At 68.3% G+C, this 57,671-nt stretch carries 44 protein-coding genes (1 of these 44 running past the window's edge); 21 read left to right on the forward strand and 23 right to left on the reverse strand.

Translation table 11 applies throughout. From position 1 onward, the window contains the following. Positions 1–72 precede the first annotated feature (72 nt). Both ACFU74_RS02140 and ACFU74_RS02145 read right to left on the reverse strand, forming a co-directional pair. Positions 73–306, reverse strand: a complete 234-nt coding sequence (locus ACFU74_RS02140; protein WP_380750336.1) for a DUF397 domain-containing protein — start codon at positions 304–306, stop codon at positions 73–75. Then, positions 303–1,163, reverse strand: a complete 861-nt coding sequence (locus ACFU74_RS02145) for a helix-turn-helix domain-containing protein (RefSeq protein ID WP_380750339.1) — start codon at positions 1,161–1,163, stop codon at positions 303–305. Before ACFU74_RS02145 ends, ACFU74_RS02140 begins: the two co-directional genes overlap by 4 nt. 170 nt (positions 1,164–1,333) lie before the next feature. On the opposite strand from ACFU74_RS02145, the gene ACFU74_RS02150 reads away from it, so the two are divergent. The 3 genes from ACFU74_RS02150 (at position 1,334) to ACFU74_RS02160 (ending at position 3,395) form a co-directional block, all read left to right on the forward strand. Continuing rightward, a complete protein-coding gene (locus tag ACFU74_RS02150; protein WP_380750341.1) occupies positions 1,334–1,762 on the forward strand; it encodes an ATP-binding protein in 429 nt (142 codons plus the stop codon). Between the two features lie 94 nt (positions 1,763–1,856). Beyond that, entirely contained in the window at positions 1,857–2,666 is an 810-nt protein-coding gene (locus ACFU74_RS02155; protein WP_380750343.1) for an alpha/beta fold hydrolase, read from the forward strand. Between the two features lie 252 nt (positions 2,667–2,918). Further along, positions 2,919–3,395 carry a hypothetical protein gene (locus ACFU74_RS02160; protein ID WP_380750346.1) on the forward strand — a complete coding sequence of 159 codons (477 nt, stop codon included), beginning with the start codon at positions 2,919–2,921 and terminating at the stop codon, positions 3,393–3,395. A 78-nt stretch (positions 3,396–3,473) separates the two neighbouring features. Here ACFU74_RS02160 and ACFU74_RS02165 read toward each other — a convergent pair whose 3' ends face one another. From ACFU74_RS02165 to ACFU74_RS02190, 6 genes are all read right to left on the reverse strand, one after another. Next, positions 3,474–3,758, reverse strand: a complete 285-nt coding sequence (locus tag ACFU74_RS02165) for a contact-dependent growth inhibition system immunity protein (RefSeq protein ID WP_380750491.1) — start codon at positions 3,756–3,758, stop codon at positions 3,474–3,476. Then, entirely contained in the window at positions 3,758–4,156 is a 399-nt protein-coding gene (locus tag ACFU74_RS02170; RefSeq protein WP_380750348.1) for an RNase A-like domain-containing protein, read from the reverse strand. The genes ACFU74_RS02165 and ACFU74_RS02170 overlap by 1 nt, the downstream gene beginning before the upstream one ends. A 169-nt stretch (positions 4,157–4,325) precedes the next feature. Beyond that, positions 4,326–4,538: a hypothetical protein gene (locus tag ACFU74_RS02175; RefSeq protein WP_380750351.1), complete on the reverse strand. Its 213-nt coding sequence runs from the start codon at positions 4,536–4,538 to the stop codon at positions 4,326–4,328. A 39-nt stretch (positions 4,539–4,577) separates the two neighbouring features. Then, positions 4,578–4,925 (reverse strand): hypothetical protein, encoded by a 348-nt coding sequence (locus tag ACFU74_RS02180; RefSeq protein ID WP_380750353.1) that lies wholly within the window; start codon positions 4,923–4,925, stop codon positions 4,578–4,580. Between the two features lie 194 nt (positions 4,926–5,119). After that, positions 5,120–6,367, reverse strand: coding sequence for a helix-turn-helix domain-containing protein (locus ACFU74_RS02185; RefSeq protein ID WP_380750356.1), 1,248 nt, complete (start codon positions 6,365–6,367; stop codon positions 5,120–5,122). Positions 6,368–6,962: 595 nt separating this feature from the next. Continuing rightward, a complete protein-coding gene (locus ACFU74_RS02190) occupies positions 6,963–8,051 on the reverse strand; it encodes a GntR family transcriptional regulator (protein ID WP_380750358.1) in 1,089 nt (362 codons plus the stop codon). Between the two features lie 196 nt (positions 8,052–8,247). Here ACFU74_RS02190 and ACFU74_RS02195 point away from each other — a divergent pair, with 196 nt between their 5' ends. From ACFU74_RS02195 to ACFU74_RS02220, 6 genes are all read left to right on the forward strand, one after another. After that, complete coding sequence (locus tag ACFU74_RS02195; protein ID WP_380750361.1) at positions 8,248–8,580, forward strand: hypothetical protein; 333 nt, start codon at positions 8,248–8,250, stop codon at positions 8,578–8,580. A gap of 97 nt (positions 8,581–8,677) precedes the next feature. Continuing rightward, a complete protein-coding gene (locus ACFU74_RS02200) occupies positions 8,678–10,087 on the forward strand; it encodes a cell division protein FtsK (RefSeq protein WP_380750364.1) in 1,410 nt (469 codons plus the stop codon). A 41-nt stretch (positions 10,088–10,128) separates the two neighbouring features. After that, entirely contained in the window at positions 10,129–10,863 is a 735-nt protein-coding gene (locus tag ACFU74_RS02205) for a DUF2637 domain-containing protein (protein WP_380750367.1), read from the forward strand. Positions 10,864–11,005: 142 nt separating this feature from the next. Continuing rightward, positions 11,006–12,454: a replication initiator gene (locus ACFU74_RS02210; RefSeq protein WP_380750369.1), complete on the forward strand. Its 1,449-nt coding sequence runs from the start codon at positions 11,006–11,008 to the stop codon at positions 12,452–12,454. Positions 12,455–12,477: 23 nt separating this feature from the next. Next, positions 12,478–12,660: a helix-turn-helix domain-containing protein gene (locus ACFU74_RS02215; RefSeq protein WP_380750372.1), complete on the forward strand. Its 183-nt coding sequence runs from the start codon at positions 12,478–12,480 to the stop codon at positions 12,658–12,660. Next, positions 12,660–13,967 (forward strand): tyrosine-type recombinase/integrase, encoded by a 1,308-nt coding sequence (locus ACFU74_RS02220; protein ID WP_380750375.1) that lies wholly within the window; start codon positions 12,660–12,662, stop codon positions 13,965–13,967. The genes ACFU74_RS02215 and ACFU74_RS02220 overlap by 1 nt, the downstream gene beginning before the upstream one ends. Before the next feature lie 93 nt (positions 13,968–14,060). Here the strand turns inward: ACFU74_RS02220 and ACFU74_RS02225 are convergent, their stop codons facing one another. Together ACFU74_RS02225 and ACFU74_RS02230 are read right to left on the reverse strand one after the other, a co-directional pair. Further along, positions 14,061–14,351, reverse strand: coding sequence for a barstar family protein (locus ACFU74_RS02225; protein ID WP_380750378.1), 291 nt, complete (start codon positions 14,349–14,351; stop codon positions 14,061–14,063). A gap of 4 nt (positions 14,352–14,355) precedes the next feature. Further along, positions 14,356–21,504: a polymorphic toxin-type HINT domain-containing protein gene (locus ACFU74_RS02230; RefSeq protein ID WP_380750381.1), complete on the reverse strand. Its 7,149-nt coding sequence runs from the start codon at positions 21,502–21,504 to the stop codon at positions 14,356–14,358. A gap of 418 nt (positions 21,505–21,922) precedes the next feature. Between ACFU74_RS02230 and ACFU74_RS02235 the strand changes: the two genes are divergently transcribed. Next, entirely contained in the window at positions 21,923–25,642 is a 3,720-nt protein-coding gene (locus ACFU74_RS02235) for a ricin-type beta-trefoil lectin domain protein (protein WP_380750384.1), read from the forward strand. A gap of 218 nt (positions 25,643–25,860) precedes the next feature. Here the strand turns inward: ACFU74_RS02235 and ACFU74_RS02240 are convergent, their stop codons facing one another. Then, entirely contained in the window at positions 25,861–27,009 is a 1,149-nt protein-coding gene (locus tag ACFU74_RS02240) for a serine hydrolase domain-containing protein (protein ID WP_380750387.1), read from the reverse strand. 290 nt (positions 27,010–27,299) lie between these two features. Here ACFU74_RS02240 and ACFU74_RS02245 point away from each other — a divergent pair, with 290 nt between their 5' ends. From ACFU74_RS02245 to ACFU74_RS02255, 3 genes are all read left to right on the forward strand, one after another. Next, entirely contained in the window at positions 27,300–27,818 is a 519-nt protein-coding gene (locus tag ACFU74_RS02245; RefSeq protein WP_380750390.1) for a hypothetical protein, read from the forward strand. A 97-nt stretch (positions 27,819–27,915) separates the two neighbouring features. After that, positions 27,916–28,902 (forward strand): aldo/keto reductase, encoded by a 987-nt coding sequence (locus tag ACFU74_RS02250; protein WP_380750393.1) that lies wholly within the window; start codon positions 27,916–27,918, stop codon positions 28,900–28,902. Between the two features lie 241 nt (positions 28,903–29,143). Then, positions 29,144–30,613 (forward strand): FAD-dependent monooxygenase, encoded by a 1,470-nt coding sequence (locus ACFU74_RS02255; RefSeq protein ID WP_380750396.1) that lies wholly within the window; start codon positions 29,144–29,146, stop codon positions 30,611–30,613. 18 nt (positions 30,614–30,631) lie between these two features. Here the strand turns inward: ACFU74_RS02255 and ACFU74_RS02260 are convergent, their stop codons facing one another. Continuing rightward, positions 30,632–31,492 carry a hypothetical protein gene (locus ACFU74_RS02260; RefSeq protein WP_380750399.1) on the reverse strand — a complete coding sequence of 287 codons (861 nt, stop codon included), beginning with the start codon at positions 31,490–31,492 and terminating at the stop codon, positions 30,632–30,634. A 272-nt stretch (positions 31,493–31,764) separates the two neighbouring features. On the opposite strand from ACFU74_RS02260, the gene rpe reads away from it, so the two are divergent. Both rpe and ACFU74_RS02270 read left to right on the forward strand, forming a co-directional pair. Then, positions 31,765–32,448 carry a ribulose-phosphate 3-epimerase gene (gene rpe / locus ACFU74_RS02265; protein ID WP_380750402.1) on the forward strand — a complete coding sequence of 228 codons (684 nt, stop codon included), beginning with the start codon at positions 31,765–31,767 and terminating at the stop codon, positions 32,446–32,448. A gap of 122 nt (positions 32,449–32,570) precedes the next feature. Further along, the gene (locus ACFU74_RS02270; protein ID WP_380750405.1) at positions 32,571–33,530 is read left to right on the forward strand and encodes a pirin family protein; all 960 of its coding nucleotides are present in this window, start codon (positions 32,571–32,573) and stop codon (positions 33,528–33,530) included. A 479-nt stretch (positions 33,531–34,009) separates the two neighbouring features. Here the strand turns inward: ACFU74_RS02270 and ACFU74_RS02275 are convergent, their stop codons facing one another. From ACFU74_RS02275 to ACFU74_RS02295, 5 genes are all read right to left on the reverse strand, one after another. Next, on the reverse strand, positions 34,010–34,780 hold the full coding sequence (locus ACFU74_RS02275; protein ID WP_380750494.1) for a Scr1 family TA system antitoxin-like transcriptional regulator: 771 nt from the start codon (positions 34,778–34,780) through the stop codon (positions 34,010–34,012). Then, positions 34,734–36,035: a hypothetical protein gene (locus ACFU74_RS02280; protein WP_380750408.1), complete on the reverse strand. Its 1,302-nt coding sequence runs from the start codon at positions 36,033–36,035 to the stop codon at positions 34,734–34,736. The genes ACFU74_RS02275 and ACFU74_RS02280 overlap by 47 nt, the downstream gene beginning before the upstream one ends. 102 nt (positions 36,036–36,137) lie before the next feature. Beyond that, positions 36,138–36,338 (reverse strand): hypothetical protein, encoded by a 201-nt coding sequence (locus ACFU74_RS02285; protein WP_380750410.1) that lies wholly within the window; start codon positions 36,336–36,338, stop codon positions 36,138–36,140. 98 nt (positions 36,339–36,436) lie between these two features. Beyond that, positions 36,437–37,336: a hypothetical protein gene (locus ACFU74_RS02290; RefSeq protein ID WP_380750413.1), complete on the reverse strand. Its 900-nt coding sequence runs from the start codon at positions 37,334–37,336 to the stop codon at positions 36,437–36,439. Positions 37,337–37,653: 317 nt separating this feature from the next. Then, positions 37,654–39,342: a DUF6119 family protein gene (locus ACFU74_RS02295; protein WP_380750416.1), complete on the reverse strand. Its 1,689-nt coding sequence runs from the start codon at positions 39,340–39,342 to the stop codon at positions 37,654–37,656. A 170-nt stretch (positions 39,343–39,512) separates the two neighbouring features. On the opposite strand from ACFU74_RS02295, the gene ACFU74_RS02300 reads away from it, so the two are divergent. From ACFU74_RS02300 to ACFU74_RS02325, 6 genes are all read left to right on the forward strand, one after another. Next, positions 39,513–41,246, forward strand: a complete 1,734-nt coding sequence (locus ACFU74_RS02300) for an N-6 DNA methylase (protein WP_380750418.1) — start codon at positions 39,513–39,515, stop codon at positions 41,244–41,246. After that, on the forward strand, positions 41,243–43,273 hold the full coding sequence (locus tag ACFU74_RS02305; protein ID WP_380750420.1) for an N-6 DNA methylase: 2,031 nt from the start codon (positions 41,243–41,245) through the stop codon (positions 43,271–43,273). The genes ACFU74_RS02300 and ACFU74_RS02305 overlap by 4 nt, the downstream gene beginning before the upstream one ends. A gap of 5 nt (positions 43,274–43,278) precedes the next feature. Then, the gene (locus tag ACFU74_RS02310; protein ID WP_380750497.1) at positions 43,279–44,571 is read left to right on the forward strand and encodes a restriction endonuclease subunit S; all 1,293 of its coding nucleotides are present in this window, start codon (positions 43,279–43,281) and stop codon (positions 44,569–44,571) included. Between the two features lie 11 nt (positions 44,572–44,582). Beyond that, a complete protein-coding gene (locus ACFU74_RS02315; protein ID WP_380750423.1) occupies positions 44,583–47,804 on the forward strand; it encodes a type I restriction endonuclease subunit R in 3,222 nt (1,073 codons plus the stop codon). 75 nt (positions 47,805–47,879) lie between these two features. Beyond that, a complete protein-coding gene (locus ACFU74_RS02320; protein WP_380750426.1) occupies positions 47,880–49,520 on the forward strand; it encodes a protein kinase in 1,641 nt (546 codons plus the stop codon). A gap of 279 nt (positions 49,521–49,799) precedes the next feature. After that, on the forward strand, positions 49,800–50,633 hold the full coding sequence (locus ACFU74_RS02325) for an aminoglycoside phosphotransferase (protein ID WP_380750429.1): 834 nt from the start codon (positions 49,800–49,802) through the stop codon (positions 50,631–50,633). Here the strand turns inward: ACFU74_RS02325 and ACFU74_RS02330 are convergent. The 6 genes from ACFU74_RS02330 to ACFU74_RS02355 all read right to left on the reverse strand — a co-directional run. Then, complete coding sequence (locus ACFU74_RS02330) at positions 50,628–51,473, reverse strand: aldo/keto reductase (protein ID WP_380750432.1); 846 nt, start codon at positions 51,471–51,473, stop codon at positions 50,628–50,630. The genes ACFU74_RS02325 and ACFU74_RS02330 overlap by 6 nt on opposite strands. Next, on the reverse strand, positions 51,395–52,618 hold the full coding sequence (locus tag ACFU74_RS02335; protein ID WP_380750435.1) for a JmjC domain-containing protein: 1,224 nt from the start codon (positions 52,616–52,618) through the stop codon (positions 51,395–51,397). Before ACFU74_RS02335 ends, ACFU74_RS02330 begins: the two co-directional genes overlap by 79 nt. 81 nt (positions 52,619–52,699) lie before the next feature. Then, a complete protein-coding gene (locus ACFU74_RS02340; RefSeq protein WP_380750438.1) occupies positions 52,700–52,852 on the reverse strand; it encodes a hypothetical protein in 153 nt (50 codons plus the stop codon). A 478-nt stretch (positions 52,853–53,330) separates the two neighbouring features. Beyond that, complete coding sequence (locus ACFU74_RS02345; protein WP_380750441.1) at positions 53,331–54,239, reverse strand: hypothetical protein; 909 nt, start codon at positions 54,237–54,239, stop codon at positions 53,331–53,333. Between the two features lie 228 nt (positions 54,240–54,467). Next, entirely contained in the window at positions 54,468–56,543 is a 2,076-nt protein-coding gene (fxlM, locus tag ACFU74_RS02350; protein WP_380750444.1) for a methyltransferase, FxLD system, read from the reverse strand. Between the two features lie 33 nt (positions 56,544–56,576). Further along, positions 56,577–57,671, reverse strand: the 3' portion of a protein-coding gene (locus ACFU74_RS02355; RefSeq protein WP_380750447.1) for a lanthionine synthetase C family protein. 159 nt of this gene lie beyond the right edge of the window; 1,095 of the gene's 1,254 nt are visible here — the last part of the coding sequence; its start codon lies off the right edge, out of view; the stop codon is at positions 56,577–56,579.

A 57,671-nucleotide genomic window follows, 5' to 3' on the forward strand; every position in this document is an offset into this window, starting at 1 on the left:
GGGGCCCGGGGGTGTTTTCGGGTGGGCGCCGGGGGGGGGGGCCGGGGGGGGGGCCCCCCCCCCCACTCCGGGTCAGGCGGTGAAGTCGGGGGAGTGGGTTTCGACGGCCTTGACGAAGGCGGCCCATTCGGAGTGGTCGAAGGCGAGGTGCGGTCGGCCAGGGTTCTTGTCGTCGCCGAGCCAGACGTCGCCGTTGGGGAAGCGGGCGATGATCACACAGTCGCCGTTGCCTTCGGCGGAGAAGGGGGACTTGCTCCAGGCGGCGTCGGCGGGGTCGTGCGCGTAGGGGTCGTGCTTCTTGCTCACGTCAGCTCTTCCAGCTTGCGTTCGAGGGCGGCGATGGTGTCTTCCGGCGACAACGCGAACTGCTCGACGCGCACGAAGGTCCTCTCGGCCCGCTTGACGTCGCGTCCCGTTCTCCTGGGGAGCATACCGCCGATGGCTTCCACGAAGACGAAGCCGTCGGAGTGGTCGTCAGGGAAGTGCATCAGGGTAATTCCCGAGGCCAGAACGCCGGGCCGCCCGGCGCTCAGCGGTACCATGCGCAAGGTCACGTTCGGGTAGTTGGCGACCTTGATCGCATGCCGGATCTGGTCGGCCAGAACCGCTTGGTCGCCCGCGATGAGCAGAGCAACCTCGCCGAAGTAGGCCTTGAAGTCGAGCCTCGGGTCCTCGGTCAGCCGTCGCTGACGGAGAACGCGGACCTCGGCTCCGGCCTCGACGAGCTCGTCATTGGGTGCATCGACGCCCGCCGCGATCATCTCGCGCGCGTAGCCCTCGGTCTGGACGAGACCGGGGAACGCGGATGGGAAGTAGTTCTGTATGTGTGATGCGTCGGCTTCCAACGCCAGGTACTCGGCGAAGGCCGGCGTGATGGTCTCCGCGTAGTCCAGGTCGCGCCACCACTGCTTGGGCGGGCCGTCGCCGAGCAGACTCTCCAGATCCTCACGATCCTGACCCGTGACACCGGCGTGGTCGAGCAGCTTGGCGAGGTCGGCGCGGGTGATCTGTTGTTGCGCTCGTTCGATTCTGCTCAGCCGACCGGGGCTCCAACCCTTCAGGCCGTCCGTCATGTCGACAAGGGTCCTGTTGTTCTCCAGCCGCCAGGCGCGCAGCTCGTCGCCGAGACGGATCTGCCTGATCGCCGACAGTTGCTTGCTCAAGTGGCGCCCCTCCCTTCGGGTATGGGTGTCCAGTCTCACCAGATCGAGGCCGCGTACTCAAGTCTGCTTCAAGATCAATTAATTTCTTCGAGCAATGCTGTTGCAGTTTCGATTTGGGATGCCCCACACTCAACGTGACCGAACGGACACGCTCCTGAAGGGGCCTTGCCATGTCCACTCTCCGCAGACCCGTCCTCCGCACCTGGGAGGCCTCCCTCACCGAGCACAACTCCTCGGTGCGGACCGCTCGCCGTCACATCCGTGACCAGCTCACCGCCTGGGGGTGGTCCGGGGACCGGGTCGACGACCTTGTCCTCATTGCCTCCGAACTGGTCACCAACGCCGTCGTCCATGCCTGCCAGGGGCAGGGCGAAGTCCGGCTCTACCTCCAGGAGTTCGACGGTGACTGCCGGCTCGAAGTCTGGGACCCCCGGCACGACCTCCCGCTCCGGGAGCGCCTGCCGCGCCGCTTCAACGAAGGCGGCCGGGGCATCGACCTGGTCCGCCAACTCGCCTTCGACTTCGGCGTGATCGTCCGCCGGGGTTGCGGAAAGCGCGTGTGGGTGCGGGTGCTGCTCGACAGCCGCTGCCCTCCGTAACCGACTCCTCCGCTCATCCGACCGGTGTGACGGGGGTGTGTCACGCTGGTGGGTGGGGCATTGCCGGTACACGGCCGAGGTCGGGAGGCTCGCGATGGCCGAGATCAGGGCGAACGGGGTGTCGCTGTACTACGAGACCAGGGGTGCCGGGCCGGGGCTGGTGCTGGTGCACGGGTCCTGGACGGACGCCGACAGCTGGGCGCGCGTCCTGCCGGGGCTCGCGGAGGAGACCACCGCCGTCGCCTACGACCGGCGCGGGCACAGCCGCAGCGAGGACCTGCTCACCCAGGGTTCCGTGTACGAGGACGCCGCCGACCTCGCCGCCCTGATCGTCGGCCTGGGGCTCGCGCCGGCCTACGTCTGCGGCGACTCCTACGGCGGTCTGATCGCCCTCCGCCTCGCCGCCGCCCGCCCGGACCTGCTGCGCGGCGTGGCCGTCCACGAGCCACCCGCTACCGGCACCCTGCTCGCCGACCCGGAGCTGCGACCCCTCGGCGTGGCCTTCGCCGAACGGATCTCGGCCGTCCGTGAACTCCTCGAACAGGCCGAATCGGCGGCGGCGGCCGAGCGCTTCGTCGACACCATCGCCTTCGGCCCGGGGGCGTGGGAACAACTCCCCGCGCCGGTCCGCCACACCTACATCCGCAACGCGCCGACGTACCTCGACGAACTCCGCGACCCGGACGCCCTCGACCTCGACCTCACCGCCCTCAACCGCTTCACCGAACGCGTCCTCCTCACCCAGAGCGACGACAGCGAGCCCATGTACGGCGAGATCCTCGACCTGATCGACCTCTCCCTCCCCAAGCCCGAACGCCACCTCTACCGCAACGCCGGTCACGCTCCGCATCTGACGGAACCCGAATCCTGGGTCCGCGCCACCCTCCCCCGCGCCCTGGAGTGACCCCCAAACCGGGGGCGCGCACCACCCCGCCGCACGCCCCCCATCTGCGACGAGGCCCCGCCGACGAACGGTCTGTCGGTGACTGACAAGACTCCGACCTTCCTTGCGGAGTTGGTCAACCGTGAAGGCGAGACTTACTCCGAAACCCCGTGTCCTGGTGCCGCGCATAGACGCGTATAGAGGTGAAGCCGGACCGGTTCGGGGTGGTGGTGCGGGCGAGTGCCTGCCGAAGGTCAGATCGGAGGAGTTCCAGTGCTCGGCACGCTTCCTCGCCGACGTCTGGCGGTGCACGCGGGCGTCCGTGCTGCTGGACGGCCCCGCGCGCTGGTGATCCGGACCGTGCGCCTGGACCCGCTCAGGATGCCGACCGAGCACCTGCCCACAGGACGATGCCGAAGAACTTGGACGTGGGGGCTTGGGCTGGACGAGCACGCCGACGACGTCAGCTTGCCCCTGGCGAACGTTCCCGGCGTGACCACGGCCGGCTCGCCCGGCTTCGGTAAGACATCGCTGATCAACAAGCTCATCTGCGACCTGGTCGTCGTCATCAAAGAACTCCTCGGCCACGCCCACATCGGCGTCACCGCCACTGTCCACGCACATGTCCGACTCCGCCTCCAACGCGAAGCCATCAACACCCTCAGCACCGCACTCAATGGCCGGGCGATCACCCAGACGGCCAACGGCGACGACGATGAACTGCTACCCTGCGCAGCCCTCGTCCGCTGACGTTGCCGTTAATTACTACCGTTAGACAGCAGAGAGGCCCCTCCGGATCCCTCGGAGGGGCCTCTCGCTTTGCCTGTGCTACAGAAGCGCGTCGATCATCTGACGGAACCAGACGGACATCTCTAGCCCGTCCTGGCGCGGGTCGTAGCAGGCTCCAGCCCTATCGAGCCAAAGCGCAGCCAACTCCTCCTCACGCGCACCCGAACTCAACACCCTTTCCATAGAATTTCTCAGTTCCTCGACCACCTCGGGAGGTTCACCGTCTCGGAACTCCGTCAAGATCTGGATAGGCTCCTCTGCCTCCAGATCGTAATCTTGATGGAAATACGCCTGTGCGAGGTATTGAAGTTTTTCCATGTTCATCACGGACTCGGGTAGGAGGTGACGATTTGGTACCCGCTCGGCATCGAAGGATTCCGCTGCAGGACGGTGGCCACCCCCGAAGGGGAGAGGATTCGCTGAGTGGCACGCTCATACGCCCTCCCATCCGCGGCATTCATCGGTCCGTTAATCACCAGTCGCCTTCCATTCCCCGAAAGCCATTGAGAGATCTGCCCTTGATTGGCGGCAAGATTTCCGCCCGTAGCCCTCTCTGCTGCTGCCAAATCGGTGAACGTTGAGGAGTAGCGGATGTTGCGGGCCGCCAGTTCAGCATCAGTCTTGCCGACATGTCGCGCGATCGCGTGGCCACCCGCAGCTTCATGCTGAGCAAGGTTGCAGTTGCTGTTGTGAACAAGTGCTGGAGTCTGCCCCGCCAGCACATAGTACGTGTGCTACACGGCCCCTCTCTACCTGCTTTTTCGCAGGTCAACGATGGTTTGACGGTCCGTTGGTGTCCGTGGATGTGCGCTGAAGTCCGTGGTTGTTGCCGTCGCCGCTGCCGTCAGATGTGTAGACCAATCGCCCTCGCCGACGGCGGCGCGCGTGATCCTACTGCCAAGCTCCGGGCTCGGCGCGGACGATGGTGCGGGTGGTCTGCTCGTACGACTGGTGGCCGGTCTGCGCGCAGTGTCCGGCGATCCAGCGGGTGAGTTCCTCGGGGGTGTGCATCTCGCCGGACGCGGCGGCGCAGTTCCGCTCTTCGCCGGTGACGCAGATCGCCTCGAAGGTTGGCAGCGCCATGGGGTCGGTCGCGGTGGTCACGTGGTACTCGCGGAAGCGGTAGCGGGTGGCCTTGCCCCATCAGCCTTCCCCGTTCCCATCAAGGGGGCCGGCGTTCGCAAGTTCGCCCTCCTCGGCCGCCTCCTGCTGCGGCTCCGGGATGCGCTCTCCGCGTGACTGGGCGACCCTGAGCGCGTCCGACAGGGCCTCGGTCAGCCGGCAGGCGAGCCAGCGGTACTCGACGGTCGACTGCGCCTTGGCTCCGGGGGCCAGGGCGCCCCGGGCGTACTCCAGCAGGTCCTGACCCATGTCGAGCTGGACGGTTTCGATGCTGTCGGCGAGCGTCGAGATGTAGCCCTTGCCGTCGGTGCTCAGGTAGCAGGGGCGTCCGTCCTCGGTGGCCCATGGCAGCAGGCGGGGTCCCGCCATGCCCGACGCCGCTTCGTGCAACTCCCTGCGACGCAGACGGTCCGCGTCGCTCCTCGGCATGCCCATGGTGGATCTCCGGCCTTGGTCGCTGGAACAGGACACGGCGACCGTAACGACCTGACTACATGTCAATCCACGGGCCCAGTAGGGCAAATAGCAACGCAAGGTCCGCTAACTGCCACGCTACGTAGTAGCTATCCGACGACGCCCAGGTAGCCGGCCATCTCGCGCATGTCGCTGGTCAGGGTGCGCTTGCGCTTGCTCAGGATCTCCTGCATGGTCTCGGCTGCCGAGTTCTGGTGCCTCAGCCACTCGGGGGCGGCTTCACGAGCGCGGGTGAGCTCGTCCATGGCGGCCGACAGGTCTCCGGTTCGGGTGTGGGCGCGCGCCATGTCCAGGGTGAAGCGGTTCCCGTCGTTCGTGCTGGGCCTGCCCAGTCGCTTCCATGCCTTCGGTGACAGCTCGACCTCTTTGCCCGCCTTGCGCACCACCGCGCGGGCGTCCCCGACGACCATGGAGTCTTCGAGTGCCTTGATGGCGGCGGTCACCGGTCCGAAGACGGACCAGTGCCGGGAGACGTTGCGGTGCGCCGTGCCGACGGCGGTTGCCGCCACCCGCGCTGCCCTGCGGTACTCCTTGGCCTCGTCCGGGCGGTTGTTGCGTGCCGCCGCGGCTGCGGCCTCCATGGCCAGACCGCCCCACACCGCGTAGTGGTCGGGCTCGGCGCCGGTGATCTTCGGCTCCACCACGTCGATGCTCTGGGCGGCGATCCGCTCCGCCTCCTCCAGCCGGCCTTGCCGCACCAGCAGCCAGCACATGCAGCCGACCCCGGAGCCAGCCGCGAGCAGGTCCCCACCCTCCCGCGCGTCCGTGATGGCTCCTCGCAGGGCCGTGTAGGCGATGTCGTACTGCCTCACCTGCGTGAGGTAGGTGCCGGCCAGGCGCAACGCCTCGGCGCGGGCGAGCAGGGCTTGTTGGTACTCTTCGCCGCTGTCGTAGTGGGCGACGGCCCGCGCGGCGTCCCGCAACAGGCCGGGCAGTTGGGCGGCGACGCTCTTGTAGCTGTCGGAGAAGTACAGCACCCGCGCGTCTCGAACCGTTCGCGCGTAGGCACGCAGGTTCGGTTCCTCGCCCACGGCCTGGGCGTCCTGGTCCACCAGCCCCACCGCCGGGGTGAGCGCGGCGCGAAGCTGGATGAGGTTGAGCCGGTTCGGCTCCTCCGCCCGCCCCACGGGCTCCGGTGCGTCGGACGCGACGAGTGCCGCCGTGGGGATGCCCAGAGCGCGGGCCAGAGCGTGAAGCGTCTCCATGCGGACCGTTCCGCCTTGCTCGACCTTCCGGATGGTCGCCGGGGACAGGCCCGCTGCGTGGGCGAGTTCTTCCTGGCTCATCCCGGCGCGGCGCCGGTACTTCCGTACGTTGTCCGCGAGTTCCATCGTCATCTGCTCATCACCTCCAGCGCCACGGTACGCCTGGTGGGCGAACTGACTGGGCTCTCCAGGCAGATACCCACCCGAGACAGTGACCCACCGCCACACGCAGCGCCGGGCACGCGGTTACTGGAGCGGCGCGGCGCCGGAGCCTCCGGCAGGCTGCGGGCCTGAGCGGGACGGGTCCCTCGTCGGTCGGGCAGCTTCGCCGGACCAGGGTTCTCCGGGGGCCGCCAAGGCTCACGTCGTGACGCTGGCGCTCGGCCTTGGCGGTCCCCGGGGGTTCCTGGTACGCCTCCGGGGACCGGCCGGCGAGGGGCACGACCCGCGACCATTCACCACGACGGTGCCGCACCAGTGCTCGGCCCCCGGTCCCTCGGAGGGAGGGCAAGGGGTGACGTAGAGACTTGCGGACTGCGCTGCTCTCGCTGGTGTTGCGCGCCCGGACGGGCGGGGGTGCCGCTGAGCGGGGCGGAGACAGGAGCGGGCGGCGGCCCCGCCGGGCCGGAGCGCGCGCGGCCCGCGACAGCGGGCCGCCTTGATCCAGTAAAGAAACTCTGAACAGCTCAACAGCTCAGCCGTCGGCCCTGCTCGTCCTTGTCCTGGCCTACCCTCGTTGCTCAAGTTCCTTGGTCAGGCGCCTGACTTCGGCTTCCAGTTGATGGCGCGTCTTCTGGAGCTGCGCCACCTGCTTCCGCAAGCGGATGAGTTCCTCGGCGTCGCGTTCCGCTCTCGGGGCCTCCTTGACACGTTCGACTGGTGTGTCAGGGTCCGGGGCCTTGCTCGCCTGCGTCTTGCGGACATAGCTGCCGCGGCCGAGGACGGAGTAGATCAGGTCCTCGCCCTTGAGGAGACGCAGGGCGTTCTGGACGGTTGAACTGGCAACTCCGAAGCGCTCTTGGAGGGCTCGCGCGGCCGGCAGTTGGCTGCCAGGCTTCAACTCGCCATCAAGGATCTCCCTACGCAGGATGTCGGCGACCTGGATGTAGGGCGGCCGGGAGTCCTCTTCCACCGGCTCCTCAAGCGCGAAGTCGTCGGCCAGCGTTTCGCCCTCGCGTTCGGCGGCGTGCCGTAGGGACTCGACGCGGGCTCGGGCAAGCATCGTGCGCCGCAGGTTGTTGCGCCCGCCGCCAGTGAGGGCGACTGTGAGGGAACCTCGGGGGGTGCGGTGGACGAGGTGCTCGTGTGCCAGGTGCCAAAGCGCTCGTTCGACGGCTTCGCTGTCGGTGGCGAACATCAGCTGGAGCTTGATGGGATCGGGAAGCTTGTCCTCGAACTTCAGGCGCCCCTCGACGATCGCTTCGCGGATGGCCCAGATCGCCTGGAGGATGGGCGGCTCAGTGTTTCCGGGGCCGGCGGGGGCCTCTTGTGTGCTGTCCTTGGCCTGCGCCCGCTCCGCCTTGGCCTGGGCGGCGATCTGCTGGATCTCCTCCAGGATGGCCTTCTCCCGGTACTCCTTCTCGTGGCTCCGGACGTAGCTGCCGCGCCCTTGGACCGAGTAGACGAGCCCTTCGTCCTTGAGTACGCGCAGGGCGTTCTGGACGGTGGAGCTGGCGATCCCGTAGCGCTCCTGGAGCGTGCGCGTGGACGGGAGCTTCTCCCCGGGACGGATCCGCTCTTCGAGGATCTCGGCACGCAGCACATCGGCGGCCTGGAGGTACGGCGGCCTGGGGTCCTCTTCGAGCGGCAACGTCATACACCGAGGGTAGCGGCGGTCCCGCACGGATGACACGCCCGTGCGCTCGCCCGTAGCGGGCGTAGTGGCCCAACAGTGCGGGCGTATCGCATCACCAAACTGCTCGACTGTATGACCGTTGCGCGTGTGCGACCCTCGCGCTATGGTTCTGGCGGGTCGAACACGTGACCCCCTGAACGAAGGAACTGCCATGGCTATGACCAGGATTCGTGTCGGACTGCTGCCCTCTGCTGTCTGTATGACGGGCACCGACGCGACCCCGAAGATCAAGGACCCGCAGACCGGCGAGATCGCCACCGACCGTGAGACGGGCGAGCACCTGTTCACGGTCACGGTGATGCTCATGGAGGAGGGGCGCGCGGAGGTCATGAAGCTCACCGTCCCCCAGTCCGGCCTTCCCGACGGGCTCAAGCCGGGCGTCATGGTGCGCCCGGTGGACCTGTTCGCCACGCCGTGGGCGCGGATCTTCAACGGCCAGCTCTCGGAGGGCATCGCCTACCGGGCGGGCCGCTTGGAGGCAGTCAAGTGATCTGCGCTGTAGGGATGTTGGCCTATCCGCTGCTCATTTCGACCGGTACCGGTAGCCGGTTCGCCCTCGGGTTCATCTACAACGTGGAAGGCGTGAAGTGAAGGACGTGAACGAGATCGCCCCGGTCCTGATCGGGGCGGTGCTCGCCCTGGCGGCCCTGTGGGCCGTGGTCGGCCTGGTCTGGTACCTGCGGGTGGACCGTGAGACCCGGGCGAGCATCCGGCAGGGGATACGCATCCGGTTCGGCTGGGAGCGCCTCGCCAAGATGGCGGGCCTGTCGGTGACCGACAAGACTCCGACGTTCCTGGCCGAGTTGGTCAGCCGTGAGGGCGAGACGCCCAAGCCGCGGGTCCTGGTTCCGCGGATCAAGGTGAAGCCGGACCGGTTCGGGGTGGTGGTGCGGGCCAAGTGCCTGCCGAAGGTGGGGCTGGAGGAGTTCCAGCGCTCGGCGCGCTTCCTCGCCGACGCCTGGCGCTGCACTCGGGTTTCCGTGCTGCCGGACGGTCCCGGGCGGGTGGTGATCCGGGCCGTGCGCCTGGACCCGCTAATCACGCCGACCGAGCACGTCCCCACGGGCACGGTGCCGGGGAGCCTGGACACGTGGGGTCTCGGGCTGGACGAGTACGCCGACGACGTCAGCCTGCCGCTGGCGAACGTTCCCGGTGTGACGGTGGCCGGCCTGCCCGGCTTCGGGAAGACGTCGCTGATCAACAAGCTCATCTGCGACTTGGCCCCCTCCGAGGCGGTTCAGTTCGCCGTGGCGGACGGCAAGGTCTCCACCGCCCACGAAGGGGACTATGCCGATCTGACACCCCGCCTGTTCGCCTTCGCGGGTGACGACCTGGCGGAAGCCAACGCGCTGTTCAAGCGCATGGTGAAGCTGCGACGGGGCCGGTCCTCGTCCATCCGCACCGTCCTGGGCGTGAAGAACATGTGGCACGTCGGACCGTCCCGCATCTGGCCGCTGACGATCCTGATCATCGACGAAGCGCACACCTACTTCCGCGAGTACAAGGGCAACGACGCCGAGACGAAGAAGCTGGCGGCCCTGTCGACGGAGAACACCCGACTGGTCGAGGACCTGGTGAAGAAGGGCCGAAGCGTCGGAATCATGGTCATCCTGGCCACCCAGAAGGCCACCGGCGACGCCATCCCGACCTTCATCCGAGACGTCTGCCCGCTGGGACTGTCCTTCGCGCAGAAGACTGCGGAAGCCTCCGTCGCCGCGCTCGGGGACGACATCCGCAACTGGCCGGCCGCGAACCCGGTCAACCTCCAGGACCCGGCCTACGTCGGGGTGGCCTCCATGGGAGTGCAGGGCCGTCCGGGCTTCACCCGCGTGCGCACCCCGTACGTGTCCGACGCCGACGCGGCCCGGATCGCCGACGACACCGCCCACCTGACCGAAGACCCGGCCGCGTACCTCGACGTCTACCCGGGCCCGGTCGACTGGAAGCCCGCCTTCATGGACGACGACGCCGACACCCTGATGACCGAAGCAGCCTGACGGCCCATGTAACCCGCTATCAAGAAAGGAGAGTTGGCCTGATGACCGAGGATCGCCTCACACAGCGCACCGTGACCGTGGTCATGGCGGTCATCGCCCTGCTGGCGTTCGTGTTCTCCTTCGGCAACGTCTGGGCACTGGCCCTGCGCCTGGGGGTGCCACACCCGGTCGCGCCGCTGATCGCCCCCATGGTTGACCTGTCCGTGATCGGGCTCCTCGTCGGTCTGCGCTTGCTGTCCCTGCGCGGTGTCCCGCAGGAGGAGCTGACGGCGGCAACCCGTCTGATGCACCTGTGCGGCCTGCTGACCCTGGCTCTGAACGTCGCCGAGCCCCTGGCGGCCGGACACTACGGCCGTGCCGCCGTCGATGCGGTCGCCCCGCTCCTTCTGCTCGGCTGGGGCCAGGTCGGCCCCCAGTTCCTCCGCCACTTCCACGCCCTGAGCACCCCGAACCCGGCGGAGGCCCCCGTCCCGGTTCCGGCCGTGGAACACCTGCCGGACCCGCTCGCATCGCTCGACCTCGCACCGGCCTCCGAGTCGGCGCCTACCCTGGCCGTGATCCTCGCCGCTGAGCCTGAGCCTGCTCCCGTGCCGGCCAAGAGGACCGCGCCCGCCTCGCTCCCGGCCGTCCCTGAGGCCCTGCTGATCGCTGCCCGGCGCATCGCCGAGACGCACCACGCCGAACAGGGCGACCACATCACGCCCGGTCAGCTCAAGGCCCGCCTGGGCGTCACGCTGCCGCTGGCCACCGCCGCACACGCTCAGCTCTCCGCCTGAGCCCCGCCGGCCTTTTCCCCACCTGACCGACCCCGCCCGACCGGGCTCGGCTTCCCACGCCCCGAGCAGCACCAACACGTTCTCCTGACTGGCTGGTTGCTACTCGGGGCCACCCCGCCCGACAGAAGGGACACGCTCCGACATGGTCGCCCTGGACCTGCGCCACGTGGCAAGCCCCGCCCTGCGGGACCTGATCCACCTGGTCAACCTGCCCGACTTCGACCGCGCACACCAGCAGATCGACCGCCTCGGCGGCTGCACCGAACCCGTGCGCTTGCTCGGCCAGACCACCACCATCGACACGGCAACCGGTGAGGTACTGCGCTCCTACACCACCGCCGATGAACCCACGGGCAACCTGCTGACGGCCTGCGGCAACCGACGCGCCTCGCGCTGCCCGGCCTGCTCCCGCGTCTACGCCGCCGACACGTTCCAACTGATCCGGGCGGGCCTGACCGGCGGCAAGAGCGTGCCGGACACCGTCCGCTCTCACCCCCGCGTGTTCACCACCCTCACCGCGCCGTCCTTCGGCCCCGTCCACAACCGCCCCACCGACACGAGCGGCGCCCTCCGGCCCTGCCGCTGCGGCAAACGCCACGAACCCACAGACGCGCTGCTCGGCACCCCGCTGGACCCGAAGACCTACGACTCCCCGGGCGCGGTGCTGTTCAACGCCCACGCCGGAGCCTTGTGGGCTCGCTTCACGATCTACCTGCACCGTGAGATCGCCGCCCGGCTCGGCCTGACCCAGAAGGCGGCCCGCGCGGTGCTGCGGGTCTCCTTCGCCAAGGTCGCCGAGTACCAGAAGCGCGGCCTGGTCCACTTCCACGCCGTGATCCGCCTCGACGGCCCGGACGGCAGCACCCAGCCCCCACCACCCTCCGCCACCGTGACCCTGCTCGCCGACGCCATCCGGGCCGCCGCCATCCGCGTCTCGATCAGCGTCGTCTCGGACGCCGTCGGGGAACGCGAACTCGCCTGGGGCGAACAGCTCGACGTGCGCGAGATCGCCGCCTTCGGCACCGACGCCGAGCTCACCGATCACGCGGTCGCCGCCTACGTGGCCAAGTACGCCACCAAGTCCGCCGACTCATCCGGCGCTCTCGACCGCGCCCTGTTCTGCCGCCCCTGCCAGGGACGCGGCATGACCCGGACCGGCCACGGAACCCCGCTCCAGTGCACAGCCTGCGGCGGCACCGGACACGCCCGACCCCTGCCCCGCCTCGCCGTCGAACGCCACGTGCGGCAGATGATCCGCACCTGCTGGGAGCTGGGCAAGCGCCCGGAGTTCGAGGCACTCAAGCTCTGGAAGTGGGCGCACATGCTCGGCTTCCGGGGCCACTTCTCCACCAAGTCCCGCTGCTACTCCGTCACCCTCGGCCTGTTGCGCGAGGCCCGCCGCGCCTGGCGCACCGAACAGGCCCGCGCGTACGCCGGCCTGCCCGACCTCGACCCGAGCACGACCCTCGTCATCGGCCACTGGGCCTACCACGGCTCGGGCTACAGCCCCGGCGCGGAACTCCTCGCCGCCGCCGTGTGGCACCGCAGAGAACTGGAACGGCGGTTCACCGCAGAGGGCGGCCCTTCATGAGCGCTCTGCTCCCTGGACCGGGCATGAGCGAAGACCTGCTGACGGTCCCCCAGGTCATGGCCCGCCTCCAACTCGGCCGCTCCGCCGTCTACGACCTGCTCCGCTCCCGGCAACTCGCCTCCATCACCCTCGGCCGCGCCCGCCGCATCCCCGCCCACGCCCTCAACGACTTCATCCGCACCCGACTCGAACAGGACGCCGTCTGATGACCACACCCCGCGACGACAGCCCCTCCCGCCGCAGCCGCGCCAACGGCGACGGCACCGTCTACCAGCGCAAGGACGGCCGCTGGGAAGCCGCCGGCTACGTCCTCGCCCCCGGCGACACCCGCAAGCGCGTCCGTGTCTACGGCATCACCCGTAAGGAAGCTCTCGCCAAGCTCACCGAGAAGATCGCCACCAGCAACCGCGGCGTCCCCGTGGTCTCCGCCCAGGGCAGCCTCGGGGCGTACCTGACGTACTGGCTGGAGAACGTCGCCGTCCACCAGCTCCGCGAGAACACCCACACCCGCTACACCGCCTGCACGAACCGCTACCTGATCCCCGGCCTCGGCAAGAAGAAGCTCGCCAAGCTCTCGGCCAAGGATGTCCGCACATGGCTCAACCAGCTCCGCACCACCTGCCAGTGCTGCGCCCGCGGCCTCGATGCCGCCCGCGACCAGCCCCGCTGCTGCGCGACCGGTACGTGCTGCGGCACGCGGCTCTCCCCGCTGACCCTCGCCTACATCCACTCCGTGCTCAAGTCCGCCCTGGAGCACGCCGTCCGGGAGGAAGAGATCCCGCGCAACGTCGCCCGCAATGTCCGCACCGGCACACCCCGGCCCCGCCGCTTCGAACCCCTCACCGCCGACGAAGCCCGCACCTTCCTCGCCGCCGCCCAGGGCCACCGCCTCCACGCACTGTTCGAACTCGCCCTTCGCACCGGACTCCGCAAGGGCGAACTCCTCGGCCTGCGCTGGGACGACCTCGACCACGCCAGCGGCACCGCCAGCATCCGTCGCACCCTCCAGCGCACCCGCACCGGCGACCTGACCACCCTCCCCACCAAGACAGTCAGCTCCGAACGCCGCATCGCCCTCCCGGCCCCCTGCCTGCTCTCACTCCACGCCCACCGCAAGCAGCAGGCCCAGGAGAAGAAGCAGGCCGGCGCGGGCTGGGTGGACAGCGGCCACGTCTTCACCCGGCCCGACGGCCACCCCATCGAACCCGCAACCCTCACCCGCCACTTCAACGCACTCCTCCGCCGAGCACACCTCCGCCGGATCCGTTTCCACGACCTGAGGCACTCGACCGCGACCCTCCTCCTGGAACAGGGCGTCGAACTCGTCGTCATCAAGGAACTCCTCGGCCACGCCCACATCGGCGTCACCGCCACCGTCTACGCACACGTCCGCCTCCGCCTCCAGCGCGACGCCATCGACCTCCTCGGCCGCACTCTCGGACAGTCCTCCGGGACAGCCACCGACCCCGACGACGGCGACGATCCGCCGCTCTGTGCAGCATCCGTCCGCTGACGTTGCCGTCAACTACTGCCGTCAGACGGCAAGAAGCCCCGCCGGATCAGCATCCTCCGGCGGGGCTTCTTCGATTTATGTCCCGGCTATCCGCTATTCAAAGCGCACCGTGAATCTTTCATCTAGCCCGAAATATTCGTCTTGATCCATAACCCTGATCAACACTGAGGAAATCCTCTCAAATACTTCAATGCCCAAGAGGGTCTTACTGGCCTCGAAGTTTTCCCAGATGAGCTCAACGGGGCGCTCCACATCCGTGGAGAGACGATCCCACAAGGCATCGAGATTCCTCCCATAGTATGGGCCGAAATCCAGTTCCCTTGCCAGAGCATCATGCAGGTCCGACTCGGATCGGATCAGCGACCCATCAATGGTGACCCGCACTCTCTTACCTCCAGTTCGGCAGCTGATAGGCGGTCTCGTAGTGGTCAGATGTGACATACGCTAGACCGTCATTCGAATAGAGAAGACGCCAGCCGGGTTGCTTCGCCCTTGACATCATGGGATTGAGGCCCAAGTCCGCTTCTTGCCAGGTGCGCCCCGGAGCCGGGGGGACAACGCCGTTCGTATTCTCAAAAACATCGCCACCTATCTGCCCACCGGGAATGCTGTTGCCTAGCGCCTTTCCGGGCTTCCAGCCCGCCGCCGCAGCCTGGGCCTTGGTCACATAGTTGGACGGAAGTCCGCCCGTCTGCTGAAGGCTCTCGATCAGCGGATTTGCAGCCTCCGCGGCAGCGAGATTATTCCCCAACTGAATGCATGTCGAGTTATGCACCAGCACCGGCGTATTTCCGGCGAGTACATAGTACGTGTGGAAGTCATCGACCGTGAGGTCGTCGGCGCGCTGAGGCTGCGCAGCATAGGTGCGTGTCGCGATCACCAGGATCGGATGGTCCGAAACTGCACTCAGTTGGTCGCCCGGCTGGAGGGATCCCGCTTCAGTCCAGCGCTGCGCGGTCTCGTTCCAGTAGGGGTGGGTCGCGGTTGATACAAGAGTGGTGGTCGACGACCCGTTCTGGTCGGCTTCGTCCGCTGTGAGCGTCAGTTCGGTGAATGTGGAATCATCCGGGGTGACGATTTTATCTGTGACTACCTTCGATGCAGTCTGGCCGGTCTGCGGGTCCGCCGCGCTGACCTTATCCCCGGGCTGGATCTCTCCGATGGGTTTGGTGCTTCCATCGGCCATGAGAACCAACGTGTCCGGAGGGAAGCTGTGCTGGCAGGGAATCGTTCCCTTCCGAGTCAGGGTGCCGAAGAGGGCCCGCCCTGCAAGGTCTAGCCACCGGCTCTGGGTAGCGTAACCGGCAACGACCTCAAGGGCGGAGGCGCAGCTTTTTGAGTCCTTCTTCTTCGCGCAGTCCTCAATAGAACTCAAGCCGCTGATCTCTTTGACCTTTTTCTTCACCCTTGAGGCGAATTGACCAAATGTTTCGTCAGAGAGTCCCGCGTTCTTGAGCTTTTGCTTGCGAATCCATTGATGGGTTACGGATTGACTGTCGTCCTTGATTGTCTCGTAGTATCGGTGCTGGGTTGTGGAATCGACATACTCGCTTGTTTCCTCCTTGTTCTTCATCGTGATGGTGTTGCCGGACCCGCTGCAGTTGTAGAGCGGGCCGCACTCGGGACTGGCGAGGCCGCTGGGGTCGCTGCGGTTGATCGGGTCGTTCTCGCTGTAGGCGTAGCCGTTCCACTGCTGCGGGTTGCCTGCGTCGAGAATGGGGTCGGGGCTGATGAAGCGGCCTGTGGTGGGGTCGTACTGACGGGCTCCCAGGTTGGTGAGGCCGGTGGTGTCGTCCTTGGTGCCGCCGACGAAGCCCTTGCTGCCTGCCCAGCTGGAGGCCGGGGGCTGGCTGCCGCGCGGGTTGCCGAAGGGGTCGGTGGGGCGGCGGGTGACGGGCTGTCCGCTGGTGGTGTTGATCTGCAGACTGCTGGTGCCGTGCGGGTCGGCGGCCTGGATGAGGACGGTGCCGCCGCCGATGGGCGCGGTGACGCGCAGATAGGTCAGACCACCGGCGGAGGCCACGGTCCGGGTGTTGCTCATCGAACCGGTGGCGGTGTCGAGCGTGAGCTCGTCCGTGGGGAGGTTGAGCGTCGTCTTGCCGGGGTTGCGGCGGATGAGCTGGTTGCCGTCGGCGTCGTAGAGGTAGCTGGTCGTGCCGCCGGCCGCCGTCTTGGTGAGGGAGGCGAGCCTGTCCTCGCCGTTCCAGGTCAGGGTGGTGGTGCCGGCCGTGTCGGTGATGGCGGTGGTATTGCCCTTGGCGTCGTACTGGTAACTGACGGCCTTGGTCCCGCCGGGCCCGGTGGTGGTGGAGGTCAGGAGGGCGTGCGGCCCTCCGGTTCCACCGCCGGTGTTGGGTGCGCTGGTGGGGGTGTTGCGGGTTTGGGCGGCTCCGAAGGTCTGGGTAGTGGTGGTGTCGTTGAGGCTGTTGCCGGAGATGTCGTGGCGGACGAGGCCCGTTCGGTTGCCACTGGCGTCGTAGCTGTAGGTGTGCCAGTAGGGGGCGGGACCGCCGACGCTGCGCCCGCCGGGGCCGACCTGTGCCGGGCCGTTGGCGTTGTTGCAGCCGCCGATGCCGGGCACACTGGTGGAGCTGCCGGTGCCGTGGACGGCACCCGAGGAGTCGGTCCAGTCGGGGACGCTGTGCACGCCCTGGGTGTCCGTCCAGGCGTTGGTCAGCCGGCCCAGGTGGTCGTAGGTGAAGCACTGGGTGTCGGTGCTCGCGGCGTCCTGGATGGTGCTGACCGAGGTGATGCGCCCGGAGGGCATGTAGGTGTAGCTGGTCTGGTCGGTGGCGACGGTGCCGGTCTGGCGGGAGACGAACGAGTTGATGACCCGCCCGGTGGCCCAGTCGTACTGCCGGATCGAGACGACCTGGGACCCGTAGGCGCCGACCGTGGTCTCCAGGGGCCGGGCCATCGGGTCGTAGGTGATCCGGGGGATGACGGCCTGGCCCCTACTGGCGGCCGAGGTGAGCAGACCGGTGATGGTCGTGCCGTAGGAAACGGTCTCGGCGGGCAGGCCGCCGGCGGCCGGGATGCTCCTGGTCTTGAGGAAGCCCAGGCCCTTGCTGTAGGTGTTGGTGGTCGTGTAGGTGCCGGCGAGGGCCCCCTCGGCGCTGGGGATGGTGATCGACGTGCCCAGGGCCCGGTAGCCGGTGTCGTAACCGGTGACGGCCGTGGTGTAGGCCGGACCTCCGGCTCCGCCGACGTAGCGGGTGGAGGAGGTCGGCAGGCCCTTGGCCAGCGTGTCGTAGCTCCAGGACGCCAGCTGGTTCGCCGGGGTGACGCTGCCGCTGTAGCTTCCGGTCTTCCGGCCGAGCAGGTCGTACGTGTACGCCAGGACCTGGCCCTTGGCGTCGACCGTGTGGTCGATCTGGGACTTCGCGTCGTAGAAGGTCTGGCTGGTCCCGGTGTCCGGGTCGGCCGCGGAGACCTGCCGTCCTCTCAGGTCGTAGGTGTAGCTCCAGTTGTTGCCACTGCTGTCGGTGCGCCCGGCGGTCTGTCCGCCGGCCGTGTAGGCGAAGGTCGTGATGTCGGCGTCGGCCGGGTTGCCGGTGGCCGCGCTGGTGCGGTACTCCCAGGCTGCCGTGGTCCGGCCCCGGGCGTCGGTCACGATCGAGGTCGGTGTGGCTCCGGCGGGCGGGGTGGTGTCGGTCCGGTCCGCTCCTGGGTAGGCCATCGTGCTGGCCCACTGGAGGTTGCCGTTAGAGCGGAACTCCGAGCGCACCAGGTGCCCGGCGCCGTCGTAGGTGTTCCAGGTCTGGCCGGGGATCTGGCCGTCGCCCACTGGCAGGAAGATGGATTCGGTGGGGAACGAGTTCTTCTCGTAGTACGGGTTGGACGTCTTGATCACCCAGCCGTGGGTGTCGTAGACGGTGTCCGTGATCAGCCGCCCGGTCGGGTAGGCCGTGCTCATGCTCTGGGTCTGCCGGGGACGGCCGGATCCGTCGACGATCTCGATGGTCGTCTGGTAGGTGGCGACGTCATCGTTGATCGACTTCGTCGTGATGGCGGACGGACCCGCCGTACCCTTGACGGAGTAGGCGAACGTCTTGCTCGGGAGTGCGTTCGTCGGGCGGTCCGGTACCCAGACGGCCGTGATGCGGCCGATGGCGTCGTACTGCGCCGTGGTGACACGGCCGTTCATGTCGGTGCTGGTGAGTGGCAGGCCACGAGCCGGGTCCTGAACGAGGGTGGTGGTCCATCCCGCGCCCATCGGCCCGGTCGTCCTCACCTCGCTGGGCAGGGCGCCCGTGGCCGGAGTGAGCGCCACCGTCGTGATCGCCGGGGTGACCGTGGGTCCGCTGAGCTGGGCGCCTTCGCGGTCGTAGGCCGAACCGTCGGCCGCCGCGTTGGTCGTGCTGCGGCCGTAGGTGTCGAAGGTCGCGCTCGAGGTGTGGACGTAGACGGGGTTGCCGGCCTGGTCGAAGTGGTCGAGGGCCTGGGTGCTGGTCGGATCCCCCAGGGCGCCGGCGAGTTTGAACGCCTTGCCGTCGTAGAGGGTGCGACTGCCGCTGATCGTGTTGGCCGCCGTCGGCTTGGTGCCGCAGGTGCCCTGGACCGCGATCTGCTCGGAGACCAGGGAGAGTAGGAGCGGGTTGTCGCTGGTGGCGTAGCTCGTGGTCGTGCAGGTCTCGGGGGTGGCGGCCGTACCGTCTCCCTTGTCGTTGACCTGGACGACCCGGTTCCCGTGGGCCGGATCGGTGGTCGTGGTCGCACTGGCGGTGCGCCAGCTCCCGTCGGCGAGTTTCGCCTTGGAGACCGCCGTTACCTGGGAGTCCGAGTAGCGGGCGAAGATCTGCGGCGCCCCGGCGGTCTGCGCGTGCGTGGCCGTGATCTGCTGGCCGCTGTACAACTGCCCCGACACGGACTGGAGGTTTCCGCCGGCCCGGTCGTAGTTCTCGGTGGCCACGATGCGGCCGGCGAGCCAGCCCTCGTCGGTGACGGTGCCGCCGAGCGGGCTGGTGACCTGGACGTTGCGCTTGTCGGTGCCGTTGGCGAGGTAGTCGCCGTGCATGCCGCGCAGGTAGGTGGTCGTCTGCTGGGTCTTGGGAGCCTCGCTCGACGAGCCGCTGCCCGTGGTGGTGGTCACCGACTGGTAGCCGCGGAACTGGTCCCAGGTGCGGGTCTTCGGGTCGGTGAACTCGGCGTCGTTGCGGTGCCAGGCGGCGCCGCCGTTGTACGTGTACTCCGTCGTCTTGCCGACCGCCGGGGTGCTGACGAGGTCCTGCTCGGTGACGACCTTGACGAGCGGCTTGTTGAACCAGTCGTTGACCGGAACCGGGTCCTGGCCGGGCATGCCCTGGTAGGGCAGGTACCACTTGACCGGCATGCAGGCCATCGAGTTGTCGACCTCGGAGGCGGGCATACGGTTGTTGACCCGGGAGCACTCGGGGTCGCTGTAGACGACGTTGATCCGGCCGCCGGCCTCAGTGGTGATGCCCTGGATCCGGGGGCGCATGAACATGTGCTCCGGCGGCACCAGGCCGTCGACGCGGTTGGGCACCATCCGGTAGGTGAAGGTGACGGGCGGGAGGGTGACCGGCGTCTGGCCGTTGGACCCGGTCCGCCGGACGGAGTCCAGTTGCAGGGTCTTCTTGGTGCCGTCCCCGGGCTCCGCGAGCGACTGGCTGAGCGCCCAGGTGTCCACGGTGCGGTAGGTGCCGCCGACGAGAACCTGGGTGGAGATGGAGGTCAGCCGCTTGGTGGTGAAGAACGTCGGTGCGTAGTTGGTGCAGGTGCCGGAGCCGGCGCAGATCTGGTCGATCGGGACGTCGGGCCAGAAGTCGGCGTTGGCGGTGGTGCGCTGGTCCTCGGCGCAGGTGATCGCACCCGAGGGGAGGCAGCGCTCCGCGACCGTGAAGAGGACCTTCGACGCGGGGTTGAGGGCGCCCCTGGCGGCCTTCTGCTCGTCGAGCCGCTGGCCGTAGCCGATCTCGCGGAGGTGAGCGGACCGCTGGTAGGCGGTGAGCGCGCCCTTGCTACTGTCCGGGGCCCCGCCGCGGCTGTAGTTGTTGCCCTCGGTCGCGTACTTGTACGTCGTCAGGTTGCCATGGGGGTCGACGACGTGGTCGAGTTGCCAGCGCCACGCCATCTGGCACCAGGAGCCGTTCCCGGTCGCCGCGTTGTAGCAGGGGTCGCCGCTCTTGGGCGAGTACACCGGCGTGGTCAGGACCGAGTTGGCGGCGGGGTCGGTGCCGTCCCCGCCGGGCAGGTGGTTGAGCCCGAAGTAGTACTGGGTCCCGTCCGGCGTGGTGATCCGCCAGTACTCCATGTCCTGGTAGCTGACGTCGCTTCCGCTTCTCGGCGCGCCGGTGAGCTGTTCGATCTTGGAGCCGTCGTCGTCCTGCAGATGCCAGGTGCCGGTGGCGTCGTCGCGCACGATGGTGCCGGATCGGTCGCCGAGCGCCAGGGTGGCGTTCTGGCCACCCCAGCAGAGGTCGGCGGAGCTGGTGACGCCCGCCTTGTCGCAACCCTTGTACGAGCGCTCGATGAACCCGGGCTCGTAGCCCCAGCCGTCACCGACCCAGGAAGACTGGGAGTTGGTCGCCGACGTCTTGCCGTCCACCGCCGCCGAGTTGTAGTTGAGTGCCACGACCGGAGCCACGCCGCCGAGGGCCGGAGGGACGGGGACGGGATAGTTGTAGGTGAAGCTCCCCGAGTTGGAACCGGCGTTCCACCCGGCGGAGGGTGAGAGCGATGTCGCCTTGTAGTTGCCGCCGGCACCGAACGGAGCGGGCAGCGCGGTCAGTACCAAAGGCACGCCCGCAGGGGATGCCGAGCCGGTTGCCAAGAGCGGCCCGGCCTCGGCCAGAGACAATGCCTTACCCGCTCCGGTGCCAACCTGCGCCTGATCGGACCGGGTGGCCGCCGGCAGCGTCACCTCGGCGCTGACCGACCCGGGGCCGTCGGCCTGGGCGGCGACCGGCGTCTGGGTGCGGCACTCGGACCGTTCCGGCGTAGTCAGCGCGCAGGCGGGCAGCGTGACCAGCGCGGCGCGGTCGGACCACCCGCCGGCCTGCAGCGCCTTGAGGTCCAACGAGACCTTGGCGCCGCGACCGTCGCCGGCCGCCGCCGATGCGTCGGCGTCGGAGACGGCGATGAGCGGACCGGTGACACCCGCCGCCTTGCCCGCCTCCGGAGCGGTCACCTGGACGTTGACCGTGTGCGCGCTCTCGCCGCCACCGTTTCCGGGGGCGACGCGTACGGCCAGATCGCCGGCCTTGGCGCCTCCGGCGCCGCCGGAGGCGGGCGATGCGCCGCCGGTGGCCGAGCGGGCGGCCTTGGCCCCCGCGCTGTCGGCGCCGATGACGACGGTCGCGGACCCGGTCACGACCGCCGGCGCGACCTCGGGCTTCCAGTCGGAGGCCCGGTCAGCTGACGTCCGGTCCGGCGGCGGGGCGTCGCTCCCCTCCACCGATACCGCCGCTCCTTCCCGCGGAGCGTTGGGAGGGCTCCAAACCTGTCCCTCCGGTTCGGGATAGGTCCATGCCACCGCCGGCGGCACGGTCACACCCGTCAGTGCCAGGGCGACCATCGTCGCCACCACTGGTGAACGCCATCGGCGTCTTGTCGAACTTCCAGCCCGTATCCGGGCAGGCAAAGCCCCCACCGCAGAATCTCCTCGATCGTTGATGCCGACGTGGCGTCAGACCGACAAGGCCGCGCCACGGTCGAAGCGACGATAGGGGGGAGGTATGACAGGCCACCAGATCGTTCGGCCACCCCGCACCTGATGTTTATGGACTCTTGATCTTGGAGGCTTCACTTTTCGGACAATCTGGTGTGAATTTGTAATCGAGTTGACCAAATCGCAGGTCAGGCAGCATCGTTCCGACCCAAACGAGACCCCAGACGGGGGTCGCTGCCCGGTAGGGGAACGCGAAAGAGACATGGTCGTCACCTCGAGAACAATCACGAGCACACCGTCCACACCATCGATACGCAGACGTACTGTGCGTCTGACCGCCATCGCGACGACCTGTGCCCTGGGGATCGGCCTGCTCGGCGTGCCCGCGGCGATCGCCGCCGACGCCGTGCCGTCGACCGGGCCCGTCGGTGGGCCGGTTCCGCTGATGCCGTCGCAGCCGGCGCCCTCCCGGACGCCCGAGCAGCAGGCCCTCTTCGACGCTGTCGCCAACGCGAAGGCGAGCGGCAGGCCCGTCGTCGTGGACGCGCTGACGACCGAGGCGTCGAAGAGCGTCGCGAACCCCGATGGCACACTGACGACCATCGACAACGCCCAGCCCGTGCGTGTCAAGCGCGACGGTGCATGGGCCGACATCGATGCCACGCTGCGTGCCAACAGTGACGGCAGTCTCAGCCCGACCGTCTCCCCGACCGCGGTGACCCTCTCCGGCGGCGGTCCCGGACCGATGGCCACCGTGGCGACCACCGACGGCAAGGAACTCTCCGTGGGGGCACCGTTCACCCTGCCCACACCCTCCCTGGACGGCGGCACCGCGACCTACGCGAACGTCCTGCCGGGCGTCGACCTGCAGCTGACCGCGCTCGAAGTCGGCGGCTGGCGGAACGTGATCATCGTTCACACCCCCGAAGCAGCGGCCGATCCCGCGCTCAAGACCCTTCGATTCCCGATCAGCGCCAAGGGCCTGACCGTCACCGCGGACGACCACGGGCAGATCGACGTCAAGGACGACACCGGCGCGTCCCGCTTCCGCTCGCCCGCGTCCCTGCAGTGGGACTCCTCGCAGACGGGCCAGACCGCTTCGGCCCCTGCCGGCAAGAACTCCGGGCTCGCGGCGCCCTCCGCGGCGGAAGGCCAGCCTGTGGGGACCCCGTCGACCGCCGAGGGCCCGGGCGACGGCGCCAACGTCGCCGCCATGGGCACAAAGGTGTCCGATGGCGCCATCGAGCTGACCCCCGACCAGCAGGCGCTGGGCACCGGCAGCGGCCCCTGGTACCTCGACCCGTCCCTCACCGCCGTCACGAGCGGGATCCAGGGATCGGTCGAGGTCCAGGAGAACCACCCGAGCTACGAGTACTACAACAAGAAGACCAACCTCGCCACCGGCTACTGCGGCTACCACAATCCCGACCCGAACCAGGACTGCGGGATCGAAGGCCGACAGCGTGCCTACTTCCAGTTCGCCGTCAATCCAGCCATCTACACCACGGTCAGCGGAGCCGATTCCCCGCCCGTGCTGTTCAGCTCGACCCTCAACGGCCTCGTCACCAGCTCCGCCAGCCCCGGAACACCGACCGAGCTCGGCCTCTACTCAGCCCCCAGCGGAATCCACGACCACAGCAAGTGGACCGACCAGCCCTGCGGATACTCGAACAAGAGTGCCGTCATGGAGGGTTGCGAGTTCGTCGGCAGCCAGACCATCACGGGAACCGGCGGTCCGCTGGCCATCGACGTCACCGACATGATGAAGCGGGCAGCCTCCGGCAAGTGGGCCACCTGGACCGTCGGCATCGCCCCCAGGGCCGGCGAGATGGAGAAGCTCTACCGGCATCACCTCGACAGCAAGCCGAGCGTCACCACCACCTACGACATCGCGCCCACCATCTGGCACCCGCGCACCTACCCGACGCCCAGCTTCGCCAAGACCAAGACCAGCCAGGGCGGCCCCGCCGAGTGCACCACCAGGGGTGCCCACCCCTGGGACAACCCAGGGTGGATCGGCAGCAACCAGAACATCTACCTCTACGCCAACAGCTTCTCCCCCAGCGGCCAGTCCGTGTACACCGGCTTCCACATGTGGGACGACAACGACCCCAACTTCTCTTTTCGGGACGGACGTTGGGGAGGGAGCTGGAACTACCCGGCCGAGCCGGTCAGCCCGGGCCAGCTGAGTGACGGACACCAGTACGGCTGGTACGCGGCCTCGGCCGACGGGATTCTCCAGTCGCCGATGAGCGAGTGGTGCTACTTCCGCGTCGACCGCACCAACCCGCGCGTCAACATCAGCTCCAACGACTTCCCGCCCGCCGGCACGCCCAACCCCAACCCCTCCAAGTACATGAACGACTGGGGTGCGCTGTGGATCAACGCAGACGACCCCGCTCCGGCCACCGGACTTCAGGCCTCCGGCCTCGCCTGCCTGCGCGTCAGCACCGACCCGACGCCCGTTGTCGGCTGGAACTGCGGTGACAGCGGCACCTATGCCCCAGGAGAGCCGTACTACTACCAGGCACGCAAGTGGGGCATCAACACCGTCTACGCCTGGGCCATGGACATCGCGGGCAACTACAGCCAAACCGCGATCTACAACTTCTACGTTCCCTGGCGCCCCGGTACCCAGCCGCTGTTCGGCGATGTCGACAACGACCAGAAGCCCGACATCGTCGGTGCCGACCAGAACGGCGACCTCCGCGTCATCGGCGGCACCGCCGACCCGGTGAGCTCGCTCGCCGCGACCTCGAAGGCCGCTCCCGGCGCCAACGACTACGGCGTCACGTGGTCCGACTTCCAGCTCAGCCATCGCGGGAGCCTGAGCATAGGAGACTCCGTCGATCAGATCATCGCCCACTACAACGGGCCCGTCACCACGCAGAACAAGCCTCTGGCGGACGCGCTCTACCTGATCAAGAACGACGGCTCTGGCGTCTTCGACAGGCTCGTAACCGGCACGATCACGCGTCCGGACGCCTGTACCACGTACGGCACCAACGCGCCCTGCCAGGCCTACCACGGCACGTGGGCCCGCACCTCTCAGCTCCTCGCGTTCGGCACGCCCGCAGGGGAGGCCGTCGCGCCGAAGCCCAATGGCAACCACGAGCCCGTTTTCACGACCCAGACCTCGATCCTGACCATCGAGGACGGGAATCTCTACCTCTTCGAGTCCAACGGCCTCTCGGAGGACGTCGCCACCGCAACGCTCATCCCCACGGCATCCGGCAGCTGGGCGGATCTCGAACTCATCAACCCCGGTGCCGCCAACGGCCCGACGACCGATCCCAACACCAACAAGCCGTCCAACCAGCCCACCCTGTGGGCCCGCAACCGCTCCACCGGTGGCATCTACGCCTACCCGCTCGGCTGGAACGCCGACCAAACGGTCGACTTCTCGGCACTGACCAAGCCGAACGCGGGGACCCTGCTCGGTACTGGCGCCGAACTCAAGGCCGGCACTCACCCGCGCATCGGTGCGGGCGACCTCAACAGCGACGGCTACGCCGACCTCTGGGTGATCGACAACACCAACGCGCTCGCGATCTTCCCCGGCACCGGTACCGCAGGCAAGGTCACCGGATTCGGCCCCTGGGCCTTTGCCGGCTACGCCGACGCGAGCGTGTCCATCCGCTCCACCCTGGTCGGCTGGCTCTGTGCCGACGCCGAAGGCGGTCCCCGCGTGGGGGCCGAGCTCACGGCCTACGCCTGCTGGCAGACGGCCAACCAGCGCTTCAAGTTCGCGAGCGACGGTACCGTTCGAAGCGGCGCCTTCTGCATGTCGACGAAGGACAACGGACTGACCAACGGCACGCCTGTGGTCCTCTCCCTCTGCACGGGTCAAGCCGGCCAGAAGTGGAGCATGCGGTCCGATGGCCGACTGTTCGTCCCGGGCACGGTCAACGCCAGCAGTCCCGGCGGTAAGTGCCTCGAACTGCCCGGTTGGGCGACCGAGCAAGCAACCCGACTGGGCATTTGGGACTGCCCCGGCTTCCAGGCCAACCAGCGTTGGACCCTGAACCCCGAACGGACCCCCTGACGCCGTCGGCTGACTTCGACGACGTGAGCCGCTCTTGGAGAGCAGAGGGCTCCGGCTTCGGCCGGGGCCCTCTGCTCAGGGGAACCGGTTGATCGCGTCACATCCAGGCGCTGAGAGGCTGGGCCCGCCCGGTGTGAGGCACCGGGACATGGGTGAACAAGAAGATCGAGTGGGGTGCTGTCGGCGCAAGCGTCGGCAGCACCCCATGTCGGCGTTGATCAGGCGCCGAGGGAGGTGCGGACGGCGGCGATGAGGTTGTTGGCGCGCGGGTCGCCGTGGCCGATCATGCGGTTGGCGGTGTAGGCGAAGGTGAGGCCGAGGTGGGGGTCGGCGAAGGCGAACTGGCCGCCGGCGCCGTCGTTGCCGAAGCTGTGGGGGCTGAGCATGGGGCGGAAGGCGGGGGAGGGGAGGAGGAAGCCGGAGGACCAGCGGGCGCCCATGTCGAAGCCCAGGAACCCGGCGCCGGAGGAGAGTTCGCGGGTGGCGTCGGCGATGGTGGCGGGGGTGAGCAGGGGCGGGGTGTCGGCGAGGCCGGTGACGGTGGCGGCGAGGAGGGCGGAGAGGGCGGTCGCGGAGGCGATGGCGCCCGCGCCGGGGAGTTCGACGGCGTGCAGGTCGGGGTCGTTCCAGCCGTGCGGCTCGTCGAGGCCGGGGAAGACGAGGGCGCCGTTCATCGTCACGATGCGGGTGAGCAGGTGCTCGGGGCCGGGCATCGGGCGGCGGCCGTCGGCCTCGGAGAGGCGGGCCAGGCGGGGGAGTTCGGCGGCGGGCAGGCCCAGCCAGGCGTCCAGGGCGAGGGGGGAGGCGAAGGTCTCGTGGAAGTGCGCGCCCGGGGTGAGGCCGGTGATGCGGCGGATCACCTCGCCGATCGCGAAGCCGAAGACATGGCCGTGGTACTCGTACGTGGTGTCCGGCTCCCAGAGCGGCTTCTGGTCCTCGATCGCGCGGACGACCGGGGTCCAGGCCGCGATCTCGGCGAAGGTGAGCGGGGCGTCCAGGGCGGGGATGCCGGCGCGGTGGGAGAGCACCATGCGGGTGGTGATCGCCTGTTTGCCGTTCCGGGCGAACTCGGGCCAGTAGCGGGCGATCGGGGCGTCCAGGTCGAGGCGGCCCTGCTGGGCGAGCAGGTGGGCGGAGAGCGAGACCAGGGCCTTGGCGCAGGAGAAGACCGGCGCGACGGTGTCCGCCTGCCAGGGCCGGCCGGTGCGCTCGTCGGCGACGCCGCCCCACAGTTCGACCACCTTTCGGCCGCCCGCGTGGACGGTGACGGCGGCGCCGAGTTCAGGGAAGTCTGCGAAGTTGCGGGCGAAGGAGTCGGCGACCGCGCCGAAGCCCTCGTCGGCCCAGCCGTGGTGGTCGGTCTGCATGGTGGCGTCCGTCTCCTGAGCGTGGTCGTTGACCGGGTCACGTTAGAGGGAGGCCGGGGCGCGGGGGAAACGATTTCGACGGGGCGGCGACGGGGCGGCGGGGCGATGGCGGCGATCAGGACGCTGTCACCGGGGGCCAGTACGGTGGTGACGCGGTCGAGTGAGCGGTCGAAGGCGGTGCCGGGGTCGCCGGACGGGGTGTGGCGGTGGTGAACGCGGCGGCCAGGTGCGGCGTACGGAGTGCTGTGGCGACCCGGCGGCGGCTCCTCGATGATGCAAGGAGTTCCTGGATGAGGTCGGGTGCGAAGGCTCTGCTCGCATGCGTCATGGGTGCGGCTGTGCTGGCTTTGGCGTCGTGCGAGAGTGGAGCCGATAGTTCTGGCAGTGCTGCCCGCGAGGTGCCATCGGCATCGGCTGCAAGCGTCGATTCAATCCCGGGAATCCCCAGCCGTGAGCTGCGGGAGCAGTATGGCGTGACTGTCCCTGTTGATGCGATCGACCCTTCCTACGGGCGTCACAAGGCAGGTGGCGGCGGGGAGCTCTGGGTGAAGTTCGGGATCGGGAAGGGCGATCTCAATGGTCTTCTTGCAGGCATGGGCACCGGTGAGGAGAAGCTTCATTCCGGCATGATCGCGTTCACCAGTGCCGACCTTGAGCTCACGGGGTGGTCCCTGGATCCTGCGCATCCGGTGAAAGGTGTACTGGTGCCGACAAGAGATGACGGCATGAAGAGTCCGAGTCAGAAGATCACCATTGACTACTCCGACGGCAACACGGTCACGGTGTACGTACTGGCAATCAAGCCGTAGCCCTCCGCCGCTGACCGACCGCACCTGCGCGACCTGCCTGTGTCCCATGGGGTGAAATGTGCTGGACAGCACGGCTGGTGCGGCTCAGTGTGGCTCCATGGAGTTCACCCACCTCGGCCGCACCGGCCTCACCGTCTCCCGACTCTGCCTGGGCACCATGAACTTCGGCCCGCACACCGAGGAGTCGGATGCCCATCTGATCATGGACAGCGCCCACGAACGGGGCATCAACTTCTTCGACACCTCGAACAGTTACGGCCGCAACGCCGAAGGCGGGCAGCGGGGGCGCACCGAGGAGATCATCGGTCGCTGGTTCGCCAAGGGGGACGGCCGCCGCGAGCGCACCGTGCTCGCCACCAAGGCCTATGCCCCGATGGGTGATTGGCCGAACGAGGGGCGGCTCTCCGCGCTCGCCGTGCGCCGCGCCGTCGAGGCCAGTCTTCGCCGCCTCGGCACCGACCACATCGACCTCTACCAGATGCACCACATCGACCGGGACACGCCCTGGGAGGAGATCTGGCAGGCGATGGAGGTCCTGGTCGCCCAGGGCAAGATCATCTACGTCGGCTCCAGCAACTTCGCCGGCTGGCACATCGCCCAGGCCCAGGAGGCTGCCCGCAGTCGCCACTTCCTCGGCCTGGTCAGCGAGCAGTCCCTCTACAACCTGCTCGACCGCGCCGTCGAGTTGGAGGTGATCCCCGCCGTCGAGCACTACGGCCTCGGCCTGCTCCCGTGGTCGCCGCTGCGCAGCGGCGTCCTCAGCGGCGCGCTGAAGAAGGAGCGCGAGGGCGCCCTGGTCCGGGGCGCGATGACCCATGCCGGCGAGATCCTGGAGGCGAACCGGCCCCGGATCCAGGCCTACGAGGACCTCGCCGCCGAGGTCGGCGAGCACCCGGCCGACCTCGCGCTTGCCTGGCTGCTCTCCCGCCCCGCTGTCACCGCCCCCATCGTCGGCCCGCGCACCCTCGGCCACCTCGACGCGGCCGTGCACGCCCTCGGCATCAAGCTCGACGAGGAGGTCCTCGCCCGCCTCGACACCCTCTTCCCGGGGCACAAGCCGGCCCCGGAGGACTACGCCTGGTAGGAGCTGAGGGGAAGTGAACAGCGCGTGCCCGCTTCTCGCCGAGAGCCGAGAGCCGAGAGCGGAGAGCCGGGAAGCGGGCACACGTGTGCAGAAGGCGGATGGGAGGGGAGCGGGGGACGGGAGGAGTGTCCACTCTCCGCCACTCTCAACGTATAGCGCACGGGGGGTCTTGCGGCAAGGGGGAGGGGGAGGCGCAGAATCCGTCGGCAGGTGAACGGGAACGACGGTACGGGAGCAACTGGTGATGCACGTGGACGCGGACGTGATCGTGGTCGGCGGTGGGCCGACCGGGCTGATGGTGGCGTGCGAGCTGCGGCTGCACGGGGTCGGCGTTGTCGTGCTGGAACGGCGGGCGGAGCGGGGCGGGGAGTCGCGCGGGCGCGGGCTGCACGCCCGCAGCGTGGAGATCATGGACCAGCGGGGCCTGCTGGAGCGGTTCCTCGCGGTGAGTGAGAAGTTCCGGGTCGGCGGGCTGTTCGGCGGCGTCATGGCGCCCTGGCCGGAGAGCCTGGACACCGCCCACCCGTACGGGCTGGCCACCCCGCAGGCGGTCACCGAGCGGCTGCTGGAGGAGCGCGCGCTCGAACTCGGGACGGTGGTCAGGCGCGGGTGCGAGGTCACCGGCCTGAGCCAGGACGCGGACGGCGTGACCGTGGAACTGGCGGACAGCGCGCACCTGCGCTCGCGCTACCTCGTCGGCTGCGACGGCGGGCGCAGCACGGTCCGCAAGGCCCTCGGCGTGGGCTTCCCCGGCGAGCCCGCCACGGTCGAGACGCTGATCGGCGACCTCGAACTGGCCGCCGACCCGGCCGAGGTGGCCGCCGTGGTGGAGCGGGTGCGCCGGACCGAGCTGCGGTTCGGCGTCGCCCCCGACGTGGACGGCCGGCCGGGCGTCGCGCGGGTGATCGTGCCGGCGGACGGCATCGCCGAGGACCGGGCGACGCCGCCGACGCTGGAGGAGTTCAAGGCGCGGCTGCGGGCCGTCGCGGGCACCGACTTCGGCGCCCGCACGGCGCACTGGCTCTCCCGGTTCGGCGACGCCACCCGGCAGGCCGAGCGCTACCGCGTCGGCCGGGTGCTGCTGGCCGGCGACGCCGCGCACATCCACCCGCCGACCGGCGGCCAGGGCCTCAACCTCGGTGTGCAGGACGCGTTCAACCTGGGCTGGAAGCTCGCCGCCGAGGTCGACGGCCGGGCACCGGAGGGGCTGCTGGACAGCTACCACGCGGAGCGCCACCCGGTCGGCGCCCGCGTGCTGACGAACACCCGCGCGCAGATGACCCTGCTCGGCAGCGCGTCGGGGCCGACCGCGCTGCGGGAGCTGTTCACGCGGCTGATGGAGGTCGAGGAGGTCAACCGCTACGTGACCGGGATGATCACCGCCCTCGACGTCCGCTACGACCACGAGCCGGGGGATGCGGACCTCGTCGGCCGGCGCCTGCGCGACGTCCTGCTGTCGGGGGACCGCCGGCTCTACGCGCTGATGTACGGCGGCCGCGGCCTGCTCCTCGACCGCACCGCCGGCGGGCGGTTCGCGGTGGACGGCTGGGCCGACCGCGTCGACCGCGTCGCCGACACCGGTGCGGAACTGGACGCGCCGGCCGTCCTGCTCCGCCCGGACGGCCACGTGGCCTGGGCCGGGGACGACCCGCAGGGCCTGCACGCCGCGCTGACCAGGTGGTTCGGCGCCCCCGGGGCCACCTCGCGGTGACCCCGGGGGATGGGAAGGTCAGGCCGTGGTGGTGGCCGGCAGGCCGATCGGGTTGATCGGGGGCAGTGCGGTGCGACAGAGGGCCGAGATCGGCTTGAGCGCGGCGGCGAGCCGGTCCAGGTCGGCGCGCCGGTGGTTCTCCCAGACCCGGGCGGCCGCGAGGTCGGTGGCCGCCTCCAGGGACTGGTGACGGATGCGGCCGCACTCGGTGATGGTGCCGCGCTCGGTGAGCCAGCCGCGTTCCGCCAGCCGGGCGGCGGCCGCGTCCCACTCGGCGTCGGTCCAGCCGCGCACCGGTTGCAGGGCCTCGCGCCGCACGTCCAGGGCGCAGCGCACCACCAGCGCCTCGCAGCCGTCGAGCCCCGCCGAGACCAGGGCCGCGATGTGGCCGTCACCGCGGTGCTCGCGCATCACGGTGGCGGCCTGCCAGAGGCGTCCGTACAGGTCGGCCGGGCGGGGGAGGGCGGCGTTGGCGGCGGCCAGCACCCGGCCCGCGCAGTCCAGCCGGGTGACGGCGTCCTCCAGCAGGCCGGCCGCCAGTTCGACCTGCGCCGGGTCGACGTGCTCCAGCAGCCGCCGCAGCGCCGCCGAGGCGCCCGCGGTCCGGGCGGCGAGCGCCGTCTCCGGGTCGGCGAGCTTCCAGACGGCCGGCAGCGCGCGCTCGATCGGGGCGGGCGCGAAGTTGAAGAACGCCGCGATCACCGGCGCCGCGTCCACCGGGCCGAGCGGGGCGGCGCGGCCGGCGAAGTAGCTGCGCGCGACACCGCTCAGACCCACCGCCTCGAACGCGCCGAGGCCCTCCGGGGTGAAGTAGGTGACGGCGTGCACGGGTTCGAAGAGCCACCACAGGGCCCGGGCGGGATGGACGAGATCGGCCAAGGGGAGGACCTTCCTCGGTGAGGGAGCGGTGAGGGATCGGTGAGGGAGCGGGCGCCCGTACGGGTGTTCCCGTACCGGCTCTCGTACAGGCTGATGACCACGGCGGCGGCCACGATAACGCGCCCGGGGTGTGATGACGGTCACGCGGAGGTCTCGGTGGTGACACGCGGCCGACGGCGCGGGGATGATGGCCCGGGGTGCGCCTCGCGCGCCCGGTCCCCTGGCCGATCCCTCGGCAGACGGCACGACGGCAAGAAGAGGTAACAGGCTCCATGGCGCAGATCAATCCCAGCATCCTGTCCGCGGACTTCGCCCGGCTCGCCCAGGAGGCCGAGGCCGTGCGGGGCTCGGACTGGCTGCACGTCGACGTGATGGACAACCACTTCGTGCCCAACCTGACCCTCGGCATCCCGGTCGTGGAGTCGCTGGCCCGGGCCACCGACATCCCGCTCGACTGCCACCTGATGATCGAGGACCCGGACCGCTGGGCCCCCCAGTACGTGGAGGCCGGCGCCGGCTCGGTGACCTTCCACGTCGAGGCCGCCGCGGCCCCCGTCCGGCTCGCCCGTGAGATCCGGGCCAAGGGCGCCCGCGCGTCGATGGCGCTCAAGCCGGGCACGCCGATCGAGCCCTACGAGGACCTGCTGCCCGAGCTGGACATGCTGCTGATCATGACCGTGGAGCCGGGCTTCGGCGGCCAGGCGTTCCTGGACATCATGCTGCCGAAGATCCGCCGGACCCGGGAGCTGATCGCCAAGCACGACCTGGAACTGTGGCTCCAGGTCGACGGCGGCGTCTCGGCGAGCACCATCGAGCGCTGCGCCGAGGCCGGGGCGGACGTCTTCGTCGCCGGTTCGGCGGTGTACGGCGCCGAGGACCCGGCGGAGGCGGTCGCCAAGCTGCGCACCCTCGCCGAGGGCGCGAGCGCCGACGCCTGGTGGGCCTGCGGGCACTGAGCCCCGGCCGGGTGGTCCCCGCTGGAGGATCGCCGTGCCCTGGAGGAGGATCGTTGCGACGACCCCTCCGGCCGGGCGCGGCGATCCCCACCCCGGCCCCTGCGCACGGCGGTGACCGCCCCATGAGCAACCTCGACGCCCGACCCGCCCCGACCACCTGCGGCGGCGAGCGCGACACCGGTCCGGTCCGGGACCTGCTGACCGCCCGCCGGGTCCCGCTCGGCGAGAGCACCGTGGTTCGCCGGCTGCTTCCCAATCTGGGTCGTCGGATGGTGGGCGCGTGGTGCTTCGTGGACCACTACGGGCCGGACGACATCGCGGACGAGCCGGGCATGCAGGTGCCGCCGCATCCGCACATGGGCCTGCAGACGGTCAGCTGGCTGCACGCCGGCGAGGTCCTGCACCGCGACAGCCTCGGCAGCCTCCGGACCATCCGCCCCCGCGAACTGGGCCTGATGACCTCCGGCCGGGCGATCTCCCACTCCGAGGAGTCCCCCCGCCCCCACGCCCGCTACCTCCACGGCGCCCAGCTCTGGGTCGCCCTCCCCGACGCCCACCGCCACCGCGACCCCGCCTTCGAACACCACCCCGACCTGCCCACCGTCACCGCCCCGGGCCTGTCCGCCACCGTCATCCTCGGCACCCTCGACGGCGCCACCTCCCCCGGCACCACCCACACCCCCCTCGTCGGCGCCGACCTCACCCTCACCGCCGGCACCGCCCACCGCCTCCCCCTCGACCCAGACTTCGAGTACGCCGTCCTCACCATGTCCGGCACCCTCACCGCCGACGGCGTCCCCCTCGACCCCGGCGCCATGCTCTACCTCGGCACCGGCCGCCGCGACCTCCCCCTCCACGCCACCACCGACGCCACCTTCCTCCTCCTCGGCGGCGAACCCTTCGCCGAGAAGCTCGTCATGTGGTGGAACTTCATCGCTCGATCCGGTGAGGAGATCGTACAGGCCCGATCGGAGTGGATGGAAGGCTCTCGCTTCGGTGAGGTGCACGGCTATGGAGGGCCGCGACTGGCCGCTCCCGAACTCCCGCCTGGGTCCCTCAAACCGCGCGGACGGGTGCGCTGAACTGGGCGAATGTGTATCGGTGGAGACTGCCGTGAGACGCATTCGCAGTGGCTTCTTGTCTCCTGGTCGAGTCGCCTGCCGGGCCGCTGGACAGCGGGCGCTGGTGTGAGGCGGGAGTCGCGGGCGTGGTCATCTGTGACAGGGTCTACTCAGACCAATGCTGACCCAATGCTGACTTTGCTGACGGATGGTCAGGTGATGTCGGAGCTCTCACGAGCGTCGGTGGCAAGCTACTGTGACCAATCTGCCGGGGAGAACGGCGCTCGGGCTGGCCAGGGTGAGGTGCCCGCCCCGAGAGACCGCTGCGGGACAGCTGGCTGCTCCTGTGGTTCGGAGCCGAGGTGTGGTCGGCCTTGTTCGGTTCCTACAAGCTGAGCCTGTTGCTTGGCTTGTCCGGCGATACATACCATCGCGGGCCGGACACTGGCCTCCGCGCTCGGCCCGTGGCTGCTGAAGCTCATTGCAGCACGGGCCTCGTTTCAGGTCACAGAACCCGGCGTACAGGCCGGCTCCATCCGCCGTACCAGGGGCTTTGCCCCCGGAAGGGCCTCTGACCTGCATCGGAGGCCCTTTCCGATCTTTCGGGGGCTTGCCGTGTTACGCGGCAAAAAGTCCCCGGAACGTCCCCCTGACAGAGCGGAAAGTCCCCGAAAAGTCCCCCAGGATGATCTTGGTCGAGAGGTCTTGACCTGGGCTCGGAGCGCGCAGTTGGGCGGGCAGCAATCGGGTCGGGGAGTGGCGATCAGAGCGCGGGCGTCCTGCCCGTAGACGGCGGACTCCTGGAGCAGCCCGAACGCCCGGTGGAAGAGGGCGACACGGTCGGGATCGGTGATGGTCTCGCAGCCGCGGTAGCCCTCCACCTCCACCTGGATGCCGTCGTGGATCCCGAAGCCGTCCCCGGGGTAGACGTACAGGTGGGATCGGGCCGGGACGATCCCCAGCCGAAGGCCCGACGCGTCGAGGGCCCGAAGTAGGTGCTCCAGCTGGGCACGCATCACCTGGGGGCTGATCCCGGTCAGCAGGGCCTGTTCGCCGAGCAGTACATGGTAGGTCCGGCCGTCCTGTCCGAGGTATTGGGCGCGGGCGGTGCGCTCGGCCGCGCCGGCCTGCGAGTCGTCGGGGATCTGGTGCAGGTGGGCAACCATACGCAGGACCTGTCTGCAGATTCCCTCACACCAGGCCGTGGGACCAGAGCAGAGCGATTTACACGGGCGACGACCTGCTATCCGAGAACGGGCTCCGAATGTCAGGGGGCAGGGGAATGCTTGCGCTCGCTCCGGTTGCTCGGATGATGTCCGAGTAGCTACCGGAGGCCAGGGTCTCGGCATGGCATTGGCTGCACGGCCCTCTACCCGTGCACTTCGAGGTTCCAGACAAGTACTGCCGAGTGTGTGAGAAGGCAGCGGTGGGGAAGTCGGCGCGGACGGCGAACCAGCGCCCTGTTTGCTGGTCGGCCGGTAGGGCGGCAGCGATCGACGGCCTCATCGGGAGGTAGAGCTCCCCGCTGTCGTAGCGAATGGCGAAGACGCGGTCCAGATAGTCGCATTCGTCGGGTTGCGCCTCGTTGGCATCCAGCCAGGCGACGCCGTCCTGCCGGGAGCCAGGTCCCCACAGGAGATCCACGGGGTACCACGTTGCCTCGTGTCGGGAATCAAACTGACTCAGGTCGGGGTCGGTGATGCGGCTGCCGAACTCGAAGACGGCCCGGATGATCGCGAACTGCCAGGAGTCGTCAACCTCCGACTCGTCGCGCAGGTTCTCTACTGCGGTGACGCAGAACCCGTGTTCCTTGGACCAGGCGATAGCTGCGACCGAGCGCCTGACTGGCGCCGGGCACAGGTGGTTGATGATCTCGCACAGGTCGCCGAGCATCCGTGCCGCCTCGACCGGCCCGAGCAGGTGGTACGAGGTCGGGTGCGCCACGTAGTTTCGCAGGTTGGACAGCGCCTGCTCGATGCCGCGGTTGCGCTGCCCTCGCAACAGCCCAGCAGCCCGAGCCCACGTCCGGAGACCGTGAAGCGTGCCGTTAAAGTCGATGGCTTCTGGGCCGGCCCCGACGCGCAGCTTCCACGGCCTCCCATTCGCGCCGCTGTTCGACCGCCTCTGTCTCCTCTGGCTGTCGATGAAGTCGTGAACCTGCTCGTACCGCTCAGCCACTACCGCGTGCGCGGCACCACTCGCGTCCACGAAGGTGATCTTGCCCTGGTGGAAGTCGATGAAGCGGTCGCGCAGCGCCTGCTCGATAACCAGCAGGGCATGGTCGCTCACGAGAGTGAAGAGGTCGTAGCAGAGAACGCCGTAGGCGAATACGGTGCGGAGCCGGTCGAAGCTCTGGCGGGTGCCCTCGGCCACTGCCGGGGCCAGTTCGAGCGCTGCGACCACCTGCTGCTGGAACTCGGCTGAGCTTTCCGGCGCCATCTTCACGCCGAGCCCGAGCCCGTGGGGCGTGAAGCGAAGCGTCCTCTCGTCTGCTTCCCTCAGCTGATCCCATGTCTTGATGATCACCGCTTCCCTCCCAGAGCTCGTGGCGAACCTTTCATCGTAGCCTTTTGGTGGGGAGCCTTCGAGCGGATTTGCAGCTTCGGATCGGGGCAGGGCACAGAGTAGTTAGCGTCGGCGCCCGATCCAGGCTATGGCGGTGAGGGCCAGCAGGAGGGCAGTGAAGGCGGCGAGGATGGCCCACATGCCGTCCGGGCGTTGCAGGACATCGCCGATTCCGATGCCGATCACGGTGCCCCAATGCGGGCTGGGGTGGCGGCCCGGGCTCGGTGCGTCGGGTGGCGGAAGCTCGGGGAAGTTGGTTGCCATGAGGGAGAACTCCTACCGATGGTGATCGTCGGTGCGGCGGACCGCCGCGCCGAGTCGATGGTGGGGTCCACCGGTTCCGGCTGAATGTGCGCGCATGTTCAGCCGGAGGGATTCTCCGTGGCTTCCTCGCCGGGGTTGGCGTTGATCGCCGTGACGTCGGCATACAGGGTGGTCTGAGAGGGGCGATCGGGCTCAGTGCCGCAAGCGTCGCGGAGGAGCTGTCTCAGGTACGCGCCCGGAGTGCGGGGAATTCCGGAGATGGCCGGCGCGATGGGGGAGTCGAAGGTCATCAGGATGCGGGAGACGGTGGCGTCCGGGAATGCGTCGAGCACGGTGCGCAGTGCATCGCGCCGGGCCCGGGTGGGTGCCGGGACCGCGCGCTGGTTCCCACCTGCGTACGGTGCGCGGACGCGTGGTCCCTCCAACCGGTCCTCATAACTGGAGCGCAGCTGGGTGATGGTGCGCTCGGCACGGCTATTCGTCCCGCGGCGCACCGAGGTACCGCGAGCGTTCGGCGCGATTGCAGCTGGCGGAAGCGGCTGCAGCACCTTCACCAGTTCCTCTACCGGCAACTCGAAATCGACGGCCAGCAGGAGCAACTCGCCTACGACGACCAGGTCCCCGCTCCAACCCGGGTCGAGCGGAACGCCAGACTGCTTGAAGTCCGCCGCCGCTGCGGCAAGAAGATCAGCGAACGCCTCGCGGATCGGCGGCATACGGTCAACTTGCTCGGGCCGGAGGTACCAACGCACCGCCGGATCAACACTCAAATCGGACCGCAACAGCCCGAGCCCACACACATAGAAGAGGAAGTGGAGAGTGCGAATTTGGCTGGTGAGCTGGTCCGCGATCGGTGCCACGACCTCCTCGGCGCGGCTGCGCCACGACGTGGTCAAGCCGGGCAGTGACGGGTGTCCCAGCCATCCTGCTGCGGCCTTCGCACCCTGCTGTTCGAGCGCGAGGATCTGCTCGCGGCGTGCTGCTTCGTCCTTCTGCACTCGGTCCTCCTGCCCACTCACCCGCGATCGCGCTCCTCGCACCCGACTGGAATCTCCATGAGGAAGGCCCGGCGTGCTCGGTGCTCCCGGCTCCATAGCGCCGGTCTCGCCGCTGAGCCTGGTGTCCGTCTCTACGGCCTTCAACGCCCAGGCGTGAGCCGTCGCCAGAGGTGTCTGGCCTGGCACGGGCATCAGCCGTGGGGGCGCGGTGCCATCGGGTTGCCCGTGAGGAGGTGGGCACGAGCCTGTTCCAGGGTAAGGCAGCCGTGGGTCTCGAGTTCGAAGTCCGAAGACGGCTCCACGTGACCCGGCCGTCCTCAGCGCCGGATCGCGAAGACCTCCACCTCTGCGTTCATCGCCCGCAGCCGCCGGGCCGACTGAAGGAGTGAGACCTGAGCGAAGGCGAAGAGGGAGTCGACGGTGATCTCCTTCCCATCCTTGAGGAGGATGGCGAGGACCACCTTCAAGGTGCCGAAGTCGCTCAGGAGACGGTGGTCGGGAGTGCGGTCCGCAACCTGCCGGAGGAAGTCCCTGCGGATGGCTTCGTCACTGCGCAGGGTTTCGACGGCGGTCACGGCCTGAGCGAAGAGGTGGTTCAGCGGCGCGGTGCCAGCACTGCTGCTGGCCTTCTTCACACAGATCAGCTGGTTGTCTGGGCCCAGGACATCGCAGATCTCCAGCCCGCCGCCGTTGAACTTGTCGGTGACGACGTTCTTCTTGTCGAAGAGAAGGTAGCCGTCTTGATCGGCTGCTTGCTTGTTGTACCAGTCCTCGTCGTGAGAGTCCTGCCGCTTGCTGTTCGGTGAGCCCTTCGGCCACGTCGGCAGTTGGACACTCGACGGCTTGTCGAGCAGCTGCCGCAGCTCGTCCTCGAGCGTCTCAAGGAATCTGGCACCCACCTCGTACCACTTTCCATGGCCATAGAAGTACCGCGTCGTTCCGACGGGGACGTCCGCGATGAGCCACTCCTTGCCGCTGGTAGCCGCGCCGGCGGGAGTCTTCAGGTCGTCGTCGCTGAACATGACGACGCGCACCTGGCTGAGCGCCTTCATGCGATCACCTTCGGCCTTGTCCGAGACGAACTGGAGGAGGACGGGGAGGTCGAGGTCGAAGACATCGTCGCTATGGCTACCCAGGGTGATGCGGAATGCCTGTGCAGAGCCGAAGCCCTCTTGGCAGGCTTCGGGAACTCCCAACGTCAGCCGGGGGTGGCTGGCATCAGCCAACATGGCCTCCAAGGCGGCTTGGGCGTCCACCGCCTTGCGGCTTCGGTTGTCCAGGGTGTGCAGTCGGTCCACGAAGCGCAGCTCGGGCAGCGGGTCCGGTCGGGCGCACACCTCTTCAATCGCGCGCAGGTCGCTGAGAAACTCCTCCGGAGTGGTGGCCAGCGGCAGCTTGATGGTCGACTCCGAGCACTCCACCCGGACGTGCTTGGAGGTTCCGGAGGGCAGCGATGTCAGCGCAATGCCGCTGACCGTTCCGCAGATGCGGCGGACGACCGCGCCGAACCGGTCGAGCCCGAAGCCGTCGATGCGCTCGCCACGGGCGACGGAGTACTCATCAACACGCCCTCGGCCATCCATGATCTGATTGCGGACCTTGATGATGCCGTCCTCGTCCAGGCATCGGGTGGCGAACTCCAGCCCGAACTCGTCGTCCCGGTAATAGGGGTCGAGCATGTGCTGGCCGACGCCGTAGCTCAGGGCGTACAGGCCACGCTCGGTCCGCATCAGGACGAGGCCGGCGGCGGAGTGGTTTCGTTCGTTGACCTCCAGGCCGGTGATCCGTTCGACGGCCGGGCACCAGTCAGCCCGGTCCCGGGGAATCCCTCCGTTTACCAGTAGTCCGGTGACGCCCTCTCGGGAGAAGTCCCGGACCTGGTAGCCCGGACGGCTGAGATTGCGGGGGCGCACAAGGGCGCGGAGGTCTACCGGTCGCCCATCGGGAACGGTGAGCCGGTGCAGGGTGGACTTCCGAGTTCCGGTGTTCTGCTGCTTGGCATCCACGTTTTGCTCCTTGTCTCTTGCCTTCAGCGGACATGAGCTGCACTGCCTCTTGCACGCTGACCGGCCTAATGACAGCAGCAGTGCGTTGATAATGAAGGTAGCTAGAGTCTGTTGGCGCTGTCAACAGGATGTAACTTCATGGGCTGCTGGCCATGGTGTACGGTGAAGCCATGCTTGAAGACGACGTCCCTGACCCCACGGCCACCGCTGCGGAGATCGCACGGTTGGCCGGGGTGACGCGCGCCGCGGTCTCCAACTGGCGCAGGCGTCGCCCGGACTTCCCAGCGCCTGTCGGCGGCACGGCGGCCAGCCCGTTGTTCTCGCTCGTGGAGGTGCAGCGGTGGCTGGACGGACAGCGCGAAGGCCGGGAGGTCAACAGTGAGGTCCGGTTGTGGCAGGCGCTTCGCACCGCCTTCGGCGCCGAGATGGTTGGAGCGCTGGCGGCCGCTGGCGAGTATCTCCTTGGGGAGGGCACTGGGCTGAAGGACCGCTCTGCGCGCGAGGCGATGGAGGGACTGCTCGCGGAGCGGACTCCTGCAGAGGTGATGGACGGACTTGTCGCCCGGCTCTTGGATTCCACTGCCCGCGCCGCGTTGGACGGAGCTTCGACGCTGCAACTCGCCCGAGCCGTGGGGGAGCTTGCGGGTGAGAGCACCGGTGCCGTCTTCGATCCGGCCTGCGGTATCGGATCCCTCCTGGTTGCCGTGGGCGGCGACAAGGTGCGCCGCAGGCTGGGCCAGGACATGCAGGCGGACGCGGTTCGTCTGGCCCAGGTGCGAACGGACCTGTCGGTCGCATCAGGGGCGATGCCTTCTCGACTGGCGGCGGGCGACTCGCTTCGGGCAGACGCCTATCCAGACCTCCGCGCGGACCTGGTCGTGTGCGAGCCGCCAACTGCCGTGGCCGACTGGGGCCGCGAGCAGCTGCTTGTCGATCCGCGGTGGGAAGCCGGCGTGCCCTCGCGCGGTGAGAGTGAACTCGCCTGGCTCCAGCACTGCTACCACCACACAGCCCCTGGCGGGAGGGCCGTGGTCGTCTTGCCAGCGTCGGTCGCCCACCGGCGTTCCGGTCGGCGCATTCGCGCGGAACTGGTGCGTCGCGGCTGCGTCACTGCAGTGGTGGCTCTACCGCCGGGCCTCGCGGCCAGTCATGCACTCCCGCTGCACGTGTGGATGCTGAGCCGGCCTTCCACCCCTGGGAACAGCGCGACGACGGTTCGCATGGTGGACCTCAGCGCCAGCAGTCCAGACGGACCGTGGCAGCCGAAGCCGCACCAGGAGGCCGAGGTGCCGCTGATCGATCTGCTGGACGATGACGTGGATCTCACACCCGGCCGCTATGTCCGCGAGCCAGAACCCGACTACGCGGCAGAGTACGTCGCGCTACGGGGCGAACTCGACCTGCACCTGCGTAAGCTGCGGAACCTTCTACCGGATTTGGTGGCACGGGCCGACGCAAGCAACTTGGACGAGGGCGTACCAGTAGCGGTGAGCGACCTGCTGGCCGCTGGCCTGCTCACCATCGACGGTGAGGAACTCGCCTCCACCAATGACCAGTTGGACCCGGACTATGTGCGGGGCTTCGCGGCCAGTCCGGCGAACACCCGGCGCGGCACGTCGTCCTCGGGCACGTTCCGAGCGGACCTTCGCTCTGCGCGCTTGCCGCGGATGGACATTGAGGCGCAACAGCGTTACGGAAACGCCTTTCGCTTGTTGGGCATGTTCCAGCGCGAACTCGCCGAACTCGCCAAGATAGGGGACCGAGCCGCGCAGCTCGCCCGCGACGGCCTCACCAGCGGCGCGCTCGACCCAGAGCCCACGCGGGACTCTGGCGACACCAAGCAGCGGATCACGACGACCGACGGAGACGACGCAGTGCGGCGGGAAGAGGGCAGGACGCTTTGAGTAAGAACCAGGAACTGGCTGACTTCATCTGGTCGGTGGCCGACCTGCTGCGGGGAGACTACAAGCGCTCCGAGTATGGCAAGGTCATCCTGCCTCTGACCGTGCTGCGCCGACTGGACTGCGTCATGGAGCCGACCCGGCAGGCGGTATGGGATCGGGCCGCCTCGTACACCGGGGAGAACAAGGACGGACTGCTGCTGGCGGCGTCCAAGCTCAAGTTCTACAACCTGTCTGAGCAGACCTTCGACACCATCAGCAGCGACGCGGCCAACGTGGCGAAGAACCTCAAGGACTACATCCGGGGCTTCTCGGCGGAGGCCACTGAGATCATCAATCGCTATGAGTTCCACCTCCAGATCGACCGGCTGGACAACGCTGACCTGCTCTACCAGGTGGTGCGGAAGTTCGCCGGCCTGGACCTGAGCTTCGAAGCCGTAGACAACCACGACATGGGCTACGTCTTCGAGGAGCTGATCCGAAAGTTCGCCGACGCCTCCAACGAGACCGCTGGTGAGCACTTCACGCCGCGCGAGGTCATCGAGCTGATGGTTGAGTTGCTCCTTGCCCCGGACGACGACCGGCTGAACGGAGAAGGTCAGGTTGTCAAGATTCTCGACCCGGCCTGCGGTACAGGAGGCATGCTCTCGGCCGCTGAGGAACACATCCGGAAGCTGAACCCGCGCGTGCGCGTCAACCTGTTCGGCCAGGAACTCAACGCCGAGTCCTATGCGATCTGCCGATCCGACATGCTTCTCAAGGGGCACACGGCCAAGAACATCCGCTTCGGCAACTCCTTCAGCCAGGACGGCCACGAGGGCGAGACTTTCAACTACATGCTCGCCAACCCACCCTTCGGTGTGGAGTGGAAGAAGGTCGAGAAGGTCGTACGTCAGGAGCATGAGGACCGAGGGTACGACGGCCGATTCGGCGCCGGCCTGCCCCGGATCAACGATGGCTCGCTGCTGTTCCTGCAGCACATGATGAGCAAGATGCAGCCGCTGAAGAAGGATGAGGCCGGCGACGAGGTCGGCGGTACCCGGCTGGCAATTGTCTTCAATGGCTCGCCGCTCTTCACCGGCGGCGCGGGCTCCGGCGAGTCGGAGATCCGCAGGTGGATTATTGAACACGACTACCTGGAGGCGATCGTCGCCCTCCCGGACCAGCTCTTCTACAACACCGGCATCGCCACCTACTTCTGGATTGTCACGAACCGCAAGCCCGCTGACCGCAAGGGCCGCGTGATCTTGCTCGACGCCCGCGATCAGTGGACCAAGATGCGCAAAGGCCTGGGTGAAAAGCGCAAGCGGATCACCCGAGCACAGATCGGACACATCTGCGCGATCTACCGTGACGCGCTCGACATCGCTGGTCGTGAGAACCATCCGGACCACGGGCGAGTGAAGGTCTTCACCAATCGGGACTTCGGCTACCAGCGCATCACCGTGGACCGGCCGCTCAAGCTCCGATTCGAGCTCACCGAGGACAGCCTCACCCAGCTCGGAATGTCCGCCGCCGTGCACAAGGCAGTTGGCAGCGAGGCGGCAGTCGAGCTGCTGCTCGCCGCGCTCAAACCGCTGCTCGGATCGCAGTGGTCCACCAAAGCCGAGACGTGGGACGCACTGCGCACGGCGATGGTCGCTGGGGGCGTTTTGTGGCCCTCTGCCGCGCCGTTCCAGAAAGCCATGCGCGACGCACTGGGCGTGACCGACCCGGAGGGGGAGGTCCAGCTCATTAAGGGAAAACCCGAGCCTGACCCCGACCTGCGCGATAACGAGAACGTTCCGCTAGGCGAGGACATCGACGAGTACTTTGCCCGCGAGGTTCTGCCTCATGTCCCGGATGCCTGGATCGCAGAGACCCGAAATCCGAAGACGAAGGAGGTGGAGCGGTTTAAGCTCGGGTACGAAATCCCCTTCACCCGCCACTTCTATGTCTATACGCCGCCGAGGTCGCTGGCAGTGATCGACGCAGAGCTGAAATCACTGGAGTCGGAGATCCAGACGCTTTTGGGACAGGTGGCCCGGTGAACCCGATGCGCATTGACCGGTCCGTCCTCGCTTCGGTCGCCTGGCCCTCCGAGTGGCGAACGGTACCGCTATGGGCGCTGTTCGACCGGGTCAAAGACGTTGGGCACCCGCAAGAGGAGTTGCTCAGTGTGTACCGTGAGCTTGGTGTGGTGAAGCGGGCAGGCAGAGACGATAATTTCAATAAGGCGGCACCCGATCGTAATATTTACCAACTGATCGATCCGGGGTGGCTTGTGGTAAATCGCATGAAGGCGTGGCAAGGGTCGGTTGGTATTTCTCCGTACCGCGGGATCGTCTCTGGCCACTATATCTGCTTTCGCCCCCGCCATCGGGAGGAAAGTCGCTTCCTGAACTGGCTTCTCCGATCGGGCATCTATGCAACGGAATTTGCATCGCTGTCTCGGGGTGTGCGGCCGGGGCAGGTGGAAATCGACAATGACCTGCTGCGAGTGCTTCCGGTGAAGCTGCCAGCTGTGGACGAGCAGCGCCGTATCGCTGACTTTCTCGATGCGGAGACGGCACGCGTTGACCGAATCGTAGAAGCGAGAGATGCTCAGCGGTCCACTCTTCGAGAGCGCGAACTGGCGCTGATTTATGAGACCTTGTCAGGCGGGGCAAGTCCTGAGAATGGCCGCCCGACTGGAATGCCGTGGCTACCCGTGGTTCCCAAGGACTGGAAGGTGGGGCCGGTTTACGGCTACTTCACCACGGAACTCGGAAAGATGCTAAATGCGGAGCGTGCAGCGGGGGATCGTCAGCGCCCCTATCTCCGCAATGCCAATGTTCATTGGTATGGCATCGATACCTCGGACATGGCTACGATGTCGTTCGATGTCTCCGAAGTCCGCCGCTATTCTGTGGAGCCTGGTGACCTTTTGGTTTGCGAGGGAGGTGCCGGGGTTGCCGAGGCAGCGGTATGGAACGGTGAAATCTCGGAGTGCTACTATCAGAAGTCGCTTCATCGGGTCCGGCAATCTGGGTCCGTACCTGTTGAGTGGCTCATGTACTGGCTACGTCTGGCTAAGCATGTAGGCGTGTTCGCGGCCGACGGCAACATTGCGACTATCCCGCATCTTACGGGAGAGCAATTGCGCGAGTATCGGATCCCCATTCCTCCAGATGGTGATCGCCGCGTAGCCAAGCTGAACCGAGAGGTGCACGAGTTGATGTCGGCAATCAATCGGCTCGACCACGCGGAGGCTCTCCTTGCTGAGCGGCGCCAGGCACTGATCACTGCTGCCGTCACCGGCCAGCTCGACGTCACCACGGCCCGCCCCAAGCACGACCGCGACTTCTGAGGGGGATTCAGATGAACGACGCCCGCGTGTACACCGAGAAGGCCTTCGAGAACGCCGTCGAGGCAGCGCTGTTGCGCGGCGGTTGGCAGCGCGGGCTCGCTAATACATACGACCACGCGCTCGGTATCGACACCTCCGAGCTTGCCGTGTTCCTTGGGGCGTCACAGAACGACGCGTGGCTGGCGCTCCAGGCCGCCTACGGCGAGGAGGAGGAGCAGGCCATCGGTAGGTTCGCGAAGCGGGTGGCGCGGGAGATTGATTCGCGCGGGCTGCTGGACGTGCTGCGGCGGGGGGTGAACGACCGGAACGTGAAGATCCAGCTCGCGTACTTCCGTCCCGCGCATACTCTGGCTGCTGATGCCTTGGACGAGTACAACGCCAACCGGCTCACCTTTGTGCGCCAGTTCCACTACTCGGCCGCGCGCCCGTCCGACAGCCTCGACATGGCGTTCTTCCTTAACGGACTGCCGGTTGCCTCAGTGGAGTTGAAGAACGGGCTGACCGGCCAGACGGTCGAGGAGGCCAAGCGGCAGTACCGGCGGGACCGAGACCCGAAGGAGTTGTTCTTCGCGAAGCGGAGCCTGGTCCACTTCGCGGTAGATCCGACGCTGGCGTTTCTGACGACCCGGCTGGCCGGAGACGCGACCCGCTTCCTCCCCTTCAACACTGGCTCCGGTGGCCCCGGTCAGATCGGCGGCGCGGGCAACGTCCCGGCGGCTACCGATGGGTCGTACCCCACCTCCTACCTCTTCGACGCGGTGTGGGCGCGGGACAATTGGCTGGAACTGCTGCAGCGGTTCCTGCACGTGGAGGACGCCGCAGCGAAGGCTGGCCGGGCACCTTCGCACAAGCCGGGCAGCGCGCATACGCAGCCGTTGGTCTTCCCGAGATTCCACCAGTGGGACGCGGTGCGCAAGCTCATCGCGCACGCGGCCCGCCACGGCGCGGGGGAGAACTACCTGATCCAGCACTCCGCCGGTTCGGGGAAGTCCAACACCATTGCCTGGCTGGCGCACCACCTGTCCAGCCTGCACACCTCTCACGATGCCAGCCTGCTCACACCCGCGGCACTCGCCTCGGGCCTGGGGGCGAACAAGCTGGTCTTCGACAAGGTCATCGTCATCACTGACCGCCGCGTCCTGGACAAGCAGCTTCAGGACACCATCTACCAGTTCGACCACAAGGCCGGCGTGGTCGTACGGATCGACGAGAACTCCCAGCAGCTCGCGGACGCGCTGACCGGGCCGACAGCCCGGATCGTGATCACCACGGTGCAGAAGTTCCCCTTCGTCCTGGATAAGGTCGCGGGGCTGGGTGGACAGCGCTATGCGGTGATCATCGACGAGGCGCACTCCTCGCAGGGCGGGGAGAGCGCAGCGGCACTAAAGAAGGCGCTGGGTCGTCTTGGCTCGGACGCGGTTGACGAAGACGGCGACCCGTTGACGGCTGCGGCCCTGGCCCGTGGGAAGCAGCCGAACCTGTCCTTCTTCGCGTTCACCGCCACTCCCAAGGCGAAGACGATCGACCTGTTCGGCACCCCTTACCCCAACGCCGGCTCGGGGGAGCAGGAGAAGGGACCGTTCCACGTCTACTCGATGCGGCAGGCCATCGAAGAGGGCTTCATCCTCGACGTGCTCGGCAACTACATCACCTATGCCACCTACTTCAAGCTCCAGGAGGCCGCCGCCGACGAGGCCGAGCAGCAGGTGGATCCGCGAAAGGCCCGTTCCAAGCTGGTGCGGGCCGCGCTGATGTCGGAAGCGTCGATGGCTTCCCGCGCGAAGATCATCGTTGACCACTTCCGCTCACACTCCAGCCCGCGCCTCGGTGGCCGGGCCAAAGCGATGGTGGTCACCTCCAGCCGTGAGCACGCCGTGCGGCTCTACCAGGCCATGCGTACCTACATCGACCAGCGCGGCTTCACCGACTGCGGCACCCTCGTAGCGTTCTCCGGGGCACTCACCCTCGACGGGATCGAGTACACCGAACCCAAGCTCAACGGCTTCCCCGAACGTGAACTGCCCACCCGCTTCGGCTACACCCGCGCTGACGACCCGAACCCGCCCTCCGTCCCCAAGCCCGAACACCGGATCCTCGTCGTCGCCGAGAAGTACCAGACCGGCTTCGACCAGCCGCTGCTGACCACCATGTACGTGGACAAGATCCTGGTGAAGCTGGCCGCAGTACAGACGCTGTCCCGACTCAACCGCACCCACCCCCTCAAGACCACCGAGGACCTGTTCATCCTCGACTTCGCCAACCGCCCCGAGGACATCAAACAGGCGTTCCAGCAGTACTACGAGGCCTCGATCAGCGAGCCCACCGACCCCAACCTGCTGTTCGACCGCGAACGCGAGGTCATGGCCTACCAGCTCCTGGTGCAAGCCGAGATGGACGCGTTCGTCACGGCGTACTTCGCCGCCTTCCAAGGCGGAACGGCGACCGACACGGCCATCATGAAGGCCCACGCCCGGCTCTACGGCTACCTCCAGCCGGCCCTGGACCGCTTCAACGCCCTCAACGCCACCGAACCCGACACCGCGGCCGAATTCCGCCGCGCACTGGAGTCCTACACCAAGGCGTACGGCTGGCTCTCCCACGTCATCGGCTTCGAGAACCTGGAGCTGGAAAGGCTCTACCAGTACGGACGCTTCCTGCTGCGCCGCCTGCCCGCACCCGTGCGCAGCGCCGGCGCGGACATCGGCGCCGCAGTCCCGAGCCACATGCGCATCACGCAGACCGGAACCCCCGAACTGCGCCTGGAGGCAGCCGGCGCACAGCTCCTGCCGGGCTTGGTGCCCGAAGCCGGCGGAGCAGTGGCCGCGGCGGAGGAGATGTCGCTGGCCGAGGTAATCCAGTCCGTCAACGAGGAATACGGAACCGGGCTGTCCACCACCGACCAGATCCTTCTCGGCCAGCTGGTGGTCGCCGTCAGCGAAGACCCCGAACTGCGGGCCATCGCGCTGCACCAGGACCAAGACGTCTTCGGCGGGGAACTCGAGAAGGACCTCGACCGGATCGTCATCGACCAAGCGGCCTCCAACGACGCGCTCATGGTCCGCTACTTCGACGACGCCAACGTCAACCGCCTGTTCAAGCAGGTCGCGACCCAGCAGGCTTACCAGCTCATCCGTCGCCCGGTCCGGCGCGAAGCCGAGCGCCGGGCCACCGAACAGCGGGCCGCCGAACTGAAGTCCACGGGAAGCCGTCGCGCGGAGCCACCGACCGCATAACCTTTGCCCGACAGTACGTCACGTAACAGGCCCGGCGGGGTGGTTACGCTCCGCCCATGCAGAGAGGCACCGCGCATGGTGCACGGCACGCTGCCCTCCGAGCCCGGAGAACCGGCCCGCGTCATCGCGGGCCGGTACCGGCTGCATACTCCCATCGGTGCGGGCGGCATGGGCGAGGTCTGGCAGGCATACGACGAACGCCTGGACCGCCGGGTAGCCGTGAAGATGATGCTGGCCGAAAGCCCGGTTCCGCCCGGATTTCAGGGCGCGGCCTTCGAGGAAACCCTGCAGACCCGCCGAGCCCGCTTCCTGCGTGAGGTCCAGATCACCGCCGGCATCGAACACCTCGGTGTTCCCGCTGTCTACGACACAGGCACTGATGAGGCTAGCGGACGCCTGTTCGTGGTCATGCAGCTTCTGCAGGGGCGAGAGCTGCAGACCTTCATCGACGAAACCGACTACGAATGCGAGACGGTCCCCGTCTCCTGGGCTGCGGCCGTCGGTGCCCAGATCGCCTCCGTCCTCGACACCGTGCACCACCACGACGTCGTCCACCGCGACATTAAGCCCTCCAACCTGATGATCACTCCTGGAGGGGTGGTCAAGGTCCTCGACTTCGGCGTCGCGGCCCTGCGGGGAGTCGGCACCCTGCCCCGGCTCACCCAGGTCGGCATGACCGTGGGAACCCCGCCCTACATGTCACCTGAGCAGAGCCTGGCCAACGCCGTAGGCCCAGCCGCCGATGTCTACGCGCTCGCCTGCGTACTCCACGAACTCCTCACCGGGAAGCCGCCCTTCACCCCCGACGACAGCCGCTCCCACATGTGGCACCACGTCCACACCCCGCCACCTCCCATCCGATCCCTGCGTCCGGATGTACCGGCCGACATCGAGAAGCTGCTCTTGGCGATGCTCACCAAGGAATCCGAGCAGCGCATGGGCGCGATGGAGGTTTATGACGCTCTCCTGCCTCTCGTTCATGTCAACGCCGAAACCCTCGCTGCGACGGGCGACGGTGTCCTCGACCCCCGACTGCCGTTCCTGCGCCCCTTCGGTGGTCGGGCGCGCAGTGTCGGCGTCGCCGCCTCCTACACGCCCACCGTGGTGGTTCCCTCGCCACTCGTAGTCCCTGCCGGAGCGGCGCAGGCAGGTACCGCAGCCTTGACCGAGAAGGAGGCGGACGCGATCTCGGACCGTGCAGCTCGGCTAGCTCAGGAGGGCCAGTTCACCCAGGCTGGCGACGCTCTGGATGAGGCCATCGCGAGGGCCACGGATCCAGAACTCAGGGAAGGCATGCAGTTCAGCCTCGCCCAAGTGAAGTTCCTGGCCGGAAGTCACCGCGAGGCCCTCGCCCTGTTCGAGCCCCTCGCCCACGAATACACCAACCGCTATGGCAGCGACGACGAGCAAGCACAGCTGTGCTGGTACTACGCGGCCCAGTGCCGGATGGAACTTGGTGAAGCGAGCGCCGCCATCCGGGCCTTCGAATACGTCGCGGAGACCACGCCCGCTTCCGACGACGAGGACGCCGTCAACCGCCACCTGGATACCCTTGCCCGGCTGATGAGCCTGTACGCCGCGACGGAGCGGCTCCCTAGGGCGCTAGCCATCGGCGAGCAGCTCCGGTCGGAGACCTCCAGTCTCCGGGGAGAGGACTGGCCCGGACTCGCACAGATCGACGCATATATCCGTCGCCTGCATCAAGACCTAGGCTGACCGCCTGGAAGGCGGACCTTGAGCCATGTCGCGGCATAGTCGGCAGGTCGGTGCTGAAGCTCGCGGCCCGGCCCTCGACCTTCTGGCGCAGTCATGCTCGGGTGGCTTCGGCGGCGAGGTAGCTGCCGCAGCCGAGGACTGCAGGAACCCGTGCTCTACAAAGCGTGCCGGACACCGCACCGTTAATCGAGCGCACCCCCGCTCAAGGACCACGGCGGCATGAGGATCACGGTTTTGACCGTACCGTAGTAGTCCCAATTCGCTCTGTGAGGAGACTTCGTGGGCTCGATGACGGACCTTCGGCAGCACCCGCATGACGACGTACTCGATCTGGTGGAGCGGACCCTCGAGCTCAGTCTGGAACGGTCGTCGGGTGTCTATGGCAACCATGGCGGGACAGCCGGCTTTCGTACCGATCAGGGCACGTGGCTTCGGCTGCAGTGGCGGTCGGCGGACGAGATTCATGGGCAGTCCTGGACAGGTACCGAATGCGCGTCGGTGCTGACGAGTGTGGCCAAGCCGGAGTTGATGCGGGCGTTTCGCTGGCAGGACCGCGAGCGCGGCGTGGTCTGGCGGGCGGAGGAGATGACACTCATCACTGCCCCGATCATCAGCGCCTCCGGCAGCATCACCGACGACCCAGGGCTCGCGGACGCCTGGTGGAAGGACTTGGCTAGCTCGCTTGGCGCGCTCGCCGGACACCGCACGGAGCGCGTCTGCATGTCGCAGGACCACCTAAGCCGGCGTATCGCTGAGGTGTTCGGGGAGACGGTGAACACCGCTATCGGTGAGTGGACCACCGCCCATGGGGATCTTCATTGGGGCAACGTCACCGCCCCGGAGCTGTGCCTGTTGGACTGGGAGGACTGGGGTCGGGGGCCGCGCGGGTTGGACGCGGCGACGCTCTGGGGATTCTCTCTGGGAGTGCCCGAGGTTGCCGGCCGCGTCCAACGGGAGTTCGCGGAGGACCTTCAGTCCCGTTCTGGGAAAGTGGCGCAGCTTCTGTTCTGCGCGAACGTCCTCCGGGCACACGCGCGGAGCGGCAAGACGATGCCGTTCACGGAGCCCGCTCAGGAGGCGTCGGGCCGATTGGTCGCTGAGCTGTCCTCATGAACGTGCTGCAGCCTGTTCGTTCAACAGCGCCCGGTACCGGCTGACCACTGCGAGGTCGACGCCCAGTGTTGTGGCCTCGACGAGGGCTCGCAGGTGGGAAGGAGAGCTGGTGCCCACGGCGATCCTGGCTACCTTGGGGATCTCGTAGGACACGCGGAAAGCCGCCTGCACGGTGGTGCACTCGTCGCCTTCGCTGAGGAACGTCCGGGTGTCGAAGGCCCTCCAGACCTCCAAGGTGGTGTCGCCGCCGAACGGTGCCATGCCCCAGCGGTCGCTGGGGGCGATGGCCAGAACGGCCGACAGTGTTTCGACGGCCGCGAGGGTGTCGGCATCTACCAGCAGGCCGGCACGAGTCATCAGGACTTTGGGGGTCGGCGCGGTGGGGTTGATGAGCGGCAGGAGTGGGTGGGGGTTCCAGATGGAGAACCCCCACTGCTTGCAGAGGCCCGCTTTCGTGGCGTCCTCCAGAGCTTCGCACGCTGCGGCCAGGAGCTCCCGACCTTCGTCGTGGGAGAGGCGGGCGAGGGTGTGTTCCGGGTTGTGGAGGAGTACGACGTCTGGGGCCCGCCCGAGGTCGGTGACAGAGCGCTCCACCGACTCGTGCAGCGCGGCCGGGTTCAGCGAGTGGCCGGAACGGTGGAACCCGACCTTGGTCGAGATCGTGAACTCCGGTAGCAGGTCGGCGGCCAGGCGCGCGAGAGTACGGTGCGAGGTGAAGTCGCGGTAATTGGCTGCGGTGTCGATAGCTCGGACACCGAGGCTCAGCGCCTCTTCGAGGAGCTGTCGGTCGTGACCAGACCGGTAAAGGCCGAGGACAACTCCGGGGTCAGCTCGGTGCACAGTTCCTCCTCGACGAGAATTTCGGCCAGGCGTTCGGTGTCGACACCGGTGTTGGCGGCGGCCTGCGCGAGGTTCACCGGGCGACCGCTCAACATGAGGTGCAGCGCGGGCAGCGCCTTTGCGGCAAGCGTGATTTTCTTGCCGGCGGCGACGACTTCCACGGTGTCGCCGGTCGGCTTGACGATCGGCGGGAAGTCGGTGATGCACACGATCGCTTCGGGCTTGCCGAAGACGCCGACGGCGGGGACGTGGCGGGCGCTGGGGCGCTCGCGCTCGCGGAATGCCAGGAAGTCCTCGGGGGTCAGCGTGGCAGCCTTCTCGGCCACGACCTGCGCGAGGCGGCTCTGCTGCGCCGTCCACTGCTCGGGGCTGGACCACCGGTCGAGGTCAAAGCGGAACTCTTCGAGGGTGCGGGACTGGTCGGCCAGCCACGTCAGCCAGTTGACGCCGGTGCGCTTCACGATGCCGAACGTCACATGGAGGCTGTAGCCCTCGCCGTAGTCGTTCCGAGTGGCCTGGTGCCAGTATCCGCGGGGGATGTGCATGACGTCGCCGGGCATCATTGTGCCCGCCCACACGCTCTGCTCGCTGGGCTCGGAGTTCGGGGCCGCGTCCCGATACATAGGTGCTGTCCTGGAAGCCCCGCGAACCTCCCAGGACTTCTCACCTGCGAGCTGGACGATGATCACGTCATGGTCGTCCCAATGCAGGTTGAATCCGGACGCATCCTGCGTCGTCAGGTAAGCGTTGACCTGGACGAGTTCGTGGCACCACCACTGAAGGGCGCGGCAGGTCGCTTCCATCGCCGGGTCGAAGAAGTCCACTTCGTCCAGGACGAGGGTCGCACCGGAGCGGAGGAGCTCACCCACGCGCCGCATGTCGGCGATCGGGATAGCCTGCCCGCGCCGGGTCACCGAGGGCTGGATGTATCGGCTGGGGTGGAGCTCTGAACCGCCCTGGAACATGCGGAACTGTGGGGCGCTGAGGCTGCGGCGCATTACCAGGTCGAGCAGCTTCTTCGGATTCAGAAGCTGGTCCAGCATGTCCAGGTCGGCGATGTTCCCCCTGGCGAACCGGCTTCCGAGGACGGCGGGGCCGTCCCAGCCGAGGGCCTTCTCTATCGCGTTCACGAACCGGTGATCCATGCGTACCTTCCGTTGACTGAATTGAGGGCTGAGGAGTGGGGCCCCGCAACGGCGCGCGGGGCCCCGTGGTGCACGTGCCGGCTACTCCTGCGGCAGGTTCAGCCCGTCGCGGTTGTCGCCGTCGTCGCCCGCCGACGTGCCGGTGGGGTCGGACTCGGCGGCCTCGGCCGAGAACCGGTCCTGCACGGTGATGAGGCTCTCGACGCCGATCAGCAGGTCGTCGTTGGTGCTCACGTGGATCACTCCTTGTCGTGGAACGGCACCGGGCGGCTGTTGCCGGCCGGGTGGTTCGAAGAAGCGCTTCTCCCGCGCGCTCTGGTCCGTGAACTCGTCCGCTGGGGAGGTCGTTCAGGTCCGGAGAGCGCAGGCGCATCAGCTTGCAGCCGCAGGGCCGATCCGAATAGAGGGCCTTTCCGGCTTCGAACTTCCTCCTTCCGCTTGGCTGCGTGGAACCCTCCAGGGTCCGACCCGTCGGTGAGACGGACCCGGGAGGAAGACTCTGAGGCGGTCCAGGCGTGGTCTCCACCGTGATGGTGGGGCCGAGGAGGCTGGAGGCCCTGCGGAAGGAGACGTCTCGCCAGCGTGCCTGCGGTCTGCTCCTGGCGGCTCACGGCGCCCGTCGGGGTGGTGTGACGTCCTACGTGGCCGGGCGGGTCGGACGTTGCTCGTCCACGCGGGCCGAACTAGTCGTCCCTGCGGTCGTTGGCTGGGCTCATCCGGAGGTGACGGATGGCTGGGTCACTTCGAAGGGCCGTCGAATGGTTCGCTCAAGGGGGTCGGGTCCAGGCGCGCTCCGGTCGACCGGGGCCTCTTCGAGCACCCTGGCAGCCTCTGCGAGGGCTTCCTCCAACTGGGCCCGGCCGACGGCTGAGAGATGGCCGGCGCCCAGTGCGCATGCCCTAACCACCGCGCGGAGGGAGCTGGCCTCGGCCCGGGTCAGCAGGTCGTTGTAGGCGGAGTGGGCGAGGAGGTCGCGGGCCGCGTATCCGTCGTCCGATTCGCTCGAATGGATGATCAGGGACTGTGCGAGGCTCCGGGCGGCCTCGCTGGTGGTCCCGCCCGCCGCGTCGATGGCGGTCAGTATCAGCCGGGTGGTGAACACCGCGAGGCCGGGGCCGGTCTCCAGACCTTGGCAGTGGTCGAGTGCGGCGGCGGCTTCCTGTCGGCCGCCGGGTGTGCACAGGGCGGTGAGGACGGAGGTGACCGCGTTCTCCCAGGGGTCGCCCGGCTCGGTGTCCGCGAGGAGGGCGAGAGCGCCGTCAAGGTCGCCGGTGGTGGCGCGGGCGAGAACGGCGACCTGGCGGCCGTCGAGGATCCGGTTGCCCACACCGCGGTAGTTGTTGAGGTGTCGGAGGGCTTCCTCCCAGCGGCCGGAGCAGGTGAGGGCCCGGGTGCCGTCGGCGAGCATGACCCGCCACAGCCATGCGCGCACCTCGGCACGTTGGGCGTCGGTCTCGGTGAGGCGGGCAGGCACGGTGACGCCGTCGAGGACAGTGCTGGTGCCGGTGGCGATGGCGTCATACAGGGAGAGGAGCAGCTGGTGACCCTCGCTTCCGCGTCCGGCCCTGATGTGCAGGCGGGCGAGGTTGACGATCGGTTCCAGGCCGCGGATCGCGCTCATCGCTGGCAGTGGGCCGAGCCGCAGGTACAGATCGGCGTGCCGGTGGCACAGTTCGCGGGCGAGGCCGGGTAGCGCGAGGTCGGAGGCAAGCAGGGCGGCCTGGTTGAAGACGGTGGATGCCAGGCCCGGGTCGTCCTGCCGAGGCGGGCCTCAAGGGGCAGGCACGCGGGCCGGATCCGGGCGACCAGCGGGAACCGCTGGGCTATCGGCCCGGTCGGGTGCACGAGGTCACTCCCAGCTGACGGTGATGGGGTGGTGGGGGCGTTCCAGGACGAAGCGGCCGGCGGCCGGGTCGGCGGCGGTCGGGGTGTCGGGGAGTTCGAAGCGGACGGAGCGGTCGCGGAAGCCGGTGTCCCAGGTGCGGATCTCCTGCGAGACCAGGTCGGCGAGTGCCGCGCCGTTGGGGCCGTGGCCGATGACGCCGGTCTCGTACGCCTTGCAGCCGTCCTCGCCGGGCTCGGCGGGGCGGATGGTGAGGTAGGCGAGGGATGCGCCGTCCACGGCCGCCATGGAGCCCCACCCGAACATGCGGGAGACCCCGCGCTCCTGGGCACCGTCGCCGACGCTCATGCGCATCAGGGAGTTGGGCAGCGAGCAGGCCAGCCACAGGTCCATGTACTCGTAGGTCGTTCCGGCGGGGATGTTCACGCCGGTCCATCGCTCGTGGCGTTCGGAGTCGAGGACACCGAGCAGGCCGGCGCCGTCGACCGCGTCGACCTGGTCCTTGTGGACCTGCAGCGTCACGTCGTCCTGCTCGGTGAGGGCGAGGGTGCGGCGCGCGTCGTCCATGCTGCCGCGCAGCGGCATGAACACCGCGAGCTGGCTGTCGACCGATACCCACCCGCTCTCGCCACGCTCCAAGGCGATGGAGCGGCTGGCGGTGCCGCGCAGCCGCAGTGGCACCACGATCCGACCGGTCGGCTTGACCTGCTGGAGCCAGGCGGTCGGCATCTCGGCGGTGCTGACGGTGGCCATGACCTTGTCGTAGGGGGCGCCGGCCTCATGGCCGAGGGCGCCGTCGCCGAGGACGACCTCGACGTTGGTGATGCCCGCGTCCACGAGGTGCTTGCGGGCGCCGTCGACGAGGTCGTCGTCCACGTCCACCGTTACGACCCGGCCGTCGGGGCCGACCATGGTGCCCAGGTAGGCGGCGTTGACGCCGGTGCCCGCGCCGGACTCGAAGACGCGCTCACCGGGCTTGGCGGCGAGCTGCTCGAGCATCAGGGCAACGATCCACGGCTGGGAGGCGGCGGAGATCTGGGTGCCGGAGCCGTCGGTCTTGGTGTAGGTGGGGTTGTCGGCGTAGGCAGTCTCCAGCGGGAAGCCGGGCAGGAAGTGCTCGCGGGGCACGGTGCGGAAGGCGTTCTCGACGGCGTCGGTGGTGATCACCTTCTGATCGCGCAGGCGGGTGGTCAGCGCGGTGCGGAGCTGCTCGGAGGACTGGGACTGGTCATCGCTGAGAGTAGTCACTTGGGCGACCCTAATGGTTGAGCGGATGGTGGGCTGCGAGGACACGAGGTCCCCGCCGGAGTGGAAGACGGCTTCCAACGCCAGTGCGGCCATGGAGGATTGGTCCGCGGTGGAGATCCCGGCGCGGTTGGCGTGGAAGAGCAGGTGGTGGGCCAGAATGGCCCGCAGTCCCCGGGTGGGGCTGTCGTGGCGGGCGAGCTGCGCCAGGGACTGGCCGGCGCTCTCGAAGGCGCTGACCCACTCGTCCTGTCCTTGGAGCGGACCGGCTGAGCTGGTCAGTCGCCGCGTGTCGACGGTCATCAGCCGCAGCATCGCCCGGGTCCAAACGGCCTCCCGTTCGGGGTCGGCGGCGGCGGGTTCGGGGCGGAGTTTGGCGAACAGGTCCCATACGGCGCCTTGCTCGTACCAGTCGAGGCCGGCGGCGCGAAGCATCACGCCGGTGAGCAGAACGGTGGTCTCGCGTCGGCCGAGAGTCGGTGCGCCGGCGGGGGCGGCGCGGGCGAGGAGGTAGCGGCTGTCGTGGTGGAACAGCTCGTGGGCGACCTCCATGCCGCGCTCGCCGCCGAACGCGGCGGTCTCCGGTTCGTAGATGCCGTTTGTCCACCCAGTGATCAGGCCTTCGGCGGTGAGGCTGTCAAGGAGTCCGGTGATGGAGGGCACCGGAACTTCGGCGCGATACCGCAGCTTGAACGGGTTCTTGCGCATGTACCACCAGCCGTCCAGCGAAATGTCACTCTTTGCGGCGGTCAGCGCCGGAGCCAGGCGGTGGGCGGCGGCGTGCTCGGCGCTCTGGCCGTCACGAAACCGAATCTCGTGCTGGATCCAACGGTTCATCAAGGGGCATCCTCATATCGGGTCGGTCAGCGGTCAGGCGATGAGCAGGCAGGCGTCCCAGCCGGAGAGCGGGGCCGTGCCGGTTGCGGGCGTGATCACGGCGAGCGCGGTGCCGGCGGCGCCTTCGAGGAAGGCCGGACCGGCTGTGTCCAGCACGGAGGTCGTCTGTTGGACTGGATCAGCGCCGACCGCGATCACGGCGTCCAACAGGGTCAAGGCGACGGTTCGAAGCTGCGAGGCCGTCGATGGCATGGCGTCAGCTGCCGCGCGGTGGGCGATGTGCGCGAGGCCGGCGTATCCGTGGCACAGCGAGATGTCCGTCGTCGCCGCGAGCGCCGCCGGGTCCGAAAGAGCCTTGATGAGGGCGGCTTCCGTGTCGCGCTGGCGGTCAGGGTCGCCGACCGCGTGGGCTGCGAGCTGTTGGGCGCGGGCGAGTCCAGCGCTGCCGTAGCACCAGCTCGGCCGTTGCGCGTTCGGCACCGCGGCTCGGCCGGAGTCGAGCTCGTCGCGGATGACCCAGTACGGCCACCTCGCGCCCGCCCGCCACCGGTCCAGCCAGCACAGGACACGGTCGATCGCCTCCAGTTGCCCGTCGACCTTCACCCCGTGCATCAGAGCGAGGGCGAGCAGGGCGAGTGGGCCGCCGATCCCGTGCGCTACCCCATTGTTGGCGTGACCACCGGCGAACCGGTCATCCGCGCGGCCGGATGGCCCGCTCGCTGCCCACCAGCCGGGCAGCAGGGCGCCGTCACGCTCGAGCGGCTCGGTCAGGCGGACCAGATAGGTGAGGACTTTGCGAAGCTCGGGGCTGTCAGGATCGCGGCGCAGCAGGTGGGCACCGAGGCCGGCCAAGCCCCGGATGGCGTCGAACTCGGCCAGCGCACTGCGGTCGCCGCGATCGATGCGCGCGTGGGCGGCCGCGACGCGACGCGTCGCGTCGGCCGCGACGATCTGATCGAGGCCGGCCAGGGCGCGCGTGTAGGTGCCGGGGCGGGCACGGGCAGCACTGGTGAGGGCGTGGGCGACGGCCGGTGCACCGTAGTGCAGATAGCTGTCCGGGCCGCCGGTGATCGGCGCGCTCGTGGTGAACCGCAGCCAGTCGTGAGCGCGTTGCCAGGTACCGAGGCC

Source organism: Kitasatospora sp. NPDC057500, assembly GCF_042802195.1.
In the GTDB taxonomy this organism is placed as follows: domain Bacteria; phylum Actinomycetota; class Actinomycetes; order Streptomycetales; family Streptomycetaceae; genus Kitasatospora.

Bases quoted from the DNA above. Each gene is read 5' to 3' on its own strand.
- ACFU74_RS02245 (WP_380750390.1), top strand. From the start codon at position 27,300: ATGAGGTCGGGTGCGAAGGCTCTGCTCGCATGCGTCATGGGTGCGGCT.
- rpe (WP_380750402.1), top strand. From the start codon at position 31,765: ATGGCGCAGATCAATCCCAGCATCCTGTCCGCGGACTTCGCCCGGCTC.
- ACFU74_RS02345 (WP_380750441.1), bottom strand. From the start codon at position 54,239: ATGAGCGCGATCCGCGGCCTGGAACCGATCGTCAACCTCGCCCGCCTG.
- ACFU74_RS02300 (WP_380750418.1), top strand. From the start codon at position 39,513: ATGCTTGAAGACGACGTCCCTGACCCCACGGCCACCGCTGCGGAGATC.
- ACFU74_RS02150 (WP_380750341.1), top strand. From the start codon at position 1,334: ATGTCCACTCTCCGCAGACCCGTCCTCCGCACCTGGGAGGCCTCCCTC.
- ACFU74_RS02250 (WP_380750393.1), top strand. From the start codon at position 27,916: ATGGAGTTCACCCACCTCGGCCGCACCGGCCTCACCGTCTCCCGACTC.
- ACFU74_RS02310 (WP_380750497.1), top strand. From the start codon at position 43,279: ATGCGCATTGACCGGTCCGTCCTCGCTTCGGTCGCCTGGCCCTCCGAG.
- ACFU74_RS02315 (WP_380750423.1), top strand. From the start codon at position 44,583: ATGAACGACGCCCGCGTGTACACCGAGAAGGCCTTCGAGAACGCCGTC.
- ACFU74_RS02320 (WP_380750426.1), top strand. From the start codon at position 47,880: ATGGTGCACGGCACGCTGCCCTCCGAGCCCGGAGAACCGGCCCGCGTC.
- ACFU74_RS02240 (WP_380750387.1), bottom strand. From the start codon at position 27,009: ATGCAGACCGACCACCACGGCTGGGCCGACGAGGGCTTCGGCGCGGTC.
- ACFU74_RS02230 (WP_380750381.1), bottom strand. From the start codon at position 21,504: ATGGTCGCCCTGGCACTGACGGGTGTGACCGTGCCGCCGGCGGTGGCA.
- ACFU74_RS02185 (WP_380750356.1), bottom strand. From the start codon at position 6,367: ATGACGATGGAACTCGCGGACAACGTACGGAAGTACCGGCGCCGCGCC.
- ACFU74_RS02215 (WP_380750372.1), top strand. From the start codon at position 12,478: ATGAGCGAAGACCTGCTGACGGTCCCCCAGGTCATGGCCCGCCTCCAA.
- ACFU74_RS02285 (WP_380750410.1), bottom strand. From the start codon at position 36,338: ATGGCAACCAACTTCCCCGAGCTTCCGCCACCCGACGCACCGAGCCCG.
- ACFU74_RS02210 (WP_380750369.1), top strand. From the start codon at position 11,006: ATGGTCGCCCTGGACCTGCGCCACGTGGCAAGCCCCGCCCTGCGGGAC.
- ACFU74_RS02180 (WP_380750353.1), bottom strand. From the start codon at position 4,925: ATGGCGGGACCCCGCCTGCTGCCATGGGCCACCGAGGACGGACGCCCC.
- ACFU74_RS02165 (WP_380750491.1), bottom strand. From the start codon at position 3,758: ATGAACATGGAAAAACTTCAATACCTCGCACAGGCGTATTTCCATCAA.
- ACFU74_RS02220 (WP_380750375.1), top strand. From the start codon at position 12,660: ATGACCACACCCCGCGACGACAGCCCCTCCCGCCGCAGCCGCGCCAAC.
- ACFU74_RS02195 (WP_380750361.1), top strand. From the start codon at position 8,248: ATGACCAGGATTCGTGTCGGACTGCTGCCCTCTGCTGTCTGTATGACG.
- ACFU74_RS02190 (WP_380750358.1), bottom strand. From the start codon at position 8,051: ATGACGTTGCCGCTCGAAGAGGACCCCAGGCCGCCGTACCTCCAGGCC.
- ACFU74_RS02155 (WP_380750343.1), top strand. From the start codon at position 1,857: ATGGCCGAGATCAGGGCGAACGGGGTGTCGCTGTACTACGAGACCAGG.
- fxlM (WP_380750444.1), bottom strand. From the start codon at position 56,543: ATGAACCGTTGGATCCAGCACGAGATTCGGTTTCGTGACGGCCAGAGC.
- ACFU74_RS02205 (WP_380750367.1), top strand. From the start codon at position 10,129: ATGACCGAGGATCGCCTCACACAGCGCACCGTGACCGTGGTCATGGCG.
- ACFU74_RS02270 (WP_380750405.1), top strand. From the start codon at position 32,571: ATGAGCAACCTCGACGCCCGACCCGCCCCGACCACCTGCGGCGGCGAG.
- ACFU74_RS02335 (WP_380750435.1), bottom strand. From the start codon at position 52,618: ATGGATCACCGGTTCGTGAACGCGATAGAGAAGGCCCTCGGCTGGGAC.